General features: G+C 40.7%; 55 protein-coding genes and 6 tRNA genes (1 of these 61 running past the window's edge). 47 read left to right on the top strand and 14 right to left on the bottom strand.

Annotation, left to right across the window (positions count from 1 at the left end; translation table 11 throughout):
• Together HCJ66_RS05125 and HCJ66_RS05120 are read left to right on the top strand one after the other, a co-directional pair.
• A protein-coding gene (locus HCJ66_RS05125; protein ID WP_222717411.1) for a DNA glycosylase AlkZ-like family protein crosses the window boundary here: on the top strand, nt 1-600 show its 3' portion. 477 nt of this gene lie to the left of the window's left edge; 600 of the gene's 1,077 nt are visible here — the last part of the coding sequence; its start codon lies beyond the left edge, outside the window; it ends in the stop codon at nt 598-600.
• A 28-nt stretch (nt 601-628) separates the two neighbouring features.
• Nucleotides 629-1,051 (top strand): hypothetical protein, encoded by a 423-nt coding sequence (locus HCJ66_RS05120; RefSeq protein ID WP_187132167.1) that lies wholly within the window; start codon nt 629-631, stop codon nt 1,049-1,051.
• Nucleotides 1,052-1,126: 75 nt separating this feature from the next.
• Here HCJ66_RS05120 and HCJ66_RS05115 read toward each other — a convergent pair whose 3' ends face one another.
• Nucleotides 1,127-1,318 carry a YdiK family protein gene (locus HCJ66_RS05115; RefSeq protein WP_187132166.1) on the bottom strand — a complete coding sequence of 64 codons (192 nt, stop codon included), beginning with the start codon at nt 1,316-1,318 and terminating at the stop codon, nt 1,127-1,129.
• Nucleotides 1,315-2,001, bottom strand: coding sequence for a CPBP family intramembrane glutamic endopeptidase (locus HCJ66_RS05110; protein ID WP_222717410.1), 687 nt, complete (start codon nt 1,999-2,001; stop codon nt 1,315-1,317). The genes HCJ66_RS05115 and HCJ66_RS05110 overlap by 4 nt, the downstream gene beginning before the upstream one ends.
• Nucleotides 2,002-2,243: 242 nt before the next feature.
• Here HCJ66_RS05110 and groES point away from each other — a divergent pair, with 242 nt between their 5' ends.
• The 14 genes from groES to HCJ66_RS05040 all read left to right on the top strand — a co-directional run bounded on the left by groES (nt 2,244) and on the right by HCJ66_RS05040 (nt 16,694).
• The gene (groES, locus tag HCJ66_RS05105; RefSeq protein WP_181676006.1) at nt 2,244-2,528 is read left to right on the top strand and encodes a co-chaperone GroES; all 285 of its coding nucleotides are present in this window, start codon (nt 2,244-2,246) and stop codon (nt 2,526-2,528) included.
• A gap of 155 nt (nt 2,529-2,683) precedes the next feature.
• Nucleotides 2,684-4,312: a chaperonin GroEL gene (groL, locus tag HCJ66_RS05100; protein ID WP_181676005.1), complete on the top strand. Its 1,629-nt coding sequence runs from the start codon at nt 2,684-2,686 to the stop codon at nt 4,310-4,312.
• A gap of 832 nt (nt 4,313-5,144) precedes the next feature.
• On the top strand, nt 5,145-6,266 hold the full coding sequence (locus HCJ66_RS05095; RefSeq protein ID WP_187132164.1) for an Abi family protein: 1,122 nt from the start codon (nt 5,145-5,147) through the stop codon (nt 6,264-6,266).
• A 302-nt stretch (nt 6,267-6,568) separates the two neighbouring features.
• Nucleotides 6,569-7,288: an SDR family NAD(P)-dependent oxidoreductase gene (locus HCJ66_RS05090; RefSeq protein WP_187132163.1), complete on the top strand. Its 720-nt coding sequence runs from the start codon at nt 6,569-6,571 to the stop codon at nt 7,286-7,288.
• Nucleotides 7,289-7,361: 73 nt separating this feature from the next.
• A complete protein-coding gene (locus tag HCJ66_RS05085; protein ID WP_187132162.1) occupies nt 7,362-7,520 on the top strand; it encodes a hypothetical protein in 159 nt (52 codons plus the stop codon).
• A 32-nt stretch (nt 7,521-7,552) separates the two neighbouring features.
• Nucleotides 7,553-8,203, top strand: a complete 651-nt coding sequence (locus HCJ66_RS05080) for a uracil-DNA glycosylase (protein WP_187132161.1) — start codon at nt 7,553-7,555, stop codon at nt 8,201-8,203.
• A 110-nt stretch (nt 8,204-8,313) separates the two neighbouring features.
• Nucleotides 8,314-8,823, top strand: coding sequence for a GyrI-like domain-containing protein (locus tag HCJ66_RS05075; protein ID WP_187132160.1), 510 nt, complete (start codon nt 8,314-8,316; stop codon nt 8,821-8,823).
• Nucleotides 8,824-9,035: 212 nt separating this feature from the next.
• The gene (locus HCJ66_RS05070; protein WP_187132159.1) at nt 9,036-9,848 is read left to right on the top strand and encodes a formate/nitrite transporter family protein; all 813 of its coding nucleotides are present in this window, start codon (nt 9,036-9,038) and stop codon (nt 9,846-9,848) included.
• Between the two features lie 355 nt (nt 9,849-10,203).
• On the top strand, nt 10,204-11,769 hold the full coding sequence (gene abc-f, locus HCJ66_RS05065) for a ribosomal protection-like ABC-F family protein (RefSeq protein ID WP_187132158.1): 1,566 nt from the start codon (nt 10,204-10,206) through the stop codon (nt 11,767-11,769).
• A gap of 75 nt (nt 11,770-11,844) precedes the next feature.
• Nucleotides 11,845-13,059 carry a GNAT family N-acetyltransferase gene (locus HCJ66_RS05060; protein ID WP_187132157.1) on the top strand — a complete coding sequence of 405 codons (1,215 nt, stop codon included), beginning with the start codon at nt 11,845-11,847 and terminating at the stop codon, nt 13,057-13,059.
• A 245-nt stretch (nt 13,060-13,304) separates the two neighbouring features.
• Nucleotides 13,305-14,006 carry a carbonic anhydrase gene (locus HCJ66_RS05055; protein ID WP_187132156.1) on the top strand — a complete coding sequence of 234 codons (702 nt, stop codon included), beginning with the start codon at nt 13,305-13,307 and terminating at the stop codon, nt 14,004-14,006.
• A gap of 93 nt (nt 14,007-14,099) precedes the next feature.
• Nucleotides 14,100-14,642 (top strand): HD domain-containing protein, encoded by a 543-nt coding sequence (locus tag HCJ66_RS05050; protein ID WP_187132155.1) that lies wholly within the window; start codon nt 14,100-14,102, stop codon nt 14,640-14,642.
• A gap of 136 nt (nt 14,643-14,778) precedes the next feature.
• Nucleotides 14,779-15,651: an ROK family protein gene (locus tag HCJ66_RS05045; protein WP_187132154.1), complete on the top strand. Its 873-nt coding sequence runs from the start codon at nt 14,779-14,781 to the stop codon at nt 15,649-15,651.
• A 113-nt stretch (nt 15,652-15,764) separates the two neighbouring features.
• Nucleotides 15,765-16,694: a nitronate monooxygenase gene (locus HCJ66_RS05040; protein ID WP_187132153.1), complete on the top strand. Its 930-nt coding sequence runs from the start codon at nt 15,765-15,767 to the stop codon at nt 16,692-16,694.
• Between the two features lie 61 nt (nt 16,695-16,755).
• On the opposite strand, the gene HCJ66_RS05035 is transcribed toward HCJ66_RS05040, so the two are convergent.
• The 3 genes from HCJ66_RS05035 to HCJ66_RS05025 all read right to left on the bottom strand — a co-directional run bounded on the left by HCJ66_RS05035 (nt 16,756) and on the right by HCJ66_RS05025 (nt 19,876).
• Nucleotides 16,756-17,163, bottom strand: coding sequence for a VOC family protein (locus HCJ66_RS05035; protein ID WP_187132152.1), 408 nt, complete (start codon nt 17,161-17,163; stop codon nt 16,756-16,758).
• Nucleotides 17,164-17,287: 124 nt separating this feature from the next.
• On the bottom strand, nt 17,288-18,658 hold the full coding sequence (gene argH, locus HCJ66_RS05030; RefSeq protein WP_187132151.1) for an argininosuccinate lyase: 1,371 nt from the start codon (nt 18,656-18,658) through the stop codon (nt 17,288-17,290).
• Between the two features lie 3 nt (nt 18,659-18,661).
• Nucleotides 18,662-19,876, bottom strand: coding sequence for an argininosuccinate synthase (locus HCJ66_RS05025; RefSeq protein ID WP_181675989.1), 1,215 nt, complete (start codon nt 19,874-19,876; stop codon nt 18,662-18,664).
• A 241-nt stretch (nt 19,877-20,117) separates the two neighbouring features.
• On the opposite strand from HCJ66_RS05025, the gene HCJ66_RS05020 reads away from it, so the two are divergent.
• The 5 genes from HCJ66_RS05020 to HCJ66_RS05000 all read left to right on the top strand — a co-directional run bounded on the left by HCJ66_RS05020 (nt 20,118) and on the right by HCJ66_RS05000 (nt 25,069).
• On the top strand, nt 20,118-21,164 hold the full coding sequence (locus HCJ66_RS05020; protein WP_187132150.1) for an alpha/beta hydrolase: 1,047 nt from the start codon (nt 20,118-20,120) through the stop codon (nt 21,162-21,164).
• A gap of 95 nt (nt 21,165-21,259) precedes the next feature.
• A complete protein-coding gene (locus HCJ66_RS05015; protein ID WP_187132149.1) occupies nt 21,260-21,943 on the top strand; it encodes a response regulator transcription factor in 684 nt (227 codons plus the stop codon).
• 490 nt (nt 21,944-22,433) lie between these two features.
• Nucleotides 22,434-23,354, top strand: a complete 921-nt coding sequence (locus HCJ66_RS05010; protein WP_187132148.1) for an ATP-binding cassette domain-containing protein — start codon at nt 22,434-22,436, stop codon at nt 23,352-23,354.
• Nucleotides 23,351-24,148, top strand: coding sequence for an ABC-2 family transporter permease (locus HCJ66_RS05005; RefSeq protein ID WP_187132147.1), 798 nt, complete (start codon nt 23,351-23,353; stop codon nt 24,146-24,148). The genes HCJ66_RS05010 and HCJ66_RS05005 overlap by 4 nt, the downstream gene beginning before the upstream one ends.
• A 36-nt stretch (nt 24,149-24,184) precedes the next feature.
• On the top strand, nt 24,185-25,069 hold the full coding sequence (locus HCJ66_RS05000; protein ID WP_187132146.1) for a sensor histidine kinase: 885 nt from the start codon (nt 24,185-24,187) through the stop codon (nt 25,067-25,069).
• A 310-nt stretch (nt 25,070-25,379) separates the two neighbouring features.
• Here HCJ66_RS05000 and HCJ66_RS04995 read toward each other — a convergent pair whose 3' ends face one another.
• Nucleotides 25,380-26,504 (bottom strand): AI-2E family transporter, encoded by a 1,125-nt coding sequence (locus HCJ66_RS04995; protein ID WP_187132145.1) that lies wholly within the window; start codon nt 26,502-26,504, stop codon nt 25,380-25,382.
• Nucleotides 26,505-26,682: 178 nt separating this feature from the next.
• Between HCJ66_RS04995 and HCJ66_RS04990 the strand changes: the two genes are divergently transcribed.
• Together HCJ66_RS04990 and HCJ66_RS04985 are read left to right on the top strand one after the other, a co-directional pair.
• Nucleotides 26,683-27,075, top strand: a complete 393-nt coding sequence (locus HCJ66_RS04990) for a GntR family transcriptional regulator (RefSeq protein WP_187132144.1) — start codon at nt 26,683-26,685, stop codon at nt 27,073-27,075.
• Nucleotides 27,075-28,178 carry a DUF1648 domain-containing protein gene (locus HCJ66_RS04985; RefSeq protein WP_187132143.1) on the top strand — a complete coding sequence of 368 codons (1,104 nt, stop codon included), beginning with the start codon at nt 27,075-27,077 and terminating at the stop codon, nt 28,176-28,178. The genes HCJ66_RS04990 and HCJ66_RS04985 overlap by 1 nt, the downstream gene beginning before the upstream one ends.
• A gap of 47 nt (nt 28,179-28,225) precedes the next feature.
• On the opposite strand, the gene HCJ66_RS04980 is transcribed toward HCJ66_RS04985, so the two are convergent.
• The 6 genes from HCJ66_RS04980 to HCJ66_RS04955 all read right to left on the bottom strand — a co-directional run bounded on the left by HCJ66_RS04980 (nt 28,226) and on the right by HCJ66_RS04955 (nt 28,850).
• Nucleotides 28,226-28,298, bottom strand: a tRNA-Lys gene (locus HCJ66_RS04980).
• Between the two features lie 6 nt (nt 28,299-28,304).
• Nucleotides 28,305-28,379: transfer RNA gene (locus HCJ66_RS04975), tRNA-Gln, on the bottom strand.
• 7 nt (nt 28,380-28,386) lie between these two features.
• Nucleotides 28,387-28,470, bottom strand: a tRNA-Tyr gene (locus HCJ66_RS04970).
• A 23-nt stretch (nt 28,471-28,493) separates the two neighbouring features.
• Nucleotides 28,494-28,567: transfer RNA gene (locus tag HCJ66_RS04965), tRNA-Thr, on the bottom strand.
• A 61-nt stretch (nt 28,568-28,628) separates the two neighbouring features.
• Nucleotides 28,629-28,704, bottom strand: a tRNA-Val gene (locus HCJ66_RS04960).
• 74 nt (nt 28,705-28,778) lie between these two features.
• A tRNA-Glu gene (locus HCJ66_RS04955) sits at nt 28,779-28,850 on the bottom strand.
• A gap of 321 nt (nt 28,851-29,171) precedes the next feature.
• Here HCJ66_RS04955 and HCJ66_RS04950 point away from each other — a divergent pair.
• The 22 genes from HCJ66_RS04950 (at nt 29,172) to HCJ66_RS04845 (ending at nt 55,355) form a co-directional block, all read left to right on the top strand.
• Nucleotides 29,172-30,995 (top strand): APC family permease, encoded by a 1,824-nt coding sequence (locus HCJ66_RS04950; protein WP_187132142.1) that lies wholly within the window; start codon nt 29,172-29,174, stop codon nt 30,993-30,995.
• Between the two features lie 361 nt (nt 30,996-31,356).
• On the top strand, nt 31,357-32,256 hold the full coding sequence (locus HCJ66_RS04945; protein WP_187132141.1) for an arginase family protein: 900 nt from the start codon (nt 31,357-31,359) through the stop codon (nt 32,254-32,256).
• A gap of 233 nt (nt 32,257-32,489) precedes the next feature.
• A complete protein-coding gene (locus HCJ66_RS04940) occupies nt 32,490-32,732 on the top strand; it encodes a hypothetical protein (RefSeq protein ID WP_187132140.1) in 243 nt (80 codons plus the stop codon).
• A 153-nt stretch (nt 32,733-32,885) separates the two neighbouring features.
• Entirely contained in the window at nt 32,886-33,851 is a 966-nt protein-coding gene (locus HCJ66_RS04935) for a LacI family DNA-binding transcriptional regulator (RefSeq protein ID WP_187132139.1), read from the top strand.
• A 221-nt stretch (nt 33,852-34,072) separates the two neighbouring features.
• Nucleotides 34,073-35,848: a glycoside hydrolase family 13 protein gene (locus HCJ66_RS04930; RefSeq protein WP_187132138.1), complete on the top strand. Its 1,776-nt coding sequence runs from the start codon at nt 34,073-34,075 to the stop codon at nt 35,846-35,848.
• 271 nt (nt 35,849-36,119) lie between these two features.
• Nucleotides 36,120-37,385 (top strand): extracellular solute-binding protein, encoded by a 1,266-nt coding sequence (locus HCJ66_RS04925; protein ID WP_187132137.1) that lies wholly within the window; start codon nt 36,120-36,122, stop codon nt 37,383-37,385.
• A gap of 107 nt (nt 37,386-37,492) precedes the next feature.
• Nucleotides 37,493-38,797: a sugar ABC transporter permease gene (locus tag HCJ66_RS04920; protein WP_181675970.1), complete on the top strand. Its 1,305-nt coding sequence runs from the start codon at nt 37,493-37,495 to the stop codon at nt 38,795-38,797.
• Nucleotide 38,798: 1 nt separating this feature from the next.
• Nucleotides 38,799-39,650 carry a sugar ABC transporter permease gene (locus tag HCJ66_RS04915; RefSeq protein WP_187132136.1) on the top strand — a complete coding sequence of 284 codons (852 nt, stop codon included), beginning with the start codon at nt 38,799-38,801 and terminating at the stop codon, nt 39,648-39,650.
• 176 nt (nt 39,651-39,826) lie between these two features.
• A complete protein-coding gene (locus HCJ66_RS04910) occupies nt 39,827-40,687 on the top strand; it encodes a DUF1189 family protein (protein WP_343068961.1) in 861 nt (286 codons plus the stop codon).
• Nucleotides 40,684-42,966: a glycoside hydrolase family 65 protein gene (locus HCJ66_RS04905; protein ID WP_187132134.1), complete on the top strand. Its 2,283-nt coding sequence runs from the start codon at nt 40,684-40,686 to the stop codon at nt 42,964-42,966. Before HCJ66_RS04910 ends, HCJ66_RS04905 begins: the two co-directional genes overlap by 4 nt.
• A gap of 186 nt (nt 42,967-43,152) precedes the next feature.
• Nucleotides 43,153-45,162 carry a BglG family transcription antiterminator gene (locus HCJ66_RS04900; RefSeq protein ID WP_187132133.1) on the top strand — a complete coding sequence of 670 codons (2,010 nt, stop codon included), beginning with the start codon at nt 43,153-43,155 and terminating at the stop codon, nt 45,160-45,162.
• A 5-nt stretch (nt 45,163-45,167) separates the two neighbouring features.
• The gene (locus HCJ66_RS04895) at nt 45,168-45,644 is read left to right on the top strand and encodes a PTS sugar transporter subunit IIA (protein WP_187132132.1); all 477 of its coding nucleotides are present in this window, start codon (nt 45,168-45,170) and stop codon (nt 45,642-45,644) included.
• Nucleotides 45,644-45,919 (top strand): PTS sugar transporter subunit IIB, encoded by a 276-nt coding sequence (locus HCJ66_RS04890; protein WP_181675964.1) that lies wholly within the window; start codon nt 45,644-45,646, stop codon nt 45,917-45,919. Before HCJ66_RS04895 ends, HCJ66_RS04890 begins: the two co-directional genes overlap by 1 nt.
• 27 nt (nt 45,920-45,946) lie before the next feature.
• Nucleotides 45,947-47,293 carry a PTS galactitol transporter subunit IIC gene (locus HCJ66_RS04885; RefSeq protein WP_187132131.1) on the top strand — a complete coding sequence of 449 codons (1,347 nt, stop codon included), beginning with the start codon at nt 45,947-45,949 and terminating at the stop codon, nt 47,291-47,293.
• Nucleotides 47,290-48,222, top strand: coding sequence for a 1-phosphofructokinase family hexose kinase (locus HCJ66_RS04880; protein WP_187132130.1), 933 nt, complete (start codon nt 47,290-47,292; stop codon nt 48,220-48,222). Before HCJ66_RS04885 ends, HCJ66_RS04880 begins: the two co-directional genes overlap by 4 nt.
• Before the next feature lie 7 nt (nt 48,223-48,229).
• On the top strand, nt 48,230-48,880 hold the full coding sequence (locus tag HCJ66_RS04875; RefSeq protein ID WP_187132129.1) for a class II aldolase/adducin family protein: 651 nt from the start codon (nt 48,230-48,232) through the stop codon (nt 48,878-48,880).
• A gap of 6 nt (nt 48,881-48,886) precedes the next feature.
• Nucleotides 48,887-49,087 (top strand): hypothetical protein, encoded by a 201-nt coding sequence (locus HCJ66_RS04870; RefSeq protein WP_187132128.1) that lies wholly within the window; start codon nt 48,887-48,889, stop codon nt 49,085-49,087.
• Nucleotides 49,088-49,376: 289 nt separating this feature from the next.
• Nucleotides 49,377-50,546, top strand: a complete 1,170-nt coding sequence (locus HCJ66_RS04865) for an SGNH/GDSL hydrolase family protein (RefSeq protein ID WP_187132127.1) — start codon at nt 49,377-49,379, stop codon at nt 50,544-50,546.
• Nucleotides 50,547-50,887: 341 nt separating this feature from the next.
• The gene (cdaA, locus tag HCJ66_RS04860; protein ID WP_187132126.1) at nt 50,888-51,709 is read left to right on the top strand and encodes a diadenylate cyclase CdaA; all 822 of its coding nucleotides are present in this window, start codon (nt 50,888-50,890) and stop codon (nt 51,707-51,709) included.
• Nucleotides 51,706-53,130 carry a CdaR family protein gene (locus HCJ66_RS04855; protein ID WP_187132125.1) on the top strand — a complete coding sequence of 475 codons (1,425 nt, stop codon included), beginning with the start codon at nt 51,706-51,708 and terminating at the stop codon, nt 53,128-53,130. The genes cdaA and HCJ66_RS04855 overlap by 4 nt, the downstream gene beginning before the upstream one ends.
• Nucleotides 53,131-53,323: 193 nt before the next feature.
• A complete protein-coding gene (glmM, locus tag HCJ66_RS04850; protein WP_187132124.1) occupies nt 53,324-54,679 on the top strand; it encodes a phosphoglucosamine mutase in 1,356 nt (451 codons plus the stop codon).
• Nucleotides 54,680-54,896: 217 nt separating this feature from the next.
• Complete coding sequence (locus HCJ66_RS04845; protein ID WP_187132123.1) at nt 54,897-55,355, top strand: thioredoxin family protein; 459 nt, start codon at nt 54,897-54,899, stop codon at nt 55,353-55,355.
• A 62-nt stretch (nt 55,356-55,417) separates the two neighbouring features.
• On the opposite strand, the gene HCJ66_RS04840 is transcribed toward HCJ66_RS04845, so the two are convergent.
• Together HCJ66_RS04840 and HCJ66_RS04835 are read right to left on the bottom strand one after the other, a co-directional pair.
• Nucleotides 55,418-56,116 carry a Crp/Fnr family transcriptional regulator gene (locus tag HCJ66_RS04840; protein ID WP_187132122.1) on the bottom strand — a complete coding sequence of 233 codons (699 nt, stop codon included), beginning with the start codon at nt 56,114-56,116 and terminating at the stop codon, nt 55,418-55,420.
• Between the two features lie 176 nt (nt 56,117-56,292).
• Entirely contained in the window at nt 56,293-56,748 is a 456-nt protein-coding gene (locus tag HCJ66_RS04835; RefSeq protein WP_187132121.1) for a GNAT family N-acetyltransferase, read from the bottom strand.
• A 352-nt stretch (nt 56,749-57,100) separates the two neighbouring features.
• Between HCJ66_RS04835 and HCJ66_RS04830 the strand changes: the two genes are divergently transcribed.
• Entirely contained in the window at nt 57,101-57,397 is a 297-nt protein-coding gene (locus HCJ66_RS04830) for a WXG100 family type VII secretion target (protein WP_036066144.1), read from the top strand.
• A gap of 122 nt (nt 57,398-57,519) precedes the next feature.
• On the top strand, nt 57,520-57,671 hold a 152-nt coding region (locus HCJ66_RS04825; RefSeq protein ID WP_187132120.1), incomplete at its 3' end, for a WXG100 family type VII secretion target.

The raw sequence follows: 57,671 nt of genomic DNA, 5'->3' as shown, positions 1-57,671 counted from the left end.
CCATCCAGTGATACAATCAGAAATTACAGTCACCGCATGCGACTAGGCAATTATAAAAAGTGGACGAGCGATCCCGAGCAAGATATCGAGGCAATGATGACGCTGATACGTCGCTATTTAGCAGGATATGGTCCCGCGACTTGGGATGATTTCAGACATTGGAGCGGTTTGAACATCGGTGAAATAAAACCAGCAATAGCAATGTTGGCAGCAGAAATCGACACATTCACGCTAGAAGGCAAAACCTATCATGCACTAAAAGGTGAAAAACCCGTACCAGCGTCCGAAAAAGTATTTTTATCAGGAAAATTCGACCAATCCGTGATCGCCTACAAAGATCCAACATGGATAATGACAGAAGCGCAGCGGAAATCAGCCTGGACAGTCAACGGCCACTGCTCCGCGATTATCATAGTAGGAAACCGCGCCATCGGATTATGGAAATACGAATGGAAAAAAGAAACCCTACAATTCACGATTTCCTACTTTGAAAAGCCATATTTTGAGACTGAAATCAAGCAAGAACTAGAACGCTTCGCATCACGACTAGAGAAACAAGCCGCTGAAATTCAATATGAAGGTATTAATACGAATTATTAATTGGCTTGATATTAGGAGGACTTTGATAATGGACTTTGAAAGATTGTTGTTGACTGATAGGATTGAACTTTTTAAGTTTTCTATTGACTTTAACGATGTCGCATACCTTTTATTAATAGATACTTTTTCTAAAGCTCCTAAAAGTTTTGGTGAAAAAATTTTGGAAGATGACTTCATTCCGAATAACAACCATATTATAGTCAAGTGCGGTACGAGACGTGAGCTATCGTTGGGAGAAAGGGAATATATTCTTTCTTTTGTTGAATCATTACTTAGCCTTAAGCCCAGTATTGATTATTTAGTTGATTTCTTTTATGTTGATGCAGACTTAGAAGCAGAGTATCCAGAAAATGATGGAGTATTTGATTTAGTAGATAAAATTAATGACCTATTTAAAACGAATATAGTTATTAAGAATGCTTCATCGATAAATCATATCATGCAAAAATAAATACAAAGAAAGCTTGGAACTATCATCTTAAATGATCTTTCCAAGCTTTCTTTGTATTGTGTTAAACGATAAAGCCTACTCTTTTTTCTTCGTCAAACCAATCCCTACAAACTTAATCCCAGTCACGAAATTAACAGTTGCCATCGCAATCATTAAATATGTCATAATGGACCAGCCACTCGTATTCACTTGGCTAATCGCGAAATAAGTAAAGACAATGGCGAGTATTAAATAAATGAGTCCCTGCATAGCTAAAGGATTTTTCATGATCCGCCTCCTAACAGAAATTGGCCAATCATCGCGAGCACGTTCATCAACATATGCGCCGCAATCGGCACCGCGATTCGTTTCGTTTTCGTATAAATGTAGCACAAAATGAGCCCAATCACGACATAAACGAGTAGGAACGTCAAATCCATGTGCATCAATCCGAAGAAAACAGAGCTAATCACAGCCGCAACGTGAATATTCATCCGCGATGCCAGGCCGCCAAAAATGATTTTCCGAAAAACGATTTCTTCTAAAATTGGTGCCAAAACCGAAGTGAAAACAATCATCAATGGCACCGCACGAGCAAGTTCACCGAGCATTTCGGTGTTCGGTGAGAGCCCACTTATACCGAATAATCCCATGATAAAAACGGATAGCGATTGCCCGAAAAGTAGTGCCACGAAACCAAGCAACGCATAAGCGACACTTTTTCCAACTGAGGCAGGTTCTCCTTTTTCAATCTTCGTCGTTCGCGGTTGTTTACGAAGTAGCATCCAAATAATAATCACGGCCACTAAATTACTGAAAACACTCCAATAAACCGAGGCATACGTGACGACTTGCTTATCCGATAAATCAGTTGCCGCACGTAAAATTCCCATCAAAATCGGAGCGCCAATAAGCGAAGAAAAGTAAGCAGCGAAGTATGTAAGTAGCACATACCAATAACGTCTATTCAAAATAACACGACCTTTCAAATACATAGACAGTACAAATACCTGCCGTTTATCTCATTTCCCTATTGTACTAATTATTGGAGTAACAAGCAACAACGGGGATGCGGAGTATAGAAACGCGTCTCCTTTTTTAGGTGCAAATACTTGCATTTTCCGCTCATTTTTTATAATATAAGAAGTGGGTTAGCACTCTAATGTTAAGAGTGCTAAAAATCATAAACATAGACTTGAGGAGGTTGTTTTAATTGTTAAAACCATTAGGAGATCGCGTTATTATCGAAGTTTTGGAAGCAGAAGAGAAAACGGCAAGTGGTATCGTACTACCAGATTCGGCGCAAGAAAAGCCACAAGAAGGTAAAGTCGTAGCAGTCGGAAGCGGCCGCGTATTAGATAACGGCGATGCAGTAGCACTAGAAGTCGCAGAACAAGATCACATTATTTTCTCCAAATACTCAGGCACAGAAGTCACGTATGACGGGAAAGATTACTTGATCGTGAGAGAATCGGATATATTGGCAGTAATTAAATAAGGAAGCAGAAAGAGCCCGTTTATGTTGATGAACTTTCAAACCGTCGTTTGGTTTGATTTAGTGAATCAATAGGCAGTGGAGCAACGCGAGACTGACAACCATAGAGCCACAACAAAGCTGAAATAAGGAAGATTAACTAAGGAGGAAACACAAAAATGGCAAAAGATATTAAATTTAGTGAAGACGCACGTCGCGCAATGCTTCGTGGTGTTGATCAATTAGCAAATGCTGTAAAAGTAACGCTAGGACCAAAAGGACGTAATGTTGTACTTGAAAAGAAATTCGGTTCACCGCTAATCACGAATGATGGCGTAACAATCGCGAAAGAAATTGAACTGGAAGATCCTTTTGAAAATATGGGTGCAAAATTAGTATCCGAAGTTGCGAGCAAAACAAACGACGTTGCCGGTGATGGAACAACAACGGCGACAGTTTTGGCACAGGCAATGATTCAAGAAGGCCTAAAAAACGTAACAGCTGGCGCGAACCCAGTTGGTATTCGTCGCGGAATCGAGAAAGCAGTAGCAACAGCGATTACAGAGCTAAAAGCCATTTCTAAACCAATCGAAGGTAAGGAATCAATCGCTCAAGTTGCCGCTATCTCATCAGGAGACGAAGAAGTTGGTACACTGATCGCAGAAGCAATGGAGCGTGTTGGAAACGACGGCGTTATCACAATTGAAGAATCGAAAGGTTTTGCAACAGAATTGGACGTAGTGGAAGGTATGCAATTCGACCGTGGCTACTCAAGCCCCTATATGGTTACAGATCCGGATAAAATGGAAGCCGTTTTGGAAAATCCATATATCTTAATCACGGACAAAAAAATCAACAACACGCAAGAAATCCTGCCAATTTTAGAGCAAGTAGTTCAGCAAAATCGCCCACTTCTTATTATCGCAGAAGATGTAGAAGGCGAAGCGCAACAAACGCTCGTTTTAAACAAATTACGTGGTACATTCAATGTTGTTGCAGTGAAAGCACCAGGATTCGGCGATCGTCGTAAAGCAATGTTGGAAGATATCAGCATCCTGACTGGCGGCCAAGTAATCACCGAAGAACTAGGCCTAGAGCTAAAAACAACAACAATGGAACAACTTGGTAACGCGGCTAAAGTAATGGTTACAAAAGAAGCAACAACAATCGTAGAAGGCGCTGGAAACAGCTCGCAAATCTCGACTCGTGTGAACCAATTACGCGCTCAAATGGAAGAAACGACTTCCGAGTTTGATAAAGAGAAATTACAAGAACGCTTGGCTAAATTAGCAGGTGGTGTTGCGGTCGTTAAAGTCGGCGCAGCAACAGAAACCGAACTACAAGAACGTAAACTACGCATTGAAGACGCGCTAAACTCCACACGTGCAGCCGTTGAAGAAGGTATCGTATCTGGTGGTGGTACAGCCCTTGTCAACGTATACAACAAAGTGGCAGCCATCGAAGCAACTGGCGACGAAGCAACCGGCGTGAAAATCGTTCTTCGCTCATTAGAAGAACCAGTTCGCCAAATCGCGCATAACGCAGGCTTAGAAGGCTCTGTTATCGTAGAACGCTTGAAAAATGAAAAAATCGGCGTAGGCTTTAACGCAGCGAACGGCGAATGGGTAAACATGATTGAAGCCGGCATTGTCGATCCAACAAAAGTAACCCGCTCCGCATTACAAAACGCATCATCCGTTGCAGCACTACTTCTTACAACAGAAGCAGTCGTTGCAGACCGTCCAGACGAAAATGCTGGCGGCGGCGTTCCTGATATGGGAATGGGCGGTATGGGCGGCATGATGTAAAGTTTTAATAGAAAATGGCTTTATACCAATGGTTGAAAGACGTAAATCCGCTTAATTATTCTATATCACCCACTTTTCGCCCATATAAAATGCAAAAATTATTGAAGGAAGCTTTTCGCCAAATTATTTACTTTGGCGTAGGCTTCTTTCTTTATGTTGTCTGTTATATGAATATATGTGCTTTGTGTCGTCTCGAAAGAGGGATGACTAAGTTGTTTTTGTATATGTACCTGGGGTAGTTGTAATTCTTCTAATTTAAAGTCGCGTAAGCATTAGATTGCAAGGTGATTCAGGCTCTGCAAGTAAGACAGTAAAAGATATGGTGCGCGTTAAGCCAACTGTCACTAAAAAAATATCTGGAGTAACTTGCATTCGTTGTGCTATTTTACAATGAAAAATGGTACTGGGAATACTGTGTAAAATCTGGCGATGTGATTAGAGTCGATAATTATGGATTTGATAGTATTGCATGATTTACAACTTTATAATTTAAAAAAAGCCCTTGGTTTTGGAACTTTTCGTATATAAGAACGCACATTCTATTTGTAATGTAATTATAATAATTACGTCTGCTATCAAAGAAAAGCAACACTAAGTTTCTTTTTCAGAAAAAAATGTTGCTTTTTGAGATATTTATATGTTACACTTTGTAATAAATACACTATATGTTGATGAGGGATGTATTGCTATATACTACATTTTGTGGTAATATAAAAAGGTTTGACTTTTTTAGAAAATATGTTACTATATAATTAATAGAGCTGTCCCACGCTTAAGAAATTTCTTAGCGGACCAGGGGATAGCCATTTTTTTATATAAGGAGCCTTAATAGATGGATAAGACGGTTAAAAAACTACAGTTACCATTTTTTAAATTGAAAAAACCTTATAGAGAAATTGTTGTCAGTGATTACGATGTATTAGAGATACAGGGGTTTGATTTTCCTTTATTGCCATTTGTTAACGGTAAAATTGAAATAAGAGATAATAGAAATTTAAAAAAACCTATCAGTATCAGCGATATGATTTTTAGATTAGAATCAGAACATGAAATTACGTTTTCGGATAGAGAGAAAATAGATGCAGCAGATTTTTTGAAATATATTAATTATTATAGATTGTCAATATTTATCAAGTACCTCAAAGACGACAAATCTTTTACTGCACTGAAAAAAATTTATGAGTTTGATTCCTTTCTTAGTGAAAATATAGGAAAATTGATAACTCCTTTAGAAGTGTATATCAGAACGTCGTTAGCATATGTGCTAACGACAGAGTACAAAATGATAATAAGAGATTTAGGAAAGCAAGGAGATGATTTTTCCCCTGCTTTAGTTTATTTAGATAAACGAATTTACAAGGATAAGGTAATTAAAGATAAATCTATGCAAGAAACATTTTCTTATATAGCTAGAGATTTGTATGACAGGCAGAAAAGTGAATTAAGTCTAGCGCATCATATCAGCCATTATGGAGGGTGGATACCTTTTTGGGTGCTTGTCGAACACACGACTTTTGGACAATTGGGTATGATAATCGGCTTTTTAGAAAGAAAAGTAAGAAAAAGATGGGCGGAATATACATTCCCTGGAAATAGAGTTAAAGAACTTGTTGAATGGATAAACACGATTCGGTTATTAAGAAATACTTCCGCGCACTGCTCTAGGTTTTATGGAAGGAACTTTACATACAACCCAACATTGAATAAGGAAGATTTAAAATTGATATGTTTTGAAGATGAAGATGATGCCTACAAGGTGACTTTTAAAAACACTCTTTTCGCAGGGCTAATTACATTGCGAGCGTTATACGAACAATTAAGGGAAGATGATAAATTAAAATGGAATCGTTTTATTTTAGAAATAGATTCTAAAATTTTGAAAGATAAAAATCTATCAAAATCAGATTTAGGTTTTAATGACCAGTGGATTGATGCATTGAATATAAAAATTTAAATTGGTCTCAAGCCCCGACCTAACCTCGAGGGCTTTTTTCATATACTACTTTTAGCGCTAATCCCATAATGAGACAAGAAAGCACCAATTATGTGCAGTTCAATCTACTCTCCTGTGAAAAATATCCTTATATATAGCGGTGTAAAAGGCAGTTAAATGGCGGCAGGATACAAAGCTCATCATCTATAAAGGAAATCCGAATCAATGCGCTAGTTCGGGATTTTTAATTTTGTTAAAACTTGCCGATAGTTACATTCAGGTTTATAGTAAAAGCGACAGATAGACTAGGAGGAGATGGGAAGATGACAAAGAAAGTTTTTATCACCGGGGCAAACAAAGGAATTGGCAAAGAAATCGCCTATCAAATGGGCAAACAAGGGTGGACCGTTTTGTTAGGTGCGCGCGATGAAAGCCGTGGACTTGCAGCTGTTGACGAGCTTAAATCGGATAGCATCAACGCGATTTATGTAAACATCGATTTGCAAAATGCAGAAACAATTTCAAGCGCAGTCAACACCATTAAATCACAGCATTCAGACCTTACAATGCTGATTAATAACGCGGCGATTCCGGGTGATATGAGAAAACCTGGTTACGAGTTCACTTTAGACGAGCTAAGAGAAGTCATGGAAACCAATGTTTTCGGTACATTCGATCTTACGCAGCAATTGTTGCCTACCCTTGAAGCGAATAGCGGGCGCATCCTAAATATCTCGATACCGATTGGCATGTCAGACTTCTTCAACCCATTTGCCTATAAAATGAGCAAGGCGTCGCTGAATGCAATAACACAAAGCTTGGCACAGAATTTTTCGCAGGCAGAAAAACCGCTGGAGATTTTCGCGATTATGCCGGGTGGAACAACGACGGATTTGAACGGCAACATGACAGGTGATTTCATGAAAACGGCTCCTGAGGCTGGGAAGTTGATTGCTGACATTATTTTTGATGGAAAAAATCACAACAGCGAAATCATTAATTTCAATGGTAAAGTGGCTGATTACAATCAAGGTTTGTTTTAACTATTTATTTGGGTATTTGGTAAACTATGCATAAATGAAATTGTAGAACTTCTGAGGAGAGGGGCTGAGGAATATGTGGTTTATCATTTTACTTATTGTGGTCGTATGCGCGCTTTTGTTTTTCCTGCCTAATTTAACGGATCGAAAACGGAAAAAATCAGATAATCAGGAGCAGATGGATGCTGAGATTAAAGATTGGATTCATCGAAATAGTCAAGGTCCGCATATGTGATGTGGGTATACATACAGAAATGAGGCATTTTTATGCAAAATGATTGGCAAGTACTTTTAAAAGAAGAGCAGGAAAAGGCGTATTTCAAGGATTTAATGCATTTTGTGGAGGAGGAATACGCAACAACGACGATTTATCCACCACGCGAGGCGATTTATCATGCGCTGGATTTGACGAGTTATGCGGATACAAAAGTAGTTATTTTTGGGCAAGATCCTTATCACGGTCCGAATCAGGCGCACGGGTTGAGTTTTTCTGTGGCGTCTAGTGAGGCGAAATTTCCACCGTCTGTACGCAATATGTTTAAGGAGCTCGAGGCGGATTTGGGTGTGTCACGGACGGATATTAACTTGACGGATTGGGCAGAGCAAGGCGTATTGCTTCTTAACACGGTGCTCACGGTACAAGCTGGCAAAGCAGCATCTCATCGCAAAAAAGGATGGGAGTCATTCACGGACGCGATTATCCAATTGCTGAATGAAAAAGAAGAGCAGGTTATTTTTGTGCTTTGGGGGGCAGACGCTAAGAAAAAGCAGGTTTTGATTACGAATCCGCAACATAAAGTGATTACAGCGGTCCATCCGAGCCCTTTATCCGCTTACAATGGTTTTTTCGGGAGCAAGCCGTATAGCCAAATCAATGCTTATTTGAAAGCTGCTGGGAAAGCGCCAATTTCTTGGTAATCGTGGGATTGTCATTTTCTTCATACGTATTATGAGATTATTTTTACGATTTGTGGTATGATTTACGTGATTAGAAGAAGCAATGAAATCCCATGAAGGAGTTGATTAAAATGGCTTTATCAGCTGCACGTTTTGAAGAACATGAAGGATTTACTGCGCTTGCTTTTGTTTGGAAGGGCACTTTTGAAGAAGCGTTTCACGGTGAGGTGCACAAAACAATCAAGAGAATAGAGGGCTGGGCGGAGTCTCAAGAAAGTCTGAAACACGATAAGACGTTACTCGGGATGTCTGTGCATAATTTAGAAGATGGTTTCACGTATTATTCAGCTGTGAAGGCCAACTGGAAACCTAAACATATCCCGGATGACATGGAATGGATTGAAATTCCAGCACATACGTATTTTGTGTGCGATCATGTTGCGGGTACGGATATAAATGAAACTTACAAAGAAGTCGCAGAACGCATTGCAGCGCGCGATTATCGACCATATATTACGGTGGAATATCCCGTTTTTGACGAACTACCATTCAAAATTGAGGTGTATAGTAGCGCTATTGATGTACCGCGGAACGAACAGGGATTTCACATTATGATTCCAATCGTGAAGCATTTAGGTTAGGTACATGGACCAAATAAACAGCTTTTTGTGAAGTTGTTTATTTGGTTTTGCATATAATAAAAGTAAGCGATCGCAATTACTTGATTTACCGCGAAATGTTGAAAAAAAGGAAATGTCAGGCACTATATTGTGAAATTGTTAACATATTTTCGCGACGGTAAATTAGGATCAAATATAGATAAAACATACATGAGCAGAAAGAGGGGATTTTTGTGGCTGCATATTTCACACCACAAGAGACAGTAGAGGAAACAATAAAAAAAGGGGTAGCAAAGGCTGGTTCTTCCACGCTGACACTCATTATTTTGGGATTTCTTGGAGGTGCCTTTATTTCACTAGGGTATTTGCTTTATATTCGCGCGGTTGGGACAATGCCGCATGAGTGGGGAAGCTTTGCTACATTTATCGGGGCGAGTCTGTTCCCAGTTGGTCTTGTTTGTATTTTACTAGGAGGCGGCGAATTGATCACAGGAAACATGATGGTCGTTGCGCTCGCTTGGTTTGATCGCAAAATTTCGGTTGGCCAGTTATTACGCAATTGGGCGATTGTGACGATTATGAATTTCGTCGGAGCACTCGCGATTGCCTTCTTCTTCGGGCATTTTGTTGGACTCACAGAAGGCGATTTTCTAGCAAAAACGATTGCCACGGCTGGTGCGAAGATTAAGGATCCATTCTGGGTCGCCTTTGTGTCAGGAATTGGCTGTAACTGGTTCGTGAGTATTGCCGTTTGGCTTTGCTACGCAGCGAAAGACTTCACTGGCAAAATTTTAGGAATTTGGTTTCCCGTTATGGCGTTCGTTGCAATTGGTTTTCAGCACGTTGTTGCAAACATGTTCATCATTCCAGCAGCAATTTTTGCAGGAAGCTACTCGTGGAGCCAATTTTTCAGTAATGTAATTCCTGTTTATTTAGGAAACGTAGTCGGAGGCGCCGTATTTGTTTCCCTATTTTACTACTTAGCCTATAAAAAAGCCTCACCGAAAGAAAAAGAATTCGAAGCAAAGATTCCGGTAGAAGAATGAAGCTTGTAGGTTCATGAATGTACCACTAAACCCAGCGAGCCGAAAAACATAGATATTCGTCGTTATGTCTGTGCGATGGGGTTGATTTTTTTCAAGAAATGCGTTAATATAAAGTCAACAAATGCAAAGGGGTGTCTTTTGAGCCGATGAAAATGTAATCCTATTTTTTTAAGAGAATTCGAATAAGCGTTGAATGGAACGGATCTGGGTCTGTTTTGTTAGCGAACGAAATTTTCTAGAATGGGATTGCTGTGCTCAAAATGACGCAGAGCGAATAAAGACAGGTTTGTGTTGGCAAAATGGCTAACAGGCTTGTTTTCTGACTTCCTATTCTAGAGAAATAGGAGGTTTTTTTATGTTAATTTTAGAGATTAATGATGTGAAAAAAGAGATAGCGGGTCGGGTGTTGTTTGAAATTCCACACGTGATGGCGAATCGCGGGGAGCGGATTGGGATTGTTGGGCGGAATGGGCTTGGCAAGACAACGTTACTTGAGATAATGGCTGGGGTGACGACGCCGGATCGTGGGGTTGTGACGCGCAACGGCACGACGGGTTACTTGCCGCAAATTTTGCCAGAGGATGCGAAACTTTCTGGTGGTGAAAAAACGCGGAAGGCTGTGCAACGGATTTTAGCGGAGCAGCCAAACTTGCTTTTTGCAGATGAGCCCACGTCTAATTTGGATGTGGATAGCGTGAAACATTTGGAGCGTCAGTGGAAGAGGTACGCTGGGACGTTGTTTGTTATCTCACATGATCGGATGTTTTTGGATGCGATTTGTACAACAATCTGGGAGCTGGATCAGGCGCGAATCACGGTTTATCCAGGGAATTATAGTGCTTATGAAATGGCGAAACAAGCGGAACATGATCGGGCCGAGGCGGGGTATGAGCAGTATCAGGCGAAAAAGCGGCAATTGGAAGAGTCGCAACAACATCATGAAAAAACTGCGCAAGGTCTTCGGAAGCCAAACAAGCGATTTTCGTCAAGGCAGATTCGGAGCGCAAAACCGGGAAAAGGTGTGCAAGAGAAGAAGCAACATAAAACAATCAAGGCGCTGGAGCAACGAATTGATCGGTTGGAGAAAGTCGACAAGCCGTTTCAGCAAAAAGCGATTAAGATTACGCTTCCTGAACAGAATCAAATCAAGCAAGGGAATACGGTCATCCGTGTGAATCAATTGCAGGCTAAGGTCGGCAAACGTGTGTTGTTTTCAGATGCAACATTTAGCTTGAAGAGCGGTGAAAAAGTAGCGCTTATTGGAAAAAATGCGAGTGGAAAAACGACTTTTTTACGACAAATTATGCAATCAAATGATGCGATTAAGCGTGGCGATAAAGTGAAGATTGCCTATTTTGATCAGCAGTTAAAGCAAGTGGATTTGACGAAGACGTTGTGGGAGAATATCAAAGAAGTGAGTATTCATGATGATCAAATGAACCGAGATTGTCTTGGGAGTTTGCAGTTTACCGCGGCTGATTTGGCGAAAGATACGACAGTTTTATCTGGTGGGGAACGGGTGAAGTTGGCGCTCGCGATGATTCTGCTGAGTGATGCGAATGTGCTTATTTTGGATGAGCCGACGAATTATTTGGATATTAATGCAATGAAGGCATTGGAAAGCTTGATTGGTGGCTATTCTGGAACGGTGCTGTTCGTGTCACATGATCGGACTTTTGTTAGGAAGGTTGCGACGTCCCTTTTAGTTTTAGAAGAGGCGAAATTGACGTTATTTGACGGGTCTTATACGAACTGGGAGCATGCAAAAAAGACGGTGGAAACGCGGGTTGAGGAGGACAAATTATTGCTAGAAATGGAGATGTCAGCCATCGCAGCCAAATTAATGGAACCGAGATTAACCGCTACCGAAAAAGCTGAGCTGGAGAAACGCTACCAAGAAGTTGTCGCGAAACGGAAGTAAAGGAATTGCGAATGGGGACGATTTCAATGTACAATAGAGATAGATTGGCAAGCTTTTAGGAGAGAGGTAGAAAATATGGGGCAGCAGAATGTCCAAGATAGGTTGAAAATGAAAACATTGGAGATGGAGCATTTATCGCAATTCAATGATTTGTTGCGGTATGTGTTCCAGGTGACGAATCAGGAGCTTCATGAAGTTGGCTGGGCGGAAGATGAAATTGAGCAAGCAAAACGCCCAGTGTTACGGAAAGCCGACGTTATCGGTTGGTTTGATGGAGATAAACTGATTTCGCAAATGGCCGTGTACCCGATGAATGTGAATATTTTCGGCGAGATATATAAAATGGGCGGTGTGACAGGTGTCGGGACATATCCTGAGTATGCGAACTTTGGCCTGATGCACCGTCTGATGCGACAAAGTTTGAAGGAGATGCGCGACCGGGAGCAGACGATTTCTTATTTGTATCCGTATTCTATTCCGTATTATCGCCGTAAAGGTTGGGAGATTATTTCGGACGTGATGACGTTTTCGATTAAGGATACGCAGCTTCCGGAGAATGTTCCTGTGAAGGGGATGGTGGAGCGCCTCGATATTGAGCATGAAGATGTATTGAAAACGTATGACCGTTTTGCTCGGAATCAGCACGTTGCGATGATTCGTGATTCGCTGGCCTGGGAAGAATACTGGCGCTGGGAACGCGAAGAGATGATTGCGGCTGTGTATTATGACGAGGCGAACGAACCCCAAGGATTTATGTATTATTGGATTGCTGATGATATTTTTCATATGAAGGAAATGGTGTATTTAACGCAAGAGGCGCGGCATGGCTTGTGGAACTTTATTAGTGCGCATTTTTCGATGGTGACGCATGTGAAAGGGAAAATGTATACGAATGCCCCGATTGCTTTTTTGATGGAGGATAGTGATATTACGGAGACGATTCATCCTTATTATATGGCGCGGATTGTTGATGTGGAAGGCTTTTTCAAGAAGTATCCTTTTGCGGAGAAGCAGGCGGATTTTCATTTCAGAGTGACGGATGATTTGCTGGATTGGAATCAGGGAACTTTCGCTTTTACTTGGAATGAAAATGGTGATTTTGAAATGGTCAAAGAGGCGAATGGGGAAGCGGTTGAGATTGATATTCAGACGCTGACGACCATGTTTTTTGGCTATAAACGCCCGAAATATTTGCGTAAAATTGGACGGTTAATGGCGAGCGATGCGGTTGTGAAACAGTTGGAGAAAATGATTCCTAATGAGACGCCGTATTTTTCAGATTACTTTTAAATAATGGAAGACTACTGATTTTGGTGGTCTTCTTTTTTTTGCGTGAGAATTGGCTATTTAATGGGATTCTTGCGGGATTCTGAAATTGTTTTTTCCACTTTCGAGAAAACATACTGGCAATTTGACGGATTTTCAGTATAATAAAAAGAACATAAAAAAACAACTTGAAGAACTATTCACGAAATATTCGCATAATAAGGATTACAAAATAGAGCGCAATTTTTTTATGAAAAGAGGAATGATGCATGACAGAGCCACTTGTGAAATGGTCCTATAAAGGGGAAAAGGGACCGCATTATTGGGGACATATTTGTGATGAGTATGAAATCGCGCACACAGGAAAGAATCAGTCACCAATTGATATTCATATGGAGAAAGTGATGGAAGTACAGGGGGCTCCGCCGCTCGAACTAGATTACAAGGAAACGAAATATACGGTGAGACGTGTGGAGAATTCGGTACATCTTTTCCCACAGAGTAAGGAACAGGGGTTAACGTATGGTGGACAGCGGTATAATTTGATTGCTTTTCATGGTCATGTTCCAAGTGAGCACACGCTAAACGAGCATTATTTTGCGATGGAATGGCATTTGGTGCATATGAATGCAGCGGGTGAACGTCTCGTTTTAGGGATTTGGATGGAGCAGGAATTGGAAGGTAGCGATTTTGGCGAGTTAGCTTCGATTTTCCCAGAGGTTTTTGCTGATTTCGGTATTGAAAAGGAGCTTTCGCTAGATGTTAGTGGATTTTTACCTGAAAATAGGGCATACTTTACGTATCAAGGATCACTCACGACGCCACCGACTTTTGAAGGTGTGACGTGGATTGTTCTGAGAGACGCGACGAGCGTTGCTGAAGAAGATTTTGAAGCTTTCCAGGATATTATCGAGGATACGAATCGGCCACTTCAAGAGCTAGGTGATAGGCAAATTCATCACAGCGCGTGACGACAGACGTTGTATTTTTAAAGGAATGAACTCAAACTGGGGCTTTGGTGAGTTGCCAAGGCCCTTTTAAAAATAGATGGGAGGGAATGGAGGATGTATCGGCTAGCTAGTGATTTTGCAGAACAGGCGCATCGGATGCAGCGTCGTAAAATAACAGGAGAGCCCTATTTTACGCATCCGCGGAATGTGGCTCATATATTGCGTGATGCGGGATTTCGTGAGGAAGTTGTGGCGGCAGGATTTTTGCATGATGTGGTGGAGGATACACCGGTAACGCTGGAGGAAATTCGAGCGGCTTTTGGTGCGGATGTTGCAGATCTTGTGGCATCTCATACGGAAGATAAATCGCAGACTTGGGAGGAACGAAAGGCTCATACGATTGATGTTGTTCGCACGGGAACATTGGAGCAGAAAGCGATTATTGTGGCGGATAAATTGGATAATTTGCAATCGGTTAAATATGCGTTGAGCTCAGAAGGAAACAAGGTCTGGAGCTATTTTAAGCGTGGGTATGACTTGCAGAAATGGTATAATGAGAGCATTGTGGCAAATATGTATGTGGGACTAGAAAAAGAGGAGGTTCCGGCGTATTTTAAGCAATATGAGCGACTGTGTCATTGGATTTTCAGAAAATGATTTTCCTTGCTTATAATTATCTGCTAAATTAGGTACATATAATCTAAAATGATAATTGTTAGATAATAAGCTTCTCAAATTGCGTTTTTTGATGTAGAATGTAAACGAATACATAATGAGATTGGAGTGGATTGGAATGGTTTTTGGAGCGATTGAGGCAGGCGGTACGAAGTTTGTTGTGGCAGTGGGAGATGCAACTGGTAAGGTTTTGAAGCGGGAGACGTACCCTACAACGGAGCCAGCCGAGACGATGAAATCTGTAGAGCGGTTTTTTAAGCAGTATGAGGAGGATTTGGAGGCGATTGGTGTCGGTTCATTTGGTCCGATTGATGTGCGGAAATCGAGCCCAACATACGGCTACATCACGTCTACACCGAAATTGGCGTGGCGGAATTATGATATTGTTGGCGCATTGAAAAAGGCATTTGAGGTACCGATTGGCTTTACGACAGATGTGAATGCAGCGGCACTTGGCGAGGTGACACTTGGTGCGGCAGAAGGACTTTCGAGTTGTATGTATATCACGATTGGGACAGGAATCGGCGCGGGTGCTGTTGTAAATGGCAAAATGTTAGAGGGTTATTCGCATCCAGAAATGGGACATATTATGGTTCGCCGACACAAGCATGATCGCTATCAGGGCAATTGTCCGTATCATGATGATTGTTTGGAAGGGCTCGCAGCAGGTGGGGCCATCGAAAAACGTTGGGGTAAGAAGGGCGTGGAACTTGCCGAAAATGAGGAAGTTTGGAATTTGGAAGCGCATTATATCGCGCAGGCTTTGATGAATTATAGTTTGATTTTGTCACCAGAACGAATTGTTATTGGAGGCGGGGTTATGAAGCAGCGCCAAGTTTTCCCGCTCGTTCGTCAGAAATTAAAAACGTTGATTGCGGGCTATATCCAGTTACCGGATTTGGAGGAATATATTGTACCGCCGAAATTGGAAGATGATGCTGGAATTACTGGGTGCCTTTTGCTAGCCGTGCAGACGAAGAATGAAGCGTAAATTTTTAGGAAAGGACAGCCATTTTTAGGAGAGTGGTTGTTTTTTAGGAATCTTTGTGAGAAAATATACATGGAATAAGGAACGTATGGAAAATTGTATCGGAGGAAAAAATCATGTCAATAACGGAATTACTGCACATTAAATATCCAATTATGCAAGGTGCGATGGCGCAAATCGCAAAGGCACCACTTGTTGCGGCTGTGTCGAATGCTGGCGGACTCGGAATTATCGCGTCGGGCGGTATGAGCGGAGAGGAATTGCGCACGGAAATTCAGAAAACGAAGGCGTTGACGGACAAGCCGTTTGGTGTCAATTTAATGCTGATGATGACGAATATCGAGGAATTGACGGCAGTTATTATAGAAGAAGGTGTGAAAGTAGTGACGACTGGGGCTGGAACGCCGAAAACGTATATGCCAATCTGGAAAGAGGCTGGAATCACGGTTATTCCAGTTGTACCGTCTGTGATGATTGCTCGCAAAATGGAGCAGCTCGGTGCGGATGCGGTTGTGGCAGAGGGCATGGAAGCTGGTGGACATGTTGGTGAGACGACGACGATGGCGCTATTGCCGCAAGTGGTTGATGCTGTTTCGATTCCAGTCATTGCGGCTGGCGGAATTGGCGATGGACGCGGGATTGCAGCTGCTTTTGCATTGGGAGCTCAAGGTGTGCAAATTGGTACGCGTTTCCTCGCGACGGATGAATGCCCGGTTCACGAGAATTTTAAATTAGCGTGTTTGAAGGCGAAAGATCGTGATACGGTCGTAACTGGTCGCCGAAATGGTGCCCCAGTTCGCAGTATTAAAAATCAGATGATCAAGGAATACCAGCGTTTAGAAGATGAGAACGTGGATCGCGATGTGCTTGAGGAACTGACGCTTGGCTCTTTACGCAAAGCCGTGCAAGAAGGCGACACGGAAAACGGCTCAGTTATGGCAGGTCAAATTACGGGTATGATTACCGAAATTAAGCCTGTCGACGCGTTGATTCAAGAAATGATGACACAAGCAACAGAAACGGCGAGTGCGTTGACTATAAAATAAAGCAATATAAAAAGAGTCCTGAGAACCTTATTATTGAGGTAATCAAGACTCTTTTTATATTTTATTGTACGAAATTGGGATCCATGTACATAACTTCCCACAAGTGTCCGTCAACATCTTGGAAACTACCGCTATACATAAAGCCGTGGTCTACTTTCTCGTTGGACACAGAACCGCCAGAAGCGAGTGCTTTTTCAACAAATATATCGACACCTTCGCGACTATCGGCAGAAAAGCCTAGAATAGCTTCAGTTGATGTTCTAGCATCTGAAATTTCTTTCTTCGTGAATGTTTTGAAATAATCCTCTACGACCAACATAACCATTGTATTTTCATTCAAAATTAAGCATGTCGCATTTTCATCCGTGAATTGTGGGTTGAATTCAAAGCCTAGTGCTGTGAAGAAGTCCACCGATGCGTTTAATTTTTTTACAGGTAACGTTAGAAAAACCATTTTTGCTTGTACCATTTTGTCACTCCTTTCAGTTTTAATCCTTATCATTGTAATGTATCCGTGTAAAAAAGTATACATTGAAAATAAGTGAACAAAAAAAGAGGACTCCACTGAAAATTGGATAGTCCTCTTTTTGTAATTATAATGTTTGTTTTGCTTTTTCAATCATGGCTCTAATTTGGTCAAAACCAGTGCCGCCATACGAATTACGTTTCGCAACGGCAGTATAGGAGGCAAGCGCGTCATAAATATCTTGCTCAATAACGGGCTGAATCGCTTGATAATCTTTGAGCGCCACATCCTGTAAGTAGATCCCTTTTTGCGTACAATCGAGAACTAGTTTCCCAACAATTTCATGGGCTTCACGGAACGGCACGCCTTTTTTAGCAAGGTAGTCAGCAAGTTCAGTCGCATTGGAAAAATCTTTTTGCGTCGCGTTTTCCATCACGGTTTCGTTCACCTTCATTGTTTCAATCATCCCCGCAAAAATATCGAGGCTCGTTTTCACCGTATGAACCGTGTCAAACATACCTTCTTTGTCTTCCTGCAAATCCTTGTTATACGCGAGCGGTAAGCCTTTAAGCACCGTCAAAAGTCCGAATAAGTTACCGTAAACACGCCCAGTTTTCCCACGAATCAACTCCGCCATATCGGGGTTTTTTTTCTGTGGCATAATGCTGCTTCCCGTCGCAAACGCGTCAATTAGCTCAACAAACTGAAATTCATGGCTCGTCCACAAAATTAATTCCTCACAAAAACGCGACAAATGCGTCATCAAAAGGGCGCTATTACTCAAAAATTCGATAATAAAATCGCGATCACTAACACCGTCTAAACTATTATCATACATCGCGCTAAAACCAAGCTGTTCTGCACTATATGCCCGATCAATCGGAAAAGTCGTCCCAGCAAGCGCCGCACAACCGAGCGGGGAAATATCAATCCGCTTCATGCTCTCCGTCAAACGCTCCAAGTCACGGCTAAACATGCCGTAGTAAGCCAATAAATGATGCGCGAAAGAAATCGGCTGCGCGTGTTGCAAATGCGTATAACCAGGCATAATCGTCTCGACATGACTCTCCGCTTTCACCACAAGTACCGTCCGCAAATGCGCCAAAGAGGCAATAATCTCGGTCACCGCTTCCTTCAAATACAAATGCATATCCGTCGCGACCTGGTCATTCCGACTCCGTGCCGTATGTAATTTCCCAGCCACAGGGCCTATTTCTTCATGTAGCAATTTCTCAATGTTCAGATGAATATCCTCATTCACGACGCTAAATTCCAATGCACCAGCCGCTAGTTTTCCAGCAAGAGCCTCAAGTCCAGCTGTGATTTGCACCGCCTCATCCGCCGAAATAATGCCGCATTTCCCGAGCATTGCCACATGCGCCAAGCTTCCCGTAATATCTTGTTTTGCTAGTTTTGCATCAAAGGAAATCGAGGCGCCGAATTCATCGATCCACGCCTCACTTTTTCCTTGAAAACGACCGCCCCATAATTTTTCCATTGTTTACACCTCTGTTTTCGCGTTTAATTTTGCATTGACTTCTGCGCTAACTTTCGTTGGCAAGCCCCAAAGTTTGATGAATCCAACCGCTGCGTCTTGATCGAATGTATCCGCCGAAGTGTACGTGGCCAAGTTCTCGTCATACAATGAATTCGGTGATTTCCGACCTTCCACAATCGCATGTCCTTTGAAAAGTTTCATCCGAATCGTACCATTCACATATTTTTGCGTATCTTTCAAGAAGGCTACGAGCGAACTTGTAAGCGGCGAGAACCAAAGCGCGTTGTAGATAACTTCGCTGATTTTCTGCTCGATTACCGGTTTGAAATGCGCGACTTCACGCACAAACGTCAAATCTTCTAGCTCTTTATGCGCCGTAATTAGGGCAACAGCAGCAGGACACTCGTAAACTTCCCGTGATTTAATGCCGACAAGACGATTTTCAATATGATCAATCCGGCCAACCCCATGCGCGCCGGCAATCTTGTTTAATTTTTGAATCAGAACAGCTAGGCTCAGTGACTCACCGTTCAAAGCAACCGGAACACCGGCTAAAAACTCGATTTCAATGATTTCTGGTGTATTTGGTGTATCTTCTAGCGCTACTGTTAAGTCATACGCAGCTTCTGGTGGAGCAACCCACGGATTTTCCAAAACGCCACACTCATTGGAACGTCCCCACAAGTTTTGATCGATAGAAAACGGATTATCGAGGTCAATCGGAACCGGAATATTATGTTTTTGTGCATATTCGATCTCTTCTTCCCGTGACCATTTCCAATCACGAACGGGCGCAACGACTTTCAAATCTGGTGCCAACGCATGGATCGCCACTTCGAAACGAACTTGGTCATTTCCTTTCCCAGTACAACCATGAGCGATGGCAGCGGCGCCTTCTTGTCTAGCCACTTCCACGAGCTTCTTCGCAATCAATGGACGAGAGAGCGCTGAAATCAGTGGATACTTTCCTTCATAATAAGCATGGGCTTGCAGAGCGATTAGAGCGAAATCTTCCGCAAATTCCTCGCGCGCATCAATTGTGTAGGACGCCGATGCACCGACTGTCAAAGCCTTTTCTTTGATAAATTCCAAGTCTTTTCCTTCGCCTACATCTAAACAACAGGCAATAACATCATAATTTTCTTCGGCCAACCACTGAATGGCAACGGAGGTATCTAAACCACCAGAATAAGCAAGAACGATTTTTTCTTTTGTCATCTCTACATCCCCTTTTATTAATAAATATACATTTCAATAAAACTAATAATACCACTACACGAATGTTATTTCAACCATTTTATTTATTTTTATTCATAAAAATGATTAAATATCCATAAAAACGAAAGTGAAATCGCATCAACTTGCGTGTTTTCCTAGCCTACAAATTGGTTAAAATTTTTTAAAACTGCTATACTTAAGAGGTGAATTACTTGAGATTATATTTGAGGAGTGAGCGTAATTGAAACAGACATTGAAATGGATTGGTATTGTTTTAGTAAGTATCGTATTGTTACCACTGGTTGCTATTTTCTTTATTTATAAGAAGGCAGTCGGTAAACGGGAGTACGATCCAAAGGTTCTTGACAATCTAGAAGAAGCAGCGCAAGATTATGTGAAAAAGACAGCACCACTATCGGATGTAGATTCCCGATACAAATACATCCGCCTAGCTGAAAAAGCACTTCCAGCAGCGAAAGATATCGAAGTCGGCGAAATTGAAAATAAGAAAATCGATGGTCCCGGCGGCAAAATCAGTCTTCGTATTTATTCACCAGAAGCAGATGGCCCGTATCCATTGATGGTATATTTCCACGGTGGCGGCTTTGTAACTGGTAGCGTACAAACAACAGACGGCATTGCCCGTAAATTAGTTCAAACAACAGGATATCGCGTGATTTCGGTGGATTATCGTTTAGCACCTGAAAATCCGTTCCCAGCTGCGATTGAAGACGCGTATGCGACGGTAGCTTGGGTTTCGAAGCATTTAACGAGTTTACGTGCGAAATCAAAGGATATTGTTGTTGCAGGGGACAGCGCCGGCGGAAATATCGCGGCAGTTGTTGCCCAGTTAGCTAAATCAAAAGGAACACCGAACATTTCCAAACAAATTTTGCTATATCCGCCTGTTGATATCTTTTCAAGAGATGCTTCGGTACTTTATCCGTCCATGGATGAGTTCGCGGAAGGCTATGTCTTGACGAAAGAATCACTGGATAAATATTTCAAACTTTACTTATCCGGTGCTGGCGATCGCAAATATGATCCACTTGTTGCACCGATTCGTAGTAAAGATATTGCTGATTTACCAGCAGCATTTGTGGCTACCGCTGAATATGATCCATTGCGCGATCAAGGTGAAGCTTATGCTGAGAAATTAAAAGATGCTGGCGTTCCAGTTTACGCGAAACGCTTGGAGAAGGTAACACATGGCTTCATGAGTACGCCTTCTGCTGCAACGGATGAGACGTATGAATTGATCAGTGAATTTTTACAAGAGAAGTTATAAGTTAGAAAAAGGTAGCGGTCTTTGATGATTGCTATCTTTTTTTGCGATTTTAGGATAATTATGAGAAGATGGATTAAAAGAAGGAGCGTGGGTTCATGAGTTTAGGAAAAATTTTGATTGCAGAGGACGACAATGATATTAACCATCTGATTTCAGACGTGTTGACGCGCGAAGGCTATACTGTAACGCAAGCATTTTCAGGCACAGAGGCAAAATTATATTGGAACAGTGATGCGTTTGACTTGTTGCTGTGCGATTTGATGTTGCCTGGAATGACTGGTGAGGAGTTGGTGGCGGAAATTACCGCGAAACAAGCTGCGGCGATTATCGTGATTTCGGCTAAAAATACGGTGATGGATAAAGTAGATTTGTTGAAATTAGGAGCCAGTGATTATATGACGAAACCGTTTGATATTGAGGAGTTATTGGCACGTGTGGAAGTTCAGTTGCGAAAAGGGAGTACTGCTGGTGACATCCCGGATGCGTTAGTTTGGAATGGCTTATCTTTGTCAGAGGATCGGTATAGTGCGCAGGTTGATGGGGTGGATATTCGTTTGACTGCCCGTGAGTTTGGGATTTTAAAATTGTTGCTTAGTAATCCGAGCAAAGTTTTCACGAAGGAGAATATTTTTTCGTCGGTGTGGGGGGAGACAGAGTTTATTGATGAGAACACGGTGAATGTACATATGAGTAATATTCGTGGGAAATTGGGGAAAGTAGCGCCGGACCGAGAGTTTGTGGAGACGGTTTGGGGGATTGGGTTTAAGATGAAAAGCTGAAACGGCCCGTTAGATCCGAAAAAATTTGTTAGGGGCCGCAATGAAAACCCGTCCTTTGTTTTTGTGGAGGGCACGAAAATTTCGAGGATCTGGCCGTTGAAGCTGGATCCGAAGGCGGGGAACGTGATTTAACGCATGGATTTGTATACTCACTGACGTTCCTATACATTTGATTATATAAGAAAAAACTGAGCGGGGGACACCGTTCGGTTTTTTCGTTTGGGGTGGAGTAACATACGATTCTAGAGATTGGTGGGGCGTCATGCTTGGCGCCTCTGGATCCAGCTTCAAGAGCCAGCCTCTCGGAAATTTCGTGGCCTCCGCAAAAGTCAAAAGAGGACTTTCGCTGCGCCCCCTAACAATTTCTGTCGAGGCTAAACGGGCTCTTTCAGCTTTTCATTCTTAATACTTTCTTAAGCCCCCCTTCACACATACTTGAGACATCCTTGTTATAGTTAACCTATCGAAAAGAAAGAAGGGATTGGGCGATATGAGAGAAACGATTTTGGAGACCGCAGCGCTTTCGAAAAAATTTGGGAATAATTATGCGGTGGATCATGTGAATATGACGGTTCAAAAGGGGGATATTTATGGTTTTATTGGTAAAAATGGTGCTGGGAAGACAACTTTTATTCGTCTGGTAACGGACTTAATGCACACGAACGGCGGTGATGTAGCGCTGTTTGGCTCAAGTCACCCGAAAGATATTCGCCAGGCTCGGACGCGGATCGGCGCGGTAATTGAAGGGCCGTCTTTATATCCAAATTTAACGGCGCATCAGAATTTGAACTACTATATCTTGCAAAAAGGCATTCCCGACAAAAAACGTATCGATGAAGTGTTAGAATTTGTCGGCTTGGAAAATACAGGACGCAAAAAGTATCGCAATTTCTCGATGGGGATGAAGCAACGGCTCGGTATCGCGCTTGCCATTTTACATCATCCGGATTTCCTGATTTTAGATGAACCGATTAACGGCCTGGATCCAATGGGAATTATCGAAATTCGGAACATCATCTTAAAATTGAATGAAACATACGGAACGACAGTCTTCATTTCGAGTCATATTTTGACGGAGCTGGCGCTGGTCGCAAATCGCTACGGCATCATTAATAATGGTCGTCTCGTAAAGGAGTTGTCAAAAGAGGATTTAGAGTCGGAAAGCAGACGCTATCTCGTGCTTAAAACAGTAAATAAAGAGGCTGCGGTGATGCATTTAGAAAGTTTCCTAGAGGTACATCAATACGAGGTTCACAGCGACGGCAGTATCCGGATTTTTGACTACATTGATCAACCAGAAAAAGTCAGTCAGGTCATGTATGACGCAGGTATTATCATTACCGAGCTTCGTGTTGTTGAGGCGAATTTGGAAGAATACTTTATTGATTTAATTGGAGGGGAAGACAAATGATAGGATTGATTCGAGCGGATAGTTATCGTTTAACAAAAGGAAAAATGTGGATGCCTTTCGTCACGTTGATGGTGATTGCAGTAGCAGTCGCGGGTTTGATTTATCTAGCGTTAAATGTAGATTGGATATCCTTAACACAAGACGGAGAATCACTCACCGCGCAAGATAAAGCATTACTTAGCGCAACATTAACAGGAACTCAAATGACGCAGCTGATGATATCCTTTAGTATCGTCCTAGCCATGGCCTTCATCTCGATTTTCTCCAACCTATGGAGCATCGAATTCTCAGCTGGAGTTGCGAAAAATGTACTTGTATCAGGCGTTTCCCGCACAACATTTTATTTTTCAAAACTGATAACAGGATGGGCAGTTGGTGCCTTAATGTTAATTGTGTATACAGCATCCATCGCGATCTCATCCCAACTTTTTGTAGGGCATGTTGATTTTGTGACAATATTGCTCGGAATGTTAGCGCAACTCCCATTATACCTAGCATTGATTACGATTGGTTTCTTTATCTTTATCATCATTCCAAAAGAAAGCATCGCCATTGTGACGTATATCTTAGCATTTTTATTCATCGAACCGATTATTAAGAACCTAGTCAACGTTTTCCTACCAAAATGGACAATCATCAAAGACATGTTCTTGTTCAGCAAAATCAGCACGATGTCCGATTTATCAGCACTCAGCCAGCACGTAATCACGACGAACATTTTAATAGGAGTAGCGTACATGGCCGTCTTCACAATACTCGGCTGGATGGTATTCCGATTTAAAGAAATTAAGTAGTATGATAGAATAGGGATGAAGGAAGGAGCGGATAGCATGGTTTACCTCTTAGGCGCTGTAATCGTAGTCTTACTCGGCTGGATATTTCTAATCAAAAAACAACTGCGTGCCACATCGGCAAAAATAAAAGATATCGCGACAAGACGAGGGTCCAACGAACAGCTAACCATGGATATCGCTTCACCCGAAATCAGGCAACTGCTCCTTCACGTCAATGAATTATTAGATGCAAAGTCAAAAACAGAGCGCCAATTCCAGACGCTAAACAAAGAATTACGAGAGACAATCGAAAACGTCTCCCATGATTTAAGAACACCGCTAACCTCCCTATCTGGCTATTTGCAGCTCATGGACCGCGACACGCTCACGCCAGAAGAACGCGCGAAATACAGCCTCATCATCAAAAATAAAATTCAGACCTTAACCGAACTCGTCGAAAACTTCTTTGTGTTATCGAAGCTATCCAGTGATGAAGGAAAGTTACAATTAGAATTGGTGAATCTGTCTGATTTCATGACAGAGGCAGTAGCATCCTATTATGAAGATTTTTCGAAAAAAGGAATGACGCCAGAACTATCGATTGCATCTGACATACGTGTGAACGCAGACCGCAAAGCATTACAACGAATGGTGGATAATTTCATCTCAAATATGCTAAAACACGGCGAAGGTCCAATCCAAATAACGCTGACGAAGCGAAATGGGGAGGCTACTCTGCTGTTCGCTAATAAAGCGAGCCAATTAACCGAGGTGGATGTTCCACGCTTAATTGAGCGATTCTACACAGCTGACCGCGTCCGTAGCGGTAATAACACGGGTCTAGGCCTAGCAATTATCGATTTACTTGCGAAAAAGCTAGGAGCGAGCTTCACAGTGGAATGGAAAGAGGAAGTATTAACGTTTATCGTTATTTTCAAATAAGAAAAGTGCTTCAGTGTGTCGACAAACGCCCATTGTTGGAATCGTTCGAAGTAAAACGAGTTACGACTCCAATATGCAGGAGAACAGAGTGAGCCTGTAATCCTTCATGTTAAAAGCTCCGTTCCGATGTTCACATACTCTAGTACGCTCTGATTCGATACTCACTTTTGCCTAGAAACTGGGCATTTGTCGACACGCTGAGGTTTGGAGAAACAGCTAAGTTTTGCGTGAAATATAGTTTTTCTACAGTCTAAAGCGCTGAGATCTTGAGTTTTTATAACTCCGATTTCAGCGCTTTTTTAGATTCCAATTAAACAACAGGTTTCTCGCTATTTTCAGCCTCGATTCCTTCGCGTCGCAATTTTATCAGTCGTGTTAAGTTCACAATTAGTGTTTTTGCAAGAGCGTATGTTGGCACACCTAAAATCATACCAAGAATCCCTGCCAAGTTACCAGCCACGATCAAGATAATAATGATTGTTAACGGGTGGATGGCAAGCGATTTACCCATGATATAAGGCGACAGCAAATTCGAATCGATTTGTTGCACGATGGTTACGACAACAATAACAAGAACTGCTTGGAGCGGTGAATCAAATAGGGCAACGATAACAGCCGGAGCCGCCCCGATAAACGGTCCCAAATAAGGAATAATATTCGTCACACCAGCGATTAATCCGAACAATAAAGCATACGGTTCGCCGATAATGAAATACCCAATCATCGTAAAAATACCAACAAACATACAGTCAATCGCTTGGCTTGAAATATATGTAGAGATGGTTTTATTCATCGCCTTGATAATTTCACGAGCTTCCGTACGAATACCTTGCGGGAAAAATTTCTCGGTGGAATCAATGAACTTATGACCATCTTTAAACATATAAAACAAGATAAATGGCACAGTCACGAGAATCATGACAAAACTGGAGATAAAACCAAAAATTAAGCCCAAACTACCAGTCAAACTGTTAACAACCGTATTTAAAATTTTCGGAATCGAGATGTTTAGTTTCTCCATTTCCGCTTTAATATCGATATTTTTAATATTACTATCCTTAACTAAATTGTCCCACCAATGTTGGAATTGTTCCCAATACTGAGGTGCGGCTTTTACGAGAGAAGCGACTTGCTCCGCTAAAATCGGTCCAAGTTGTACGACAGCTAATACTAAGAGAACAATAAAAGCGACAAAAATACTTAAGACACTAATTAATCGCGGCACCTTTCTTTTTTCCAAAAATAAAACGATTGGGTTGAATAGGTAGAATAAAAAACCGGCAATCATAATTGGAAGAAATAGCGTAGAAACAACAGTCCCAACAGGTGCGAAGATAAAGCTCATCTTATTAAGCACAAATAAGATTGCCACTAAAGCCAAGATTTCTAACGTCCAAAAAAATAATTTGGACTCTTTGAAGCGCGACATTTTCATGATAGGTCCCCTTTCTATACTGGATTTGTAAGTACCTCACTGAGCCTAGCGTTTTCCATATGTAGACTATCATTAATAGTACCATTATCGCACTGAAAAAACCACTCTAATCTATAACTTGACTTAGTCCGTATAGTTGTTATACTATATATATAACAGTTAGGAAGAAGGTGCGTACATGCTACTCCAAATAGATTTACAGGCCGAGGAGCCCATTTATACACAGATTATGCATCAAATTATTGAAGGTATTGCCAAAAAAGAGCTAAAACCAGGCGATGATTTGCCGTCTGTGCGCAGTCTGGCAAGCGATATTGGGATAAATTTTCACACAGTAAATAAAGCCTACCAATTATTGAAACAAGAAGGCTTTATTTTAATCCACCGCCAAAAAGGAGTCGTGATTCATCCTGATGGTGTAGAAAAAGCGACGGAAGCCTTTTACGAAAAACTAAGAAGAAAAGTAAGACCGCTCATTGCAGAATCAATTTCTCGATCAGTTTCCAAAACGGAGTGGGAGATAATCTGCGCAACTATCTATGAAGAAATTGAACCCGAGGAGGAGCAGTAATGGAGATATTATTTTTTATCGCGATGATGCTGGTGATTATCGTATTACAAGCCGTAACACCATATGTCATACGTCGCGGCGAGAGTTTTGGTGTAATGGTGGGGGAAAAAGCAGCAAAGGATCCGGTGCTACGCAAAATGAAGCGACAATTCTTACAGTGGAATATCATGATTGGTATTTTAGTAACGACTATTGCTACGGTATTATTAGTCATGATATCCAATGAAAATGGGCAGGCAACAATTTTCATTATCGCTATTTTTGCGATTCTCATTATTTCATTTCTCATATACATCCGATTTTACAAAGCATCTTTAGCTTGGAAACACGAGAATTTGCAGAAGGGTGAAAATAAGGTGGACATAGTAATGGTAGACACAACATTCCACCGTCAAAAGCTAACTATTTCTTACGCTTGGTATCTGATTCCGCTTGTTCTAATTTTTATCACAGTGGGGTTAACCGTTATTTACTATAATCAAATTGCTAGCCAGATTCCGATGCAATATAATTTTGATAATGAAGTAACAAGAATGGCTACTAAAAGCTATCGGACAGTCATGATGATGCCGGTGATGCAGTTGCTCATGCTAGGGTTATTCCTATTTATCAACTATATGATGTCACGTAGCAAACAAGTTATTGATAATGATAACCCAACAGATTCTATGCGAAGAAGCGTATTATTTAGGCTTATCTACAGTAAATTCAATTTTATTATGTGCCTGCTACTCATTCTCTTATTTATGGTTATTCAATTATCCTTTATCTTTGCCATTTCGCAAACTGTTATCATGACTATTGTAATCACGATGCTTGTTATTATTTTCGGTGGTCTAATATTCTTGATGGTACGAGTGGGGCAAGGCGGTAGCAGATTGAAATTAGAGGAAACGGAACAAAAAGATGAACCAAGACCAATTCGAGATGATGACGCTAATTGGAAAATGGGCGTGTTTTATTTCAATCATAAAGATCCTGCACTCTTTGTTGAAAAGCGTTTTGGTGTTGGCTGGACAATTAACATGGCGAAACCAATAGCATGGCTATCCATCGTTGCTATTATAGGTATTATTATCATAATCAGTATTCTATTTAGATGAGCACAAAAAAGGTAACAGAATTTATTCTGCTACCTTTCTTTACTTGATGAGCCGTGATGGGCTCGAACCATCGACCCTCTGATTAAAAGTCAGATGCTCTACCAACTGAGCTAACGGCTCTAAAAATGGCTGGGCTAGCTGGATTCGAACCAACGCGTGACGGAATCAAAATCCGTTGCCTTACCGCTTGGCTATAGCCCAATAAAAATGGTGGAGGGGGGCAGATTCGAACTGCCGAACCCGAAGGAGCGGATTTACAGTCCGCCGCGTTTAGCCACTTCGCTACCCCTCCATATAAAACTTCAAAATCATCAATGCCAACTGCAGGAATTGAACCCGCAACCTACTGATTACGATTCAGTTGCTCTACCAGATTGAGCTAAGTTGGCAAAACAGAAAAACTGTTTAACCGCCCAAGAGAACTGTTTCCTAGTAACAATTACAGATGAATGGTGGGGGCTAACGGGATCGAACCGCTGACCCTCTGCTTGTAAGGCAGATGCTCTCCCAGCTGAGCTAAGCCCCCATAAATGATACTATTTCATAATATAACATAATTTCTGTTTTGACCAGTGTTTTGCTATATAAATTTCAAAAAAATGACCCGTACGGGAATCGAACCCGTGATACCGCCGTGAAAGGGCGGTGTCTTAACCGCTTGACCAACGGGCCATGTGGCTAGCAAATTTACCAGCCGAAAACTATTATATAAAGAGAATGGGTGGTTTGTAAATACTTAAATTAAAGTCTTTTTATTCTGAAAAATAAAAAATAGGTTTCAAGCTTAGAACAAGAAGGGAATGGGGGGATACATTACTTTGAAAATTTTATTTGAATCCGTTATTTTTACAGGAGTGAAGAGCTGATTTTAAATAGATAAACATAGTTATACTGTTTAAAATAAAAAGCTATTTCATTTTAAAATAGCTGTGTTATAATGTGGCGTATGGAATTTTTAGAAGAAAAATTTAGTTAAAAAAGGCAGGGAGTAAAATGGCATCTCCATTAAAAAGAATGCTGATTGGAAGGCCACTTAAGTCGTCAGAGGCTGGAGATCAAAAATTAGGGAAACTAAAGGCTTTAGCTGTATTATCATCGGATGCTTTATCTTCGGTTGCGTATGGGACAGAGCAGATATTGCTAGTTTTGATAACTGTTGGAGCCACGGCGATGTGGTATTCACTACCCATTGCACTATGCGTGTTGGTGCTCTTATTTGCACTAAGCTTATCTTATCGCCAAATTATTTATGCCTATCCACAAGGTGGCGGAGCGTACGTTGTCTCCAGAGAAAATATTGGGAAGAATGCTGGGCTAATTGCAGGTGGATCTTTGCTAGTCGACTATATGTTGACCGTTGCGGTAAGTGTGTCGTCTGGAACGGATGCCATCATTGCAGCAATCCCATCTTTGTATCAATTTACTGTGCCGTTAGCGATTATACTGGTTATCATCGTTACCATCATTAATTTACGCGGAGTAACAGAATCTGCTACTATTTTAGCAGTGCCAGTTTATCTTTTTGTATTTTCTATGGTTGTTATGATAATCACAGGGTTGGTTAAGCTAGCGCTAGGACAAGATGTTTCGCATGAGACAGCTTCTGTGGGGACACATGTTTCAGGTGTAACGCTTATTCTGCTACTTAGAGCTTTTGCTTCGGGGTCAGCATCACTTACGGGGATTGAGGCAATTTCGAATGCTGTTCCTCTTTTTAAGGATCCGAAGGCGAAGAATGCTTCTAGAACGCTAATTATGATGGCGTCTATTCTTGGTTTCTTCTTTGTTGGCGTGACATTGCTGGCATATTTCTATGGCGTAGTACCTGAATTAAAATCGACGGTACTATCTCAAATTGCTGAAAATATATTTGGTCGAAATTTCTTTTATTATTTTATTCAAGCGACAACTGCACTTATATTAGTATTAGCTGCGAACACAGGATTTTCAGCGTTTCCAATGCTTGCTTTTAACCTCTCCAAGGATAAATATATGCCACGAATGTATTTAGATAAAGGAGACAGATTGGGCTACTCTAATGGTATCATTACATTGGCATTAGGTTCTATACTACTTATCATCTTGTTCCAAGGAAAAACAGAATCGCTCATACCGCTATATTCTGTGGGTGTTTTCATTCCGTTCACTCTGTCTCAAACAGGTATGATTATCAAATGGGTGAAAGAAAAGCCAGAAGGTTACATGAAAAAGCTATCTGCCAACCTTTTAGGCGCACTTATTTCGTTTACTGTACTTATGGTTCTTTTCATCACGAGAATAAGTGAAGTGTGGCCTGTGTTTATCTTTATGCCTGCTATGATCTATGTTTTCCATAGAACGCGAAGTCATTACGCAAAACTAGCGCCACAACTAAGAATTGACGAGCAAATGGATCTGCCTGCGTTTGAGGGAAATGCTGTTATTATTTGTGTATCTGACACAACAAAAGTAGTTGAAGGAGCGCTTCGCTATGCTAAGTCCATCGGGGATACGGTTATTGCGGTTCACGTTTCTTTGGATAAACAAGAAGGAAAAGAATTCGTGGAACGATGGAACAGGATACATCCAGAGGTTCGGATTGCGGATTTGTATTCAACATATCGTTCGATTACAGAGCCATTGATGAAGTTTATTGATACGGCTCAGCAAAAAGCAGACCAAGATAATTACTCATTAACGGTGCTAATACCACAGTTTATTCCTAAAAAAGGATGGCAAAATATACTGCACAATCAAACAAGTTTATTGATTCGAACGAAATTACTATTTAAGAAGGATGTTGTCGTAGCAACGTATCCATATCATTTGAAAGAATAGAAATGGCAAAGAGATGCCACGATTAAACCTATAAAATTCTGGGGGAACTCCTAGGGATAAAAGGGGGGAGCGTGTCATCTCTTCGCCTATTCTTAACAATTCGCTACTATACAGAAAGCTTGTACAGGAGGACTAACATCATCCTAACAAATAAATTGGCGAGTGTAAAAGCAGTAAAAAAGCAATTTGAAGCCATTTTTCAGAGTGAAATCGCCTTTTAGTCTAAGAAGAAAAACGTCTTTTCAGGGCGTAAATGATTGCTAAAATACAAATTTAACTAGAAATAAAAAGTTTTATATTTTTGAAAAGGCAGTACTTATGATAGAATGTAAGGTAATAATAGGTAGAGTAGGTGGATGGGATGAAGAAAATCGGGATCCTCGGTGTACCTTGGATGTTTCATGAGGAGCGGCAAGGAGTAGCATTAGCGCCATATGCAATGAGGTATACGGGTGTTATAAGCATGTTAGAAAAGCTGGTGGATGTGGTTAAAGATTATCACAATATGGCTTTCTTCACGGATATGGAACAAGAGGCAATTTTGAAATCAAAGGATTTGAAAGCGATTACATATAAATTGAAAGAGCTGAGAGAGATTGTCATGGATATGAAAGTAGAGGGAGGCATACCGATTGTGTTTGGCGGGGATCAACTGATATCACTGGGTTCCATCGCTGGTATGGAAGATAAGGAGATAGAGCAGACGGTTATTTGGGTGAATGCGCATGCAGATATGGGACGAGAGTTAAAGCAAGATAATTTATGTCATAATGTGATGGCAACTGTTATTGGGAGAGGGCCTGCAGAGCTTGGAACTATTATGAATCATCGTTTTGTATCTGGGGATAACGTTTGTATTGTTGGCACAAGGCGGATTGATTACGATGAATTCAGGGTGATTGAGGAAGAAGGGATTCTTCATTACGAGATGACAACAATAGATCGAATGGGATTTGCGATGGTAACAGATGAAATTATTCAGTGGTTGGCTAAGCAGGATGGAAATGTTCATCTAGTTTTAGACGTAGATGCCATTGATCCTGAATTTACGCCGGGAACGGATTTTATCTCTCAAGGCGGAATCTATTGGCGAGAAATTCGTTACTTTATGAAAAATTTGGCGTTAAGTGATAAAATTGATGCCATGACTTTTGTTGGGATAAATCCACTAAATGATGATAAAAATAAAACATCACAGTTCGTCGTATCTCTTTTAGAAGAGTATTTCCAAGTAAAAAATATGCAGATAGACCACTTTTGAAGCTGAAATAAGTATTACAATTTGTAGACAAATATTTCTTTTGTGTAAAAAAGTAAGCTTATTTAGATAGAAATGAGTGATACCAATGAGTGAGCGGGGAATTAAATTTTTAAGAACACTGTAAATGTAAGCGCTGTACGTATTGAAAAAAGTGATTTTTGGGAGTATACTGGAACTAAGATTTAGGTACAAAAGTCTAGTTACAGTATTATGTTTGCAAAGGAGCGCTTGATGTGGGGGATCATGAGGTACGGTATTTTGTTATTCCGATGATTGTTGTATTTATTCTTGGTATTGCTGCTATTAGTGGTCTTGTTTCTCCTGTTACTGGCTTTCTCATTGTGGGGCTAATTGCGATTCTGACTGGTACTGTGTGTGGCTGGCTTGTGATTGGAATTAAATGGTGTGTAAGCTTCTTTCACAACTGGAAGGAACATCGCACTGTAAAAAAAGTTATAACGGTACCAAAAAGATAGATTACATACATTCTAAGCATTTTTCCTATAGGGAGGTGCTTTTTTTGTGGCTAGAATTGCTTTTTAAGCGGAATTATTGAAAATTAAAACACTACCTTTTTATAAAAAACCTGCTACAATTGAGTGGAGAAGAAGTAGTAAGGGAGGATATGGATGGCTACATTAGCTGATGTTGCGAAAAAAGCAAATGTTTCTAAGATGACTGTATCGCGTGTTATTAATCATCCGGATCAGGTTTCTGATGAACTGAAACAATTAGTATACATGTCGATGGAAGAATTGGAATATGTTCCAAATAATGCAGCTAGAGCACTCGTGCAAAATCGAACACAGGTTGTTAAATTCCTCATTTTAGAGGAAATTGATACGGTGGAGCCTTACTATATGAATTTACTAACGGGAATAAGTCGTGAGTTGGATAAGCATTCTTATTCACTACAATTAGTGACACAGAAGTCTAAAAATATTGGCGCCTATGATGGGCTAATTGTTACAGGAATGCGTGATCGTGAAATTGAGAAAGTAATGTCTGGCTTGGAAAAACCAGTGATTGCCTATGGGGAGAATAGGCGTGACTTAGACGCGATTGATGTGGATAATCGACTAGGTGCTGAGCTTGCGACGAAGCATGTGTATGAAGTCGGTTTTCGTCATATTATTTTTTTTGGCATCAATTTGTTAGAGGAAGAGTTCATGCGTTCTAGGCTCACAGGATATTCGGAAGTGATGAAGGAGCATGATTTGACAGAAGAGAGTTATTTCATGAAAAATAGTTCACGGGTAGCAGAGAAGAAAGCGCTAGATATTTTGAGTAAGGTGAAGGAACCGATAGCTGTCATTTGTGCGTCAGATCGTATGGCTGTAGGTGTCGTTCGAGCTGCGATGTCGCTACACAAGCGATTTGGAGAAGACGTTGCAGTAACAGGATTCGATGGTGTTTTCTTAGATAGAATTTCCTCGCCAAAAATAACGACCGTTCGCTCGCCGGTGATTGAGATGGGGGAAACGTGTGCCCAATTATTATTGAAGAAAATTAATGAGGGTGGCGCGAAACAGGGATCAATCTTGTTCCCACCGGAGTTGATTATTAGAGGATCAACAGTGATTGGAAGGGATTAGGGGACAAATAGTTTTTTTGAATGTAACGAAACTGATTTCTTTTTAGCTAATGTCTTGGGATTGGAATGTCAATATAAATGGGAGCATTCGTGCTTTTCACATTAGGAATTCTGACGGGGCACCTCGCCTTTCATTCTGTTACCGATAACAAGCAAAAATTGATTGTAAGTGTTTTCAAAGCGTGCTAACTTGGAGGTAGATATTAAAGGAGGTTTTTTGTTATGGAAAAAGCAGCAATTTATCATCAACCGTTCAGTTCTTATGCATACGGCTATGATTCACAAACGTTACATATCAAGATTAGAAGCAAACGAGATGATATCAAAGAGGTGGTATTAATCGCCGCGGATCCTTATTTGCAAACAACGACTGGTTGGGCATCTGAGGAAACATCGCTTCGAAAAGTTGCGACGACAAAAGAGCATGATTATTGGCTTGTTGCTATAAAACCTGAGCAACGTAGATTACAATATGGCTTTGTTCTAACAGATACGGTTGGAGAGGACGTTTTTTATGGTGGGCGTGGTTTTTACGATAATACGCCTGATAACCGTGCTATTATGGATTATTATTTCAAATTCCCGTTTTTACATGAAACAGAGGTTTTTAAGGCACCTGAATGGGTGAAAGAAACGATCTGGTATCAGATTTTCCCAGAGCGATTTGATAATGGAAATCCGGAACTTTCACCAGCGAATGTGTTACCTTGGGGAAGCAAAGATCCTGGGCGGGATGATTTTTTTGGTGGAGATATTGCGGGAATTATTGGTCACTTGGATTATCTGGTGGAGCTTGGTATCAACGGAATCTACTTAACGCCAGTTTTTGAGGCATCGACGAATCATAAATATGATACGCTTAATTATTTTGAAATCGATCCGCATTTTGGAGATAAAGAGACGTTCCGCAAATTGGTGCAAGAAGCGCATAAACGTGGCATTAAAATCATGCTGGATGCGGTTTTCAATCACATTGGGGACAAGTCTCCAGAATGGCAAGATGTACTGAAAAACGGTGAGAAATCGAAATTTGTTGATTGGTTCCACATTCATTCATTCCCTGTGACACCGGGTGAGAATGGGAATATTGAAGGGAAGAATACGCTCTCGTTTGATACGTTTGCTTATACGATGCATATGCCAAAATTGAACACAGCAAATCCTGAGGTTCAAAAATATTTATTGGATATCGCGACTTATTGGGTTCGGGAATTTGATATTGATGGTTGGCGTCTGGATGTTGCGAATGAAGTTGATCATGCGTTTTGGAAGCAGTTCAATCAGGCGGTACGTGCAGAAAAAGAGGATATTTACATTCTCGGTGAAATTTGGCATGACTCGTGGTTATGGTTACTTGGCGACGAATTCGATTCTGTGATGAACTATCCATTCACGCAAACGATTATTGAGAATTTTGTGGAGGAGCGAATCAAGCCGACGAAAATGGTTTCGGGGATAAGTGAGCAGTTGATGCGCTATCAAGAGCAAGTGAATCATGTCATGTTTAATATGCTTGATTCTCATGATACGGCGCGCTTATTGACTCGCTGTGAAGGCGATAAAGAGAAGGCTAAGTTAGCGCTTGCTTTCATGTTTGCCCACACAGGCTCTCCTTGTATTTATTATGGTACGGAGATTGGTATGGACGGTGCGGACGACCCACTATGCCGTAAATGTATGGAATGGGATGAAACGAAGCAAGATAAAGAGATGCTAGCTTTCATGAAAAAATTAATAGCGTTCCGCAAAACGAACCAGAAAACGTTGACGTACGGCGATTTAGTTTGGCATATTGTTGATGATGAAAATCGATTGGTTGCTTTTTCAAGAACGTTAGGCCACAAGCGATTGACGTTTATCTTTAACCAAGGTAATGAAGCGAAATCGATTCAAAAAGCGGATGTAGGAATCAAGAATGAAGCTCGAAATGTTTGGCTGAATGAGGATGCTAAAAACATAGAAGTTGCGGCAAAAGCCTTTACTATTTTAGAAGATTAAGAGGGTACCAATGAAATTTGGCTATATGTGTGGGATGTAAGGGAATTTCATGCAGATAGCCCTCGTTTTAAGCGTAACAATAATCTTGTTATCGGTAACACGAAAATATACCTTGAAAACGTTTTCGTTATCAGCCTATAATAGCGTCAGAGGTTAACCTGTTTCACAATGCTTTACCAAGAATAAAAATTAGGGTGTGGAAAAGGAGAGCGCAAAACATAATTTTTAAGGGGATGCGCAGGAATTTTTCAAAAGAGGAGGAAAAAAGGTAATGAGTTCATTCAAAAAGTTTAGCTTATTAGCAATGGTTTTGGTAATAGTAGCAAGTTTAGCAGCATGTGGTAGCGGAAGTTCATCTAAAGATAGCATTTCAGGTAGCGATGGCAAAAAAACATTAACGGTTTCCGTGGATGAAGGCTATGCAAAATATATTGACAAAATCAAATCTAAATTTGAAAAAGATAATGATGTAACTATTAAAGTAGTAAAAAAAGATATGTTTGAAACACTGGAAGCATTGCCACTAGATGGTCCAGCAGGTACAGCGCCAGACGTAATGATGTCAGCGTATGACAGAATTGGTAGCCTTGGACAACAAGGACATTTAGCCGAAGTGAAATTGGGAAATAAAGATCAACTTGACGATAATGACGTGAAGCAAGTGACGATTGACAATAAAGTTTACGGCGCACCAGCAATTATCGAAACGCTTGTGCTGTATTACAATAAAGATTTATTAGACAAAGCACCAACTACGTTTAAAGAATTAGAGGCGTTAACAAAAGATCCACGTTTTAATTTTGCAACTGAAAAAGGGAAATCAACCGCTTTCCTTGCTAAGTGGACGGATTTCTACTTCTCATATGGTCTATTAGCTGGTTATGGTGGCTATGTATTTGGCGATAATGGTACGAATCCAAAAGATATCGGACTGAACAATGAAGGTTCGATCGAAGGAATCACATATGCTACGAAATGGTTCCAAACTTATTGGCCAAAAGGAATGCAAGACAATAAGAGTGCCGATGACTTTATCCAAGATCAATTTGTAAAAGGTAAAGCAGGCGCGATTATTGGTGGGCCTTGGTCAGCGGCAAGCTATAAAGACGCAAAACTAAACTATGGTGTGGCAGAAATTCCGACACTTGATAATGGTAAACCTTACTCTCCATTCGCTGGTGGTAAAGGTTGGGTTATCTCAAACTACTCTAAGAATAAAGATATCGCTCAAAAATGGGTGGATTATTTAACAAATACGGACAACCAAAATACATTATATGAAATGACAAATGAAGTACCAGCAAATCATGAATCACGTGATGCTGCAGCGGCTAAGAAAGATGAATTATCAACGGCTGTTATTGCACAATACGTGAATGCACAACCAATGCCAAACATTCCAGAAATGGCTGAGGTTTGGACTGGTGCGGAGAACTTGATGTTTGACGCGGCTTCTGGTAATAAAACACCAAAAGAGTCGGCAAATGATGCTGTGAAAGTAATCTCTGACAATATCGATCAAAAATATCAAAAATAAATAAGAACGAGTTTGGGAGTTTCGGAGTGCCAACGATGATTTTGTGTTGACACTCTGAAAGTCTTCCTAAACTTACATAAATAAAAGGTAGAAATGGGGATAACACGATGGATAAAGAACAACCAATAAAAAATGTTCGTAAGGCGACGCTGTTATCGATCATTCCAGGACTGGGTCAATTTTATAATGGGCAAATTTTTAAAGGTATTGTGTTTATCGCCGTATTTATTGCTTTTGTTATTGAATTTATCGCAGTTGGTATTAATGCATTTATTGGTCTAATTACACTTGGCTCTGTGCCTGGCGTGGATCACTCGTTATTCCTGATGATTGAGGGAACGCTTCAATTGATTGTTACGGTGCTTTTTATCGGTTTTTATATTATTAATATATTCGATGCGAGACGTGTAGCGATAACGTGGAATTTAGGAGAAACGGTTAATACGAAAACGATCGATATACTTAAAAATATGGTAGAGAAAGGTTTCCCGTATCTTTTCACGCTACCAGCATATCTTGTAATGACATTTGTTATTATTTTCCCGGTATTAGTTACGCTATTTATGGCTTTTACAAACTACGATTTTTATCACATTCCACCAGCAAATCTGATTGATTGGGTGGGCTTTAAGAACTTCTTCAGTATCTTCTTCCTTAGCTCTTATCGCGATACATTCTTAAGCGTATTTTCTTGGACGTTGGTGTGGACGATTTGTGCCACGACATTACAAATTGTGATCGGAGTGTTTACGGCGGTTGTTGCCAATCAGAGCTTTATTAAAGGAAAACGTCTTTTTGGAGTTATTTTCTTACTTCCATGGGCGGTACCAGCTTTCATTACAATCATGAGTTTTTCGAACATGTTTAATGACAGTATCGGTGCTATCAATATGCAAGTTATTCCACTTTTAAACCATTTACCGTTTGTTGATATTCCGTCGCTTGCTTGGAAAACAGACCCGTTCTGGACTAAGATCGCGTTGATATCGATTCAAGGTTGGTTGGGATTCCCATATATTTACGTCATGGTAACTGGTGTGTTGCAAGCTATCCCAGGTGAATTATATGAGGCGGCGAAAATTGACGGTGCAAGTGCGATTTCTCGATTCCGCAAAATTACAATGCCAATGATTTTATTCGTTACAGCTCCCGTATTTATCACGCAGTATACATTTAACTTCAATAACTTCTCCATCATTTATCTATTTAATGAAGGTGGACCAGGAAGTGTCGGCGCAGGTGCGGGTTCGACGGATATTCTTATTTCATGGATTTACAAATTAACGACTGGGACGTCGCCACAATATGCGGTTGCAGCCGCAGTTACGCTACTCATATCGATCGTTGTTATTTCTGTATCGATGATTGCGTTTAAGAAAACTAATGCCTTTGGTAATGAAGGGATGATGTAGGATGAAGTCATTTTTGAAAGATCAACGAACAACTAATTTCCTGACAAAATTCTTTACGTATTTATTCTTGTTAGCTTTATCTATCGTGATTTTATATCCTATTTTAATTACAGCATCATCAGCCTTTAAACCAGGGAATATCGCGGCCTTTACGTTGGAGTGGAGCGACAGCTGGACGCTCGATAATTTCGCGAGACTGTTCAATGACACCTTGTATTTAGATTGGTACCGTAATACACTGATTATTGCGGTTACAACGATGATTTTTCAGGTTGCTATCGTGACTATTGCTGGCTATACGTACAGTCGTTATCGTTTTAAAGGGCGCAAAAATAGTCTGATTTTCTTCTTGATTATTCAGATGGTACCAACAATGGCAGCTTTGACAGCATTCTACGTATTAGCGATGCTCTTAGGCGCATTGGATCAATTCTGGTTCTTAACGCTGATTTATATCGGTGGTGGGATTCCTATGAATATTTGGCTAATGAAAGGTTACTTTGATACCGTACCGAGAGATTTGGATGAATCGGCCAAACTTGATGGCGCAGGACATTTCCGGATTTTCGGTCAGATTATCTTGCCACTAGTACGACCAATGATAGCGGTTCAAGCTTTGTGGGCGTTTATGGGGCCATTTGGTGATTTCTTACTTGCCAAATTTCTATTACGTACACCAGAGAATTTGACGATCGCAGTTGGTTTGCAAAGTTTTATTGCGAATCCTCAACAACAAAAAGTCGCACTATTCGCGGCTGGAGCTATTTTGGCAGCTTTACCGATTTGTCTATTGTTCTTCTTCTTGCAAAAGAATTTTGTGTCGGGACTTACTGCCGGCGGAACAAAAGGTTGATCGTCCGAGGAGCTACAAACGCTCATTTCCGGTGCTCGGCTTTGCCTAGGAACTAAGCATTTATAGCTTCTCGGGGGTTTGACGGGGACTTTGAGTTGGTACAAGAAAATGGGATTAGAACGAAGCGCGGTTTTGCTAGGGTAGGGAATTCGTGTCGGGTATGAAAATTAAGATTTATGGATTGTGATGTGATTAGAATGAAGCGTGGGTTTCCGATGAGTTATTTTTGGGGGATGTGCTCACCAAAGCGAATGTTTGCTAGTCGGACTTTGTTTGGGTGGGGGAAATTGGTGTTTATCTTTGTGTTTTTGACGGCTTGCTTATTGATTCCGGTTTCGTTGCATTTTGTGAAGCAGGAGTCGTTTGATTTGGAGTCGTTGATGCCGAATATGATGAAGCAGGTGGATGATACTTTTGTTAGTGAGGTCGCGGCGAATTATCAGTTGCAAAATGGTGTATTGTCTGGCGAGCCGAGTGAAACTATGCAGGAAACAAATAATGGCGTCGCGATGGTGAACTTGGTCGATACGAATGTGCCTGATGCGAAAAATATGTTCGTTTTAGGCAAGACTAGTATGGAGCTTCGGGATAGTTCAGGATACGCGTTTACCGTGCAGTATACGAGTGATGCGAGCCTTGCGGATGTTAAAAATTCAGAGGATATGCAGGCTTGGATTAGTTCGCAGTGGTTTGTGCAGAACAAGGCATTTGTGTTTTTGACAATGTCTGCGATGCTTGGCTCGGTTCTTGTTGCAAGTAGTTTGATGCTTGCGCTATTTGCAGCTTTGTTTATCTGGTTTACGAAACGAAATCAGATGTCGGAGATTCGGTCTTATAAAGAGGCGCTATCATTGACGTTGCTGGCACTGGGATTGCCTACTTTATTTGCTATGGTAATCGGGATTATTTATTTTGATATCACAGTGATGATGGCGATTCAGTCGCTTGGAATGGTGCTCCTAATCGCATTTACCTTCATTAAAACACGCTTTAGACAGACGGATGATATTTTGGAATTGGGGGGACGAACAGGATGACTCAACGCTTATTTGAAATTGATGAATGGAAATTAAAATCTAGAAATGTAGAAAAAGATGCAAAACGCTTACAGGAAAGCCTGACATCGCTTGGAAATGGCTATATGGGGATGCGCGGCAATTTTGAGGAACGTTATTCTGGGGATACACATCAGGGCACGTATATTGCTGGTGTTTGGTACCCTGATAAGACGCGTGTCGGTTGGTGGAAGAATGGTTACCCTGATTATTTTGGAAAAGTGATTAATGCGCTGAATTTTATTGGTATTGATGTGGAAATAGATGGCGAGACGCTGGACTTATTTCAGGACGTGGCAACGGACTTTAGCTTGGAACTTGATATGGAGACTGGGATTTTGCGCCGTTCATTTAAAGTGACTAAGAATGGGAAGGCATTTTTGATTGAGGCTGAGCGTTTTCTTAGTATCGTGAAGCAGGAAGTGTGTCTGATTCGCTACCATGTTACAGCGCTTGATGCGGATGCGGATGTTGTGTTGACACCGTATATTGATGGTAATGTTGCAAATGAAGATGCGAATTACGATGAAGTTTTTTGGTTAGAGGTGATGCAAGAGGCAGATGCCAATCGAGCAACTATAGTGACTAAGACTATCGAAAATAACTTTGAAATTCCGCGCTTCACGATTGCGGCTTCGATGGAGTCCCTTGCGACAAATCCAAAGCATGTATCACCTGAGGCGAAGAAGTTGTATGTGGAGAATAAATATCAATTCCATATAGCAAAAGGTGAGACGGCGAAATTGGAGAAACGTGTGGCGCTTGTTACTTCTCGTGATTATGAAGAGCATGAATTAGCGCCAAAAACACAGCAAATTTTAGCGGATTTAGCAGGTTTTAGCTATGATGCATTACGCAAAGAGCATGCAGATGCTTGGCGAGAACGCTGGCAAAAGGCGGATGTTCTGATTTCAGGTGATGATGAGGCGCAGCAAGGGATTCGTTTCAATATCTTCCAATTATTTGCAACATACTATGGTGAGGATGCGCGGCTCAATATTGGACCAAAAGGTTTTACTGGCGAGAAGTATGGCGGTGCGACATATTGGGACACGGAGGCTTTTGCCCTGCCACTCTATCTATCGCTTGCAGATAAGAAAGTATCTCGCAATTTGCTGCAGTATCGGCATGATCAGCTGGATGGTGCTAAGGTAAATGCTCGCAAAATTGGTTTGAATGGTGCGCTTTATCCTATGGTTACATTCACAGGGATTGAGTGTCATAATGAGTGGGAGATTACCTTTGAAGAGATTCATCGTAATGGCGCGATTGCACATGCTATTTATAATTACACGAATTATACGGGCGATAGTTCTTATCTAGAAAATGAGGGTATGGATGTATTGACTGAGATTAGTCGATTTTGGGCGGATCGCGTGCATATGTCGGAACGCTTGGATAAGTATATGATTCATGGTGTTACTGGCCCGAATGAGTATGATAATAATGTTAGCAATAACTGGTATACCAACTATATCGCGACATGGACACTGCGTTATACGATGGAATCACTGGCCAAAATCACGCCGGCAAAGAGATCGGAATTACAAATTACGGATGCTGAAATCGATCATTGGCAGGATATTATTGATAACATGTACTTCCCGTATGATGAAAAGTGGCAGATATTTGTGCAACACGACACATTCTTGGATAAAGAATTGCGTTCTACAGACACACTTACAGATGCAGATAAGCCGATTAATCAAAATTGGTCATGGGATAAAATTTTGCGATCGTGTTTTATCAAGCAAGCGGATGTATTGCAAGGTATTTATACGTTTGGAGATGAATTTGATTTTGAGACGAAGCAACGGAATTTTGAATTTTATGAGCCGTTGACAGTACATGAATCTAGCTTGTCACCAGCTGTTCATACAGTTTTGGCTGCGGAAATTGGGCGAGAAGACAAGGCGGTGGAACTTTACAATCGAACAGCGCGTCTTGATTTGGACAACTACAACAATGATACGGAAGATGGGTTGCATATCACATCGATGGCTGGAAGTTGGATTGCTATTGTGCAAGGTTTTGCGGGTATGCGTACTTTCAATGAACGCCTTTCGTTTGCGCCTTTCCTACCAAAAACGTGGAACAAGTATGCATTCAAAATTAACTACCGCGATCGTTTGATTGAGATTTCAGTTGACGCGAAGACGGTTCGTATCGAGCTACTTGAAGGATCAGCGTTAGAATTAGACTTATTTGGTGAAGCCGTACAATTAGTTGATACGTTAGAAAAACATGATTACCACAAATAAATATAATGGGGGAGCTCCTTTTTGGGGGCTTCTCTTTTTGTTTGCCATTTTTTAATGATACCATCTCGGAGTGTGTCGAAACCATCGCCTCATCACAATTTCATTTTTAGGATATTTACAAATTGTGATGAAGCGATGAAATAGTAGGTGGATTATCGTATAAGATAGAACTAAGGAGGGATTCAAATGAGACGCGGCACAAAGGAGCTCTTGACCTATTTAATGTTGAACCATCACGTAGATGTCGCCCAGGTTTCCAAGAATTTAGACCAGACACGAGAAGAAATTAAGAGTTATATTGAGGAAATAAATCAAGCTTTAAAATCGGAAGCTATTTGGCTGGATTATCAGATAATTTCCATGACAGAACGTTGTCGAGAGGATTGTTATCGACTTTTAACGGGGAAAGAACAGCGATTATTTTCGTATTATGAGGTGAATTTACGGAAGCAGCTTATTATGATTCAGCTCCTGATGGATGGACGTTATTTATCATTGCAAGCGCTAGCAGACTATGTGTATGTCAGTAAAAACACGATGCTCAGTGATTTCAAGCGTATTAAGTCAGAGCTACATCAGCTACAAATACAATTGGATTATTCGAGAAAAGCTGGTTACGCGATTTCGGGCTCTGAATTCCTTATTCGTAATTTACTTGGGAAGCTCATTCGTGATGTCATTAAGACCCCCTACGGCAAATTTATTTTGGATGAAAAGAAACTCATAATGGTTAGTGAGATATTTTTATTAAAAAAGCGATTGGAAAAAGTCGAAAATGACCTCCAAATAACATTTACAGATGAGCAGTTGGAAGAATTGCCATATATCCTTTTCGGGATCATCAAGCGTGCGGAAATTACTAATATTACGTGGTCTTTTAAAATTGAGAAATACGATATTAAAAATACGCGTGAATATCCAATTATAAAAGAAATGTTTTGGGGGTATGATTTCTTAAGCGAGACGGATTTACTTTATTTATCGTTACAGGTCTTGGCATCAAATCTTGTCGAATCCGCGCTACTTTTTTCTGATAGTGAGGAAATTGCTTTTGCTGTGGATGATTTTACGGCGCGATTGGAGAACCATTTTGCAACGGAAATTGTTCGTAAAGGAGAGTTCAAAGAGAAGGTGATGTTGCATATTAGACCCGCGATTTACCGTAATTTACTAGGTTTCCAAATAAATAATACATTAACAGAACAGTTCATTGCAGAATATACGACAACGTTCCGGATGGTCGAAAAAGCTTCTGCGCCGTTCGCTAAATTGGTCGGGCATAAGTGGTCTAAGGAAGAAATGGTTTATTTATCTATGATTGTACTTGGTTGGATGTACCAAACCGAGGAGACAGAGCAGAAAGTTTTTAAAGCCGCGATATTATGCCAAAGTGGAACGTCAATCTCGAAATTATTATTGGAGAATTTGAAAGGTATGTTCCCAACGATTGATTTTCAGGGAGCTTTTGCAATACGTCAATTGCCTCAAGTGGAACAAGATGTGGACTTTCTTTTCACGACAGTACCGATTCAAACCGACGTGACGGTATTTGTAGTTCCTTCTATATTGGATAAAGCAAGTCGGAAGATATTACGATACCAAGTCGAAAGAACGATTGATTTGGACATTGAAAAAAAGACAAAAGCGCTGATGGCAATGCTTCGTGACTCGATTCCATCTGAAAATATTCCGCGGGTGACGGAGCGGTTGGAGCAGTTCTTTGGACAGAAGGATTTAGAAGACCCGCCTGTGGATATGGTTGATGTATTACAGATGAAAGCTCAGAATATTTGTATTTGGAAGGATGCTGTGCGTTGGAATGAGCTAGTTGTCAGATCCTTTATACCGTTATATCACCGTGGGAGCGTGACACAGAATTATATTAAGGCATGTGAAGCGATTTTTTATGAGAATTATCAGCACATGGTGATTGGACCAGGAATATACTTGCCCCATGCAAAGCCTCAAGCTGGTGTCCAGAGAGCTGATATTCAGCTTCATATTATGAAATCTGGAATGCTTAATCCTAGCGGGGAGAGGGTTCAAATGATGGTTGCTCTAGCGCCATCTAGACAGAATCGGCATATTCCGTTGCTATTAAAAATGAATGAGGTTTTTCTAGAACCAGAAAAATTACAGTTTATTCTAGCATCAGAGAGTAGGACAGAGATTGCGGAAATGATTGAGAGGGGTTGAATTCGTTGGATTTTGATGATTTATTCCAGGAGGATTTCACATTAATGGACGGTGATTTCGAAAATCAAGTAGAATTTTTTACGGAGGTAGCCACGATTTTAGAGCGGAAGGGCTATGTGAAACCGTCTTTTTGTGAAGCAATTATAGAGAGAGAGAAGGTTTTTCCAACTGGACTTGAAATGAGCGGGATAGTAATTGCAATTCCACATACAGATACGGTGCATGTGAGACGACCATTTGTGTTTGTGAATCAACTTAGAAGACCGCTAGAATTTATTCAAATGGGTACGACGGATAAAGTGATTGAGGTAGAGATTGTGTTCGTATTGGGTATTTGTGATCCTGCATCTCAAGTCCCTTTATTAGCAACGATTATGGAACGCTTTACACAAGAGAAATTTATAAAAGAACTGAGAAATAAACAAAGCAAAGAAGAGTTAGCAGCTTTTTTGAAAATACAATTTGGAAGGATGAGCGAGTGATGAAAAAAGTAATAGTAGCCTGCGGATCGGGTGTTGCAACAAGTCAAACCGTGGCATCAAAAGTAGAACGGATTTTGAAAGAACGCGGTGTACGTGCAAACGTAGAAGCGGTAGATATTAAATCGCTTGATCAACATATTCGAACGAGTGACGCATACGTGGCGATAACGAAAGCGAATAAGGAATACAATATTCCGACGTTTAATGGTATAGCTTTTTTGACAGGAATGGGCATGGAAGAGGAAGTGGAGAAGCTGATTGACGCGCTAAAATAACATATTGAAAACAGGGAGAGTGGCAAAATGGGATCATTACAATCTGTTGTAGAATTTATTTTGAATTTAGGTGCAGCTGTTTTTGTGCCTGCTTTGATGATTATTATCGGTTTGATTGTGCGAATGAAAGTCAAAGATGCCGTCAGCGCTGGGATTATTTTAGGGGTCGCCTTCCTTGGTATGAATATCGTCATTGGATTCATGATTGAAGCATTGACTCCTGCGGCACAGGGGTTAGCAGAGCGAACAGGGATAGAGTTGACAATTTTAGATGGTGGTTGGACGTCGATGGCGACGCTTGCTTGGGCATGGCCGCTCGCGTTTTTGATGTTCCCTCTGCAACTGGGGATTAATGCGATTATGCTCGTGTTTAACGCTACAAAAACGCTGAATGTGGATTTGTGGAATGTATGGGGCAAAATTTTAACAGCTGTTTTAATTGTCGGTGTGACGCATAATGTGTATATGGCTTTTGCTGTTGCAGCGGTTCAAGTTGTAGTTGAGCTGATTTTGTGTGATGCTAATCAGCGTCAAATTCAAGAACTCAATGGGATTCCAGGTGTTACGGTTTCGCATAGCATGATGATTTTCTGTGTGGTATTGATGCCGATTGACTGGCTACTTAAGAAAATTCCGGCCTTACGTAAAGATATGGATGCTAATGCACTCAAGGATAAGATTGGGATTTTTGCGGAAAACCATGTTATGGGATTTATTGTTGGGGCATTACTTGGAATCGCCGCGGGATATGATGTAGCGAAAACATTGATGTTAGCCATGCAAGCCGCAGCTGCTTTGACGTTGTTTCCGATGGTTGCAAAATTATTTATGCAAGCCCTATCGCCACTATCTGATGGTATTTCTGATTATATGAAGAAACGCTTTAAGGATCGCGAACTTTTTATTGGTCTGGATTGGCCGATTCTAGCGGGATGTAGTGAGGTTTGGGTAGCGATTGTTATTATGGTACCAGTGACGCTGATTTTTGCGTTAATTTTACCTGGAAACGGAGTGCTACCATTTGCTGGTATTTTAAATATATCACTCTGCGCGCCTGCTCTTGTTGTCACAGGTGGGAACTTGCTACGAATGATTATTCTAGGCGTTATTACAACACCCGTATTCCTTTATGTGGCTACGTTTTTTGCAGGAACTATTACTGATTTGGCAAATTCTACAAAAGCTATTTCGTTGCAAACTGGTCAAGAAATTACGTGGAGTACGATTGAATATCCTGTTTTCCGCTTTATTATGGCTGAAGCTAGTAAATTCTCGATTATCGGTCTATTGATGCTAGCAGGTTGGATTGTATTACTCGTTTTCTACGTGAAAGTAATGCGCAAACGGACGGCAGAATTGGAGCAATTAGGATGATTTATACCGTGACGCTAAATCCTGCGATCGATCAGCTTTTATTTGTAAAAAGAGACATAAAAAAACGTCAAGCTAACCGGATTATTCGAAGTGAATGGGACTGTGGCGGTAAGGGACTTCACGTTTCAGGTGTTCTTAGTAAATTTTCGATAAAGAATGAAGCGCTAGGTATTGTAGGATCGCAAAATAGAGCCCAGTTATACGGCATACTATCTGAAAAGCAAATTGCACACGACTTTTTAGTCCAACAGGGTGAGCGGACAAGAACGAGTTTTGTCATTATTAGTGGCGAGTCAAGCGGTAGTATTATGATGCCAGAAGCTGGATTTGCTGTAAGCGATGCAAACAAAATTGCACTACTAGAACAGGTGCGACAAAAGGTGACGCAAGAAGATATTGTTGTTATCGCGGGCTCGCCACCACCGGAATTCACGCTAGCTGATTTTGAGACACTTTTGCAGACGGTGAAGGCGACGGGCTGTTTCCTAGCCTGTGATGTATCAGGAGAATATCTAAGGTTGGCGGCGCGACTTGGCGTTGATTTCTTGAAACCGAATGAGCATGAAATTCAAGCGATTCTCTTGGACGAGGCGGAAACATTAACAGAAAATATGAGGAAATTGGCGAAAAACATAGGTTATCTTATCGTCTCATTGGGGCAACATGGCTCGTATTGTGCGCATGAAGGAAAGGTATATCGCGTGATTGCCCCATCAGTCACAGAGAAAAACGATACAGGAGCTGGCGATTGTTTTGTAGGAGCATTCATTGCTGGGATATCCGAACATTTACCGCTACCCGAAATTCTAAAACGTGCGACAGGTTGTTCGGCGAGTAAGGTGATGCACGCGGATAGCTCGACATTCAGCCTAGTCGAAGCAGAAATTTTGAAAGAGCAAGTGACCATAATTGAAGTTGAGGAGATGTGAGGAACACATGTTATATCAAAAAGAACGCGAGGATTTAGCAAAAATAGTGAAGGTAATGTTTGATCGATTTGAAACGAATGCGGCGGGTGGAAATGTTTCTGTACGAATGAACGCGGAGCATATAATTATGACACCGACATTGATGAGTCAGGCGAAGTTATGTGATTTGTCGGCCTATGAAATTCTTGTGGTAGACAATAATAACGAGGTGGTAGAAGGTGATGGGAGTGTGACACGCGAAATCAATTTGCACCGGGCATGTTATACGGAAAATGCAGAGGTTGGCTGTGTTTTGCATGCGCATCCAAAAGAATCGATGTTATTCGCGACACTTGGTATGGAGTTACCCAACTTAACAGAAGCGACACAAAAGTTAGGCACGATTCCAACGCTTGATTTTGCGCCGGCAACAAGTCCAGAACTTGCCGAAATCGTTCGCGCCCACGTGATTGCTTTAGGTGAAGCGGCTGTTCCAAGTGCTAGTTTACTCAATAAACATGGTATCGTTGTTCTGGATACTAGTTTGCATAAAGCATATGATTTGCTGGAACGCATCGAATATAATGCGTATATTGCAGCAAAAGCACTCGTTTTCGATGCGCTTAATATTAAGAAATTAGAACATGATTTGGCATTAAACTTCAATTTAGAGGAGTAGGTGGCTATGGACAAAGTTTTTTTCAATATAAGTCTATTTGTGGGGGCGCTTATGTTAGTCGTTGGCATTTTCAATAACTCTCTCCTATTGACAACTATCGCCTTGGTATTTGCAATTAGTGCGCAATATTTTTATCGCAAGAAATACCCTAAACGAAATCGGAGTTTCAAAGAATTATTGACAGAGAAGAGAGACAGTGGGAAATAATAAAGTGGGACCAGTGGAATCAAGCGACATTGATTTTACTGGTTTTTTGGTATTCTTTATCAAGCTATGTGGTTAAGGGAAATAATCGGCCTTTAAATGTTAAAAAGCCCATAACGAACTTGATAAATGATTGAAGGTACTATATGCTTATATTCGCTTAAATCAATCATTTAAAGCTGACCTATAATAAATTTTACAAAAAATCTACAGCTAGACAAAGGGAATCCATTCATAAAAATAATAATGGAATACTGAGTACAGCGGAAATAGTGTGAGGAAGGTATGGGCAATGACTATTAAACTAAACAGACCAACGAATGCGTTCCAAGGTGGCTCGTACCGAAATGAACTCAATCAAAATTGGGATATGCTTGAGAAATGGATAGATGAGAACGGAACGGACGGTCTCAGTGATTTTTTAGCAAATAATTTGACTATCGGCGGCGAGCAGCTTTCTCGTGCTAAGATTGTGAATCTATTCGATAAATTAGATATCGAAAAAAATACAAGTCTAGTAAATCTGACTGGTGGGACCACTGCAGCGGAAGGTACGAATACGAGTCGATTTATTAAAGTGACACCAGGACAAATTATTGGGGTAACGATGAATGCAACAATGGTGGGTTGTTACTACGATTTTCAAAAGCAATATATTGGCATGATGCAAATGACAGAAGCAACGTCTGAGTGGTATACGCAAACGGTTCCTGAAGGTGTCGACTATGTGCGTGTTGTCGTTATAGATGAGCACCTTGACAGTTATATGTTAAGTCAGCAAGCAACAATGCCAGAACAGTATTACGAACATGAGATTTCTATGCCACATTTCAACTCAAGTAAACTGCTTTCAGGAAGTCGAGTCGTGACTTTTGGAGATAGTATAACATGGTATGACGGCAAAATTGTAGATGGTGTATTATACCGTGGCTATCAAGCGTATATGCGTCAAGCTGGTGCATCCATAAAGAATGAGGGGCTGGGAAATCTTACTTTTGCACCGAATACGAAGGCGAGCAGTATGTATGAGCAGATTGTTACGAATCAATATGATTTTACGAATTTTGATATTGTCACGATTGCAGCGGGTACAAATGACGTCGCATTCAATGTACCTCTAGGGGCTGTTGGCGGACGTAATGACACTGTTTTTGATACGAATACAAGCTTGGGGGCTTTAAGGGCTACTATCGAGTACATTCGTATCAACTACCCGAGAACGGAGATATATCTGTTTACACCGATACAAAATGAAACCCGCGATATGGACAAACACGAGGTAATTACTGATGGAATTATAGCTATTGCTGATATCTATAGCTTGCCACGTCTTGATTTGTTTAGAATGTCAGGACTCGGGAAATACACGTTTGAGGTGTACACGCGCGATGGTCTGCACCCTAATAATGAAGGGTTCCATATGATTGGAAAACGAGTTGTTCGAATGATGGAATCACATTAATAATTGTGCAACCTATTTTTTATTGAAACGTGAATTGTAAAATTTTTAACTGAATTATCAAAAAAACACCAATTAGCATACAATTGGTGTTTTTTTGATGCTAAACCTATTTTTAGGACACGTATCGAGATATGCGTTCGAAGTTATTCATATTCACCCGTAATCATTAGTAAGACTCTTTATCAATTTTTAAAGAAATCTTTCTTATTTTCTGTATCTCAAATCTTTTTCCTCCTCTAATTCTGTGCTATAATGGCAAGTATAAGCAATTTTAAAGGCTTATATAATGTAGAACTAACAAAATAAAATAGGACTTGTTTTTTGAAATTGGAGGCGAATTTATGACCATTCCAGACGGATCGATTTTGCATTATTTAGCAAATGTGATTGATATTTTAGTAGTATGGTTCGTTATTTATAAATTAATTATGTTGATTCGTGGAACGAAAGCGGTACAGCTTTTAAAAGGTATTTTTATCATTGTGGTCGTAAAAATTGTTAGTAATTTTTTAGGACTTCAAACAGTGGAATGGATTACGGATCAGGTGTTGACTTGGGGATTTTTAGCCATTATTATCATATTCCAACCCGAATTACGGCGAGCGCTTGAAACGCTTGGTCGTGGTAGCTTTATCTCGAAAGCAGGATCCAAACGTGAGAAGGAGCAGCAATATCTCATTGACTCCATTGAGAAGTCCGTTAGTTATATGGGGAAACGCCGAATAGGGGCCTTGATTTCCATTGAGCGTGGAACTGGTCTTGATGATTATATTGAGACGGGAATTCCGCTAGATGCAGATATTTCTTCACAGCTATTGATTAATATTTTTATTCCAAATACGCCACTTCACGATGGTGCGGTAATTATTAAAAGTAATAAAATCGCGGCAGCGGCAGGTTATTTGCCACTTTCTGATAGTCCGTTTCTTTCAAAGGAACTTGGAACAAGACATCGGGCAGCACTTGGTATCAGCGAGGTTACGGACAGTATAACGGTTGTTGTGTCTGAGGAGACGGGTGGTATTTCTATCACTAAAGGCGGAGAGCTTTTCCGCGAAGTAACACCAGAGCGTTTACATGAAATTTTAGAACATGAACTTGTTGTACCAATGAAAAAGAAACCGTCCATTTTCAGTAAGTGGAAAGGAGGCGGTAAGAAATGATGGATCGCATTTTAACAAATAAGTGGTCAGTTCGGATTATCTCGCTCATTTTTGCGGCGATTCTGTTCACATCGGTTACCGCCACCAACAACAATGTAACGAGTGTCACGGATGGCGTTTACGTTGATGTCATTAATAATGTTCCGGTTGAAGTGTATTATGATAAGGACAATATGAATGTCGAGGGTGTTCCGGACACAGTAGATGTAACTGTTAGCGGTTCAAAAGGCCTTGTGCAGCTGGCAAAAACACAACCTAATATCATCGCCTACATGGACCTTACCAACGCAAAAGCAGGGACTCAAAGCGTCAAAATTAAAGTGAAGGGCTTATCCGACCGATTGAAATCTACCATCAATCCACCGACCGCGAAAGTAATATTAGCAGAGAAAGTAACGAAGAAATATTCTGTCGATGTTGAATTAAATAAATCAGTCATTGCGAACGGGTATCAAGCTGGGACAATCAAAACGGATCCGAAACGAGTTTCTATCACAGCTTCTAAAGAAACCTTAGACCAAATTGCATATGTGAAGGCAACTGTTTCTGATGAAAAAAATCAGAAGAGCGACTTCACAACGAATGCTACGATTAGCGCTTTTGATGCGAATTTGAATAAACTAGATGTCGAGATCGATCCAGGTGAAGTGGAAGTAGATGTGCCAGTTTCCAAAATAGGCAAAACGGTTCCACTACGATTCCAGCAAAGTGGCAATCCCGCAGATAAAACGGTAACTATTACGAGCATTACATCCGATGACGAGAAAGTAACGGTTATTGCGCCTGAATCAGTTACTGACACGATTGAGCAAATTACGATTCCAATTGATGTGACACAAATGACAGCCGATAAAACGATTGAGGTCCCCGTGCCAGTTCCGACTGGTGTCACATCTGTATCTCCAACCTCTGTGAAAGTGAAAATAACAACTGGAAAAAAGCAGAGTGACCAGAGTTCTAATGGAGCAAATGAGGGCGCTGGTCAACCTTCAAAGGAAAGTCCAAACGTAACAACGCCAGACGCTGGAACGGATAATGAACCAGACGCGGATAAAGGCAATAAAGAGGATGAGCAGACTGAAACGGAAGAACCAACGGAACAAAGCTCAACAGAATTTAAAGATATACCCATCAGTATTATTGGGCTCGTTAATTCAGACAGTTTTAGTACAGCATTCCTTGATCCAACTAGTGGTAAAGTGAATATCACGATAAGTGGCCTAAAAACTGAAGTGAATGCGATCGGACGAAATGACTTCAATGTCGTAGCAAATATGTCAAATTTACAAGACGGTACGCATACGATTCCGCTTGCTGTCCATGGTTTAGCATCTAATTTTACATTTACACTATCGCAATCCAAAGCAGAAATTCAAGTCACTAAGAAGGTTGCAGATGGATCAGATTCAGTTTTAAACTAATTAGTAGCCCGATGAAAACCGCATTAGAAGCCAATTCATCGGGTGTTTACATAAGATTAGGTGTAAAAAAGATTAAAAAAAGGTATAATAAGAAGATACACGGATCAAAGTTGGTCTAAAGTAGCGTCATGATAGGGATTAAGATAGAAATAAGCATGGCCAACCTCTTAATGAAGAAGGAGCGAATTATAAAATGGGTAAATATTTTGGTACAGACGGTGTTAGAGGAATTGCAAATAAAGAGCTATCTCCGGAATTGGCTTTTCGTCTAGGGAGATTTGGAGGATATATACTAACGAAACATGTTGGCGAGCATCCTAAAGTTTTAGTAGCGAGAGACACAAGAATATCAGGGGAAATGCTAGAGTCGGCTTTGATTGCTGGTCTTGTATCGGTAGGAATTGAAGTGATGCGTTTAGGCGTTATCTCAACGCCTGGTGTGGCTTACTTAACGAAAGCACAAGGGGCAGCAGCAAGTGTTATGATCTCGGCTTCGCATAATCCAGTAGAAGACAACGGTATCAAATTCTTTGGCTCAGACGGCTTTAAGTTGTCAGATGATCAAGAATTGGAAATAGAAGCATTACTTGATGGAACGAGCGATGACTTGCCACGCCCATGTGACGATGGTCTTGGAACGGTAAGCGATTATTTTGAAGGCAAACAAAAGTACTTACAATATCTAAAACAATCTGTGGATGGAGACTTTACAGGTTTGCATGTAGCATTGGATTGTGCGCATGGTGCGACATCATCGCTTGCTACACATCTTTTTGCAGACCTAGACGCAGATACGAGCTCGATGGGGGCATCACCAAACGGACTTAATATCAATGCCGGTGTTGGCTCTACGCATCCTGAAAAACTAGCAGAATTCGTAAAAGAAAAAGAGGCGCATGTAGGCCTTGCTTTCGATGGTGATGGCGACCGTGTTATCGCAGTAGACGAGAATGGCGAGATTGTCGATGGGGACAAAATCATGTTCATCTGTGCTAAGCATCTAAAAGCACAAGGCCGTTTGACAAATAATACAATCGTATCCACTGTTATGAGTAACTTAGGTTTCTATAAAGGCCTAGAAGAACTTGAAATTAAAGCCATCCAAACAGCAGTTGGCGATCGCTATGTTGTCGAAGCAATGCGTGAAGGAAGCTACAGCCTTGGTGGTGAACAATCTGGACATATCGTTTTCCTAGATTACATCACAACAGGTGACGGCTTATTAACAGGTATCCAATTAGTAAACGTCATGAAAGAAACTGGGAAGAAATTATCCGAACTAGCAGCTGAAATGCAAACTTTCCCGCAAAAATTAGTAAATATCCGCGTGACTGATAAAAATCGTGTCACTGAAAATGCAAAAGTTCATGCAGCAATTTCAGCGGTAGAAGCAGAAATGAACGGAAATGGTCGCGTCCTAGTACGTCCATCCGGAACAGAACCACTTGTCCGCGTCATGGTTGAAGCAGCTTCAGCCGAAGACACAGAACGTTTTTGTGATAGTATTGCACGGATTGTAATCTCCGAAATGGGTCTGTCGGCGGAGTGATAAGCACTCATCTCCGTCGTTAAAGCCTGTGCTCCGATGCTCTTGTACGAATCGTACATTCCGCTTCGGTGCTCGGCTTTGCCTAGGGGCTGAGCGCTTCTCACTCCGCCTAGGTTTTGCGGGGGATTATGGTGGTAGTTGATTCTAGGCTATTAAGTGAATAAGAAGAGGACGGGCATTTTTTGCTCGTTTTTCTGTTTTAATGGGGGCGTTTTTTATGAAGAAGTATAAGATTATTTTGCTTACTATTGTGATTTTGGTGCTTTTTGTTGTTGGGGTGCAGTTGATTGTGGATACGCACGCGAAGAATTTGGAGGATACAAAGGCTGTGGCGAATGAGCAGGCGATGCGGAATATTACGAATAGCGAGATGAAGGGGATTTTGGCGGACAAGAAAACGGGGTATGTTTATGTTGGGAGGCCAACTTGTCCTGATTGTGAGCCTTTTCGGAAAAAACTTGTGAGTGCGCTTGAAGCAACGAGCCGGCATGCTTATTATTATAATACGGATAAGGCTAGGGAGGCTGACAAGAACTATACAGCGATTATTAAGCAAATGGGTGTCAAAGCAGTTCCGACGCTTATTTATTACACACGAGGCCTTGAGACGGATCGCTACCGTGGAGATTTAGATGACGAGAAAGAGATTAGAGCATGGCTTGAAAATCAAAAATAGAGTGCAGAACTATGACTGAATCGCTCAGTTATAAGTTTTGCACTCTATTTTCTTGCAATCAATTAGTCATTCGTACGAGGAGTTCTGTGTATCTCTAGCTGTTCACGCAGTTTTAGAATGTCTAGAACGACTGTTGGTTTTGGTTTCAATCGAATAATTCCTTGTTCTCTTAGCTTTTGAAGTTCCACGTTGGCACGAGTTCTAGGTACTTGAGAGACAAGCGCCAAATGGTTTTGCGTAATGCCTCGCGGAAAGCTGATTCCATCATCGGTTTTAATTCCGACCGTATTAGCAATATAAAGCAAAGCAGAAATAAGTCTGCGACGCGGATCATGATGCGCAATTTCAATTAAAGCATTGCGTTCATGGACTTGGTTATATCCATCAAAATAAAGGAACCAAAAACCGTCTGAATCCGTTTGAAAAAGACGAAGAATATCATTTCGGTTATAAATTCGAATTTTTGTATCTCTTAAAGCAGTTACGTTAAATTGAAAAGGAGAGTCTAACAAGAAATTAGCGCTTCCGAACCAAGTATTACTATTCAGAAATCGAGTGATAACCTGCAGCTTATCCGAGTTTGTCATACTAAAAGAAATAAGTCCAGAATCTACTATGTAGAAATGCGTATCGATCTTTCCTTCCTCCACAATTAGCTCGTTCTTTTTGAAACTAGCTGCTTTATATGGAATCTCCATCTCCGTAATTTTCTCTATCAACTTCTCACCATTAAAATTCTTTACTAAGTCAGCAACATACATAATTTAAATACCCCTTCTCTTTAACGATTGGTCTTACTTCTTATTATAAAGATTTTTCAAAATAAAAAAAGTCATAAATTATACTTTCAATGATTAAAATTAGTACAATATGTTACAGTTTCGTGACTTTGTTAGAAATAATGGATGATAAAGGATTTATGAGTGAAAAAAATACATTATTTCCTTATTTTATATGACATTACTATTTGATCTTGTGCAAGGATGCCGTTCTCAAAAATTGGTTCTGAATAATGTTTAAGGAAATAGTCTGGAATAATCTTTATCATCCTAAAACCAGCTTTCTGATAAAAAGCAAGCGCTTGAATACTCGAATTAGCAGTTTTGACAATGAAAGTATGGTTATGCAGTTTTTTGGTGTTCGTAATGGCGTGTTCAAGCAATTTCTTGCCGTATTGACGTCCTTGATAGTTAGGTAACACAGCGATATTAACAATTTCTGAGCAATCTCTTTCATTTTGTATACAAATAACACCGCATATTTGATTATCTACTATAAGTAGGAAAACGTCGGATTGAAAGAAATAGCGATCGATGGCGGATTGATTAGGGTCAGCTAAAAGTAAGAGCTCATAAGGTATTATATCACACTCTGTCCATTTTTTAATTTTCATTAGAGCACCTCCAATTTAATGATAGCAAGTAAAGGAAGAAAATACAATGAATATGGGGATTGTATAGTATAGAAGGTTCGGGTTAATACTATCTTAATCTGGTGTATATTGTTTTTGTGGTTATAGGATTATTTGGACTAAAAATGGATATGTCCGCTTTTATACATAGCGCTTAAAAAAGACATGAAATACAGCTAGATTAGCCTTTTCTAGGAAAATAAAAGAAAATGTTCACAAAAAGTTCACAATTGGAATCAACAAACGTTGGTTCTTTTTTGCTATAATGGCAATATAGCCCATTAGGCTATGATATACCTCAAGACCTAAAAAAATAAAAAAGGAGTTGAATGACATGTCAGGACAAATTAGAATGAGCCCTGCTGAGCTTCGTGACCGTTCAAAAACATACGGCCGCAAAGGACAAGACATCGAACAAATTTTAAGAGAATTAGAGCAGTTGCAAGAACAATTGCGTAGTGAGTGGGAAGGGGAAGCATTCCGTAAATTTGATGATCAATTCCAGCAATTGAAACCAAAAGTAACGGATTTCTCTAACTTAATGCACCAAATCGAGCAACAATTAGCAAAAACAGCCAATGCAGTCGAAGAAAACGATGCAAATCTATCACGCAATTTCGGCTTAAACTAAAGCGTTACCATTGTGGGATTGCATGGAGTATACATATTACATCTTTGTGCAGTTGCTACTTGAGGCCGTACAGCGTGATGTACGGCCTTTTTAATTTGAGTTGAAAAGGAGATGGAAGAGCAATGTCAGGACAAATTAGAATGAGTCCCGCGGAACTACGCGATCGTTCGAAAACATACGGACGTAAAGGACAAGATATCGAACAAATTTTAAGAGAATTAGAGCAGTTGCAAGAACAATTGCGTAGTGAGTGGGAAGGGGAAGCATTCCGTAA

The organism is Paenilisteria portnoyi, assembly GCF_014322795.1.
GTDB lineage: Bacteria > Bacillota > Bacilli > Lactobacillales > Listeriaceae > Listeria_A > Listeria_A portnoyi.
The sequence above is the reverse complement of the archived record's forward strand: the minus strand, read 5'-3'. Positions and strand labels throughout refer to the sequence as shown.

Coding starts and splice junctions, on each gene's coding strand:
- HCJ66_RS05120 (WP_187132167.1), top strand. CDS start 629: ATGGACTTTGAAAGATTGTTGTTGACTGATAGGATTGAACTTTTTAAG.
- HCJ66_RS05115 (WP_187132166.1), bottom strand. CDS start 1,318: ATGAAAAATCCTTTAGCTATGCAGGGACTCATTTATTTAATACTCGCC.
- groL (WP_181676005.1), top strand. CDS start 2,684: ATGGCAAAAGATATTAAATTTAGTGAAGACGCACGTCGCGCAATGCTT.
- HCJ66_RS05095 (WP_187132164.1), top strand. CDS start 5,145: ATGGATAAGACGGTTAAAAAACTACAGTTACCATTTTTTAAATTGAAA.
- HCJ66_RS05090 (WP_187132163.1), top strand. CDS start 6,569: ATGACAAAGAAAGTTTTTATCACCGGGGCAAACAAAGGAATTGGCAAA.
- HCJ66_RS05085 (WP_187132162.1), top strand. CDS start 7,362: ATGTGGTTTATCATTTTACTTATTGTGGTCGTATGCGCGCTTTTGTTT.
- HCJ66_RS05080 (WP_187132161.1), top strand. CDS start 7,553: ATGCAAAATGATTGGCAAGTACTTTTAAAAGAAGAGCAGGAAAAGGCG.
- HCJ66_RS05075 (WP_187132160.1), top strand. CDS start 8,314: ATGGCTTTATCAGCTGCACGTTTTGAAGAACATGAAGGATTTACTGCG.
- abc-f (WP_187132158.1), top strand. CDS start 10,204: ATGTTAATTTTAGAGATTAATGATGTGAAAAAAGAGATAGCGGGTCGG.
- HCJ66_RS05060 (WP_187132157.1), top strand. CDS start 11,845: ATGGGGCAGCAGAATGTCCAAGATAGGTTGAAAATGAAAACATTGGAG.
- HCJ66_RS05055 (WP_187132156.1), top strand. CDS start 13,305: ATGACAGAGCCACTTGTGAAATGGTCCTATAAAGGGGAAAAGGGACCG.
- HCJ66_RS05050 (WP_187132155.1), top strand. CDS start 14,100: ATGTATCGGCTAGCTAGTGATTTTGCAGAACAGGCGCATCGGATGCAG.
- HCJ66_RS05045 (WP_187132154.1), top strand. CDS start 14,779: ATGGTTTTTGGAGCGATTGAGGCAGGCGGTACGAAGTTTGTTGTGGCA.
- HCJ66_RS05040 (WP_187132153.1), top strand. CDS start 15,765: ATGTCAATAACGGAATTACTGCACATTAAATATCCAATTATGCAAGGT.
- HCJ66_RS05035 (WP_187132152.1), bottom strand. CDS start 17,163: ATGGTACAAGCAAAAATGGTTTTTCTAACGTTACCTGTAAAAAAATTA.
- argH (WP_187132151.1), bottom strand. CDS start 18,658: ATGGAAAAATTATGGGGCGGTCGTTTTCAAGGAAAAAGTGAGGCGTGG.
- HCJ66_RS05025 (WP_181675989.1), bottom strand. CDS start 19,876: ATGACAAAAGAAAAAATCGTTCTTGCTTATTCTGGTGGTTTAGATACC.
- HCJ66_RS05015 (WP_187132149.1), top strand. CDS start 21,260: ATGAGTTTAGGAAAAATTTTGATTGCAGAGGACGACAATGATATTAAC.
- HCJ66_RS05010 (WP_187132148.1), top strand. CDS start 22,434: ATGAGAGAAACGATTTTGGAGACCGCAGCGCTTTCGAAAAAATTTGGG.
- HCJ66_RS05005 (WP_187132147.1), top strand. CDS start 23,351: ATGATAGGATTGATTCGAGCGGATAGTTATCGTTTAACAAAAGGAAAA.
- HCJ66_RS05000 (WP_187132146.1), top strand. CDS start 24,185: ATGGTTTACCTCTTAGGCGCTGTAATCGTAGTCTTACTCGGCTGGATA.
- HCJ66_RS04995 (WP_187132145.1), bottom strand. CDS start 26,504: ATGAAAATGTCGCGCTTCAAAGAGTCCAAATTATTTTTTTGGACGTTA.
- HCJ66_RS04990 (WP_187132144.1), top strand. CDS start 26,683: ATGCTACTCCAAATAGATTTACAGGCCGAGGAGCCCATTTATACACAG.
- HCJ66_RS04985 (WP_187132143.1), top strand. CDS start 27,075: ATGGAGATATTATTTTTTATCGCGATGATGCTGGTGATTATCGTATTA.
- HCJ66_RS04950 (WP_187132142.1), top strand. CDS start 29,172: ATGGCATCTCCATTAAAAAGAATGCTGATTGGAAGGCCACTTAAGTCG.
- HCJ66_RS04945 (WP_187132141.1), top strand. CDS start 31,357: ATGAAGAAAATCGGGATCCTCGGTGTACCTTGGATGTTTCATGAGGAG.
- HCJ66_RS04935 (WP_187132139.1), top strand. CDS start 32,886: ATGGCTACATTAGCTGATGTTGCGAAAAAAGCAAATGTTTCTAAGATG.
- HCJ66_RS04930 (WP_187132138.1), top strand. CDS start 34,073: ATGGAAAAAGCAGCAATTTATCATCAACCGTTCAGTTCTTATGCATAC.
- HCJ66_RS04925 (WP_187132137.1), top strand. CDS start 36,120: ATGAGTTCATTCAAAAAGTTTAGCTTATTAGCAATGGTTTTGGTAATA.
- HCJ66_RS04920 (WP_181675970.1), top strand. CDS start 37,493: ATGGATAAAGAACAACCAATAAAAAATGTTCGTAAGGCGACGCTGTTA.
- HCJ66_RS04915 (WP_187132136.1), top strand. CDS start 38,799: ATGAAGTCATTTTTGAAAGATCAACGAACAACTAATTTCCTGACAAAA.
- HCJ66_RS04910 (WP_343068961.1), top strand. CDS start 39,827: ATGGATTGTGATGTGATTAGAATGAAGCGTGGGTTTCCGATGAGTTAT.
- HCJ66_RS04905 (WP_187132134.1), top strand. CDS start 40,684: ATGACTCAACGCTTATTTGAAATTGATGAATGGAAATTAAAATCTAGA.
- HCJ66_RS04900 (WP_187132133.1), top strand. CDS start 43,153: ATGAGACGCGGCACAAAGGAGCTCTTGACCTATTTAATGTTGAACCAT.
- HCJ66_RS04890 (WP_181675964.1), top strand. CDS start 45,644: ATGAAAAAAGTAATAGTAGCCTGCGGATCGGGTGTTGCAACAAGTCAA.
- HCJ66_RS04885 (WP_187132131.1), top strand. CDS start 45,947: ATGGGATCATTACAATCTGTTGTAGAATTTATTTTGAATTTAGGTGCA.
- HCJ66_RS04880 (WP_187132130.1), top strand. CDS start 47,290: ATGATTTATACCGTGACGCTAAATCCTGCGATCGATCAGCTTTTATTT.
- HCJ66_RS04875 (WP_187132129.1), top strand. CDS start 48,230: ATGTTATATCAAAAAGAACGCGAGGATTTAGCAAAAATAGTGAAGGTA.
- HCJ66_RS04870 (WP_187132128.1), top strand. CDS start 48,887: ATGGACAAAGTTTTTTTCAATATAAGTCTATTTGTGGGGGCGCTTATG.
- HCJ66_RS04865 (WP_187132127.1), top strand. CDS start 49,377: ATGACTATTAAACTAAACAGACCAACGAATGCGTTCCAAGGTGGCTCG.
- cdaA (WP_187132126.1), top strand. CDS start 50,888: ATGACCATTCCAGACGGATCGATTTTGCATTATTTAGCAAATGTGATT.
- HCJ66_RS04855 (WP_187132125.1), top strand. CDS start 51,706: ATGATGGATCGCATTTTAACAAATAAGTGGTCAGTTCGGATTATCTCG.
- glmM (WP_187132124.1), top strand. CDS start 53,324: ATGGGTAAATATTTTGGTACAGACGGTGTTAGAGGAATTGCAAATAAA.
- HCJ66_RS04845 (WP_187132123.1), top strand. CDS start 54,897: ATGAAGAAGTATAAGATTATTTTGCTTACTATTGTGATTTTGGTGCTT.
- HCJ66_RS04840 (WP_187132122.1), bottom strand. CDS start 56,116: ATGTATGTTGCTGACTTAGTAAAGAATTTTAATGGTGAGAAGTTGATA.
- HCJ66_RS04835 (WP_187132121.1), bottom strand. CDS start 56,748: ATGAAAATTAAAAAATGGACAGAGTGTGATATAATACCTTATGAGCTC.
- HCJ66_RS04830 (WP_036066144.1), top strand. CDS start 57,101: ATGTCAGGACAAATTAGAATGAGCCCTGCTGAGCTTCGTGACCGTTCA.